At 24.9% G+C, this 47,563-nt stretch carries 35 protein-coding genes, 3 tRNA genes and 2 pseudogenes (1 of these 40 running past the window's edge); 13 read left to right on the forward strand and 27 right to left on the reverse strand.

The features are described from left to right. Positions 1-482, forward strand: the 3' portion of a protein-coding gene (locus CRU91_RS06460; RefSeq protein ID WP_113894406.1) for an ankyrin repeat domain-containing protein. The gene continues 10 nt to the left of window position 1, outside the view; only the last 482 of its 492 coding nucleotides appear in the window; the start codon falls outside the window, past its left edge; its stop codon occupies positions 480-482. A 20-nt stretch (positions 483-502) separates the two neighbouring features. Here CRU91_RS06460 and CRU91_RS06465 read toward each other — a convergent pair whose 3' ends face one another. From CRU91_RS06465 to CRU91_RS06480, 4 genes are all read right to left on the reverse strand, one after another. After that, a complete protein-coding gene (locus CRU91_RS06465) occupies positions 503-868 on the reverse strand; it encodes a YgiW/YdeI family stress tolerance OB fold protein (protein ID WP_113894407.1) in 366 nt (121 codons plus the stop codon). Positions 869-933: 65 nt separating this feature from the next. Continuing rightward, entirely contained in the window at positions 934-2,268 is a 1,335-nt protein-coding gene (locus CRU91_RS06470; protein ID WP_113894408.1) for an ATP-binding protein, read from the reverse strand. After that, positions 2,265-2,927 carry a response regulator gene (locus CRU91_RS06475; RefSeq protein ID WP_113894409.1) on the reverse strand — a complete coding sequence of 221 codons (663 nt, stop codon included), beginning with the start codon at positions 2,925-2,927 and terminating at the stop codon, positions 2,265-2,267. The genes CRU91_RS06470 and CRU91_RS06475 overlap by 4 nt, the downstream gene beginning before the upstream one ends. A 122-nt stretch (positions 2,928-3,049) precedes the next feature. Then, on the reverse strand, positions 3,050-5,137 hold the full coding sequence (locus tag CRU91_RS06480; protein WP_113894410.1) for a TonB-dependent receptor: 2,088 nt from the start codon (positions 5,135-5,137) through the stop codon (positions 3,050-3,052). Positions 5,138-5,247: 110 nt separating this feature from the next. Here CRU91_RS06480 and CRU91_RS06485 point away from each other — a divergent pair, with 110 nt between their 5' ends. Next, positions 5,248-6,195 carry a helix-turn-helix domain-containing protein gene (locus CRU91_RS06485; RefSeq protein ID WP_113894411.1) on the forward strand — a complete coding sequence of 316 codons (948 nt, stop codon included), beginning with the start codon at positions 5,248-5,250 and terminating at the stop codon, positions 6,193-6,195. Between the two features lie 10 nt (positions 6,196-6,205). Here the strand turns inward: CRU91_RS06485 and ciaB are convergent, their stop codons facing one another. The 4 genes from ciaB to aqpZ all read right to left on the reverse strand — a co-directional run bounded on the left by ciaB (position 6,206) and on the right by aqpZ (position 13,367). Continuing rightward, a complete protein-coding gene (gene ciaB / locus CRU91_RS06490) occupies positions 6,206-8,089 on the reverse strand; it encodes an invasion protein CiaB (RefSeq protein ID WP_113894412.1) in 1,884 nt (627 codons plus the stop codon). A 57-nt stretch (positions 8,090-8,146) separates the two neighbouring features. Then, the gene (locus CRU91_RS06495) at positions 8,147-11,617 is read right to left on the reverse strand and encodes a response regulator (protein ID WP_113894413.1); all 3,471 of its coding nucleotides are present in this window, start codon (positions 11,615-11,617) and stop codon (positions 8,147-8,149) included. Positions 11,618-11,621: 4 nt separating this feature from the next. Further along, positions 11,622-12,533, reverse strand: coding sequence for a GGDEF domain-containing response regulator (locus CRU91_RS06500; protein WP_235826965.1), 912 nt, complete (start codon positions 12,531-12,533; stop codon positions 11,622-11,624). 135 nt (positions 12,534-12,668) lie between these two features. Then, complete coding sequence (aqpZ, locus tag CRU91_RS06505) at positions 12,669-13,367, reverse strand: aquaporin Z (RefSeq protein WP_113894414.1); 699 nt, start codon at positions 13,365-13,367, stop codon at positions 12,669-12,671. Positions 13,368-13,843: 476 nt separating this feature from the next. On the opposite strand from aqpZ, the gene CRU91_RS06510 reads away from it, so the two are divergent. Beyond that, positions 13,844-15,775, forward strand: a complete 1,932-nt coding sequence (locus CRU91_RS06510) for a pentapeptide repeat-containing protein (RefSeq protein WP_113894415.1) — start codon at positions 13,844-13,846, stop codon at positions 15,773-15,775. Positions 15,776-15,894: 119 nt separating this feature from the next. Here CRU91_RS06510 and CRU91_RS06515 read toward each other — a convergent pair whose 3' ends face one another. Next, positions 15,895-16,083, reverse strand: a complete 189-nt coding sequence (locus tag CRU91_RS06515; RefSeq protein WP_113894416.1) for a hypothetical protein — start codon at positions 16,081-16,083, stop codon at positions 15,895-15,897. 168 nt (positions 16,084-16,251) lie between these two features. Here CRU91_RS06515 and CRU91_RS06520 point away from each other — a divergent pair, with 168 nt between their 5' ends. From CRU91_RS06520 to CRU91_RS06545, 6 genes are all read left to right on the forward strand, one after another. Then, on the forward strand, positions 16,252-16,992 hold the full coding sequence (locus CRU91_RS06520; RefSeq protein WP_113894417.1) for a tetratricopeptide repeat protein: 741 nt from the start codon (positions 16,252-16,254) through the stop codon (positions 16,990-16,992). Positions 16,993-17,115: 123 nt separating this feature from the next. After that, positions 17,116-19,026 (forward strand): molecular chaperone HtpG, encoded by a 1,911-nt coding sequence (gene htpG / locus CRU91_RS06525; protein ID WP_113894418.1) that lies wholly within the window; start codon positions 17,116-17,118, stop codon positions 19,024-19,026. Between the two features lie 109 nt (positions 19,027-19,135). After that, the gene (locus CRU91_RS06530; protein WP_113894419.1) at positions 19,136-19,717 is read left to right on the forward strand and encodes a hypothetical protein; all 582 of its coding nucleotides are present in this window, start codon (positions 19,136-19,138) and stop codon (positions 19,715-19,717) included. A gap of 85 nt (positions 19,718-19,802) precedes the next feature. Next, on the forward strand, positions 19,803-20,360 hold the full coding sequence (locus CRU91_RS06535) for a DedA family protein (protein ID WP_113894420.1): 558 nt from the start codon (positions 19,803-19,805) through the stop codon (positions 20,358-20,360). Further along, complete coding sequence (gene dbpA / locus CRU91_RS06540) at positions 20,350-21,714, forward strand: ATP-dependent RNA helicase DbpA (RefSeq protein WP_113894421.1); 1,365 nt, start codon at positions 20,350-20,352, stop codon at positions 21,712-21,714. The genes CRU91_RS06535 and dbpA overlap by 11 nt, the downstream gene beginning before the upstream one ends. Before the next feature lie 50 nt (positions 21,715-21,764). Continuing rightward, positions 21,765-23,891, forward strand: a complete 2,127-nt coding sequence (locus tag CRU91_RS06545) for a diguanylate cyclase domain-containing protein (protein ID WP_113894422.1) — start codon at positions 21,765-21,767, stop codon at positions 23,889-23,891. A 4-nt stretch (positions 23,892-23,895) separates the two neighbouring features. On the opposite strand, the gene CRU91_RS06550 is transcribed toward CRU91_RS06545, so the two are convergent. Then, entirely contained in the window at positions 23,896-24,246 is a 351-nt protein-coding gene (locus tag CRU91_RS06550; RefSeq protein ID WP_113894423.1) for a hypothetical protein, read from the reverse strand. 82 nt (positions 24,247-24,328) lie between these two features. Continuing rightward, the gene (gene pdxH, locus CRU91_RS06555; RefSeq protein ID WP_113894424.1) at positions 24,329-24,967 is read right to left on the reverse strand and encodes a pyridoxamine 5'-phosphate oxidase; all 639 of its coding nucleotides are present in this window, start codon (positions 24,965-24,967) and stop codon (positions 24,329-24,331) included. 96 nt (positions 24,968-25,063) lie between these two features. On the opposite strand from pdxH, the gene CRU91_RS06560 reads away from it, so the two are divergent. Next, the gene (locus CRU91_RS06560) at positions 25,064-26,761 is read left to right on the forward strand and encodes a bifunctional diguanylate cyclase/phosphodiesterase (RefSeq protein ID WP_235826966.1); all 1,698 of its coding nucleotides are present in this window, start codon (positions 25,064-25,066) and stop codon (positions 26,759-26,761) included. A 5-nt stretch (positions 26,762-26,766) separates the two neighbouring features. Here CRU91_RS06560 and CRU91_RS06565 read toward each other — a convergent pair whose 3' ends face one another. From CRU91_RS06565 to CRU91_RS06575, 3 genes are all read right to left on the reverse strand, one after another. Further along, a complete protein-coding gene (locus CRU91_RS06565; RefSeq protein WP_235826967.1) occupies positions 26,767-28,281 on the reverse strand; it encodes an HD domain-containing protein in 1,515 nt (504 codons plus the stop codon). Between the two features lie 179 nt (positions 28,282-28,460). Next, positions 28,461-29,837 carry a PhoH family protein gene (locus CRU91_RS06570; RefSeq protein ID WP_113894427.1) on the reverse strand — a complete coding sequence of 459 codons (1,377 nt, stop codon included), beginning with the start codon at positions 29,835-29,837 and terminating at the stop codon, positions 28,461-28,463. 67 nt (positions 29,838-29,904) lie between these two features. Beyond that, complete coding sequence (locus CRU91_RS06575; protein ID WP_113894428.1) at positions 29,905-30,414, reverse strand: NADPH-dependent FMN reductase; 510 nt, start codon at positions 30,412-30,414, stop codon at positions 29,905-29,907. Positions 30,415-30,530: 116 nt separating this feature from the next. On the opposite strand from CRU91_RS06575, the gene CRU91_RS06580 reads away from it, so the two are divergent. Further along, entirely contained in the window at positions 30,531-32,408 is a 1,878-nt protein-coding gene (locus tag CRU91_RS06580) for a sensor histidine kinase (protein WP_113894429.1), read from the forward strand. Positions 32,409-32,414: 6 nt separating this feature from the next. On the opposite strand, the gene CRU91_RS06585 is transcribed toward CRU91_RS06580, so the two are convergent. From CRU91_RS06585 to CRU91_RS06625, 9 genes are all read right to left on the reverse strand, one after another. Continuing rightward, positions 32,415-32,490, reverse strand: a tRNA-Phe gene (locus CRU91_RS06585). A 15-nt stretch (positions 32,491-32,505) separates the two neighbouring features. Then, positions 32,506-32,590: transfer RNA gene (locus CRU91_RS06590), tRNA-Tyr, on the reverse strand. Positions 32,591-32,615: 25 nt separating this feature from the next. After that, positions 32,616-32,690 (reverse strand) — tRNA-Gln (locus CRU91_RS06595). 73 nt (positions 32,691-32,763) lie between these two features. Further along, positions 32,764-33,510 carry a hypothetical protein gene (locus CRU91_RS06600; protein ID WP_113894430.1) on the reverse strand — a complete coding sequence of 249 codons (747 nt, stop codon included), beginning with the start codon at positions 33,508-33,510 and terminating at the stop codon, positions 32,764-32,766. Positions 33,511-33,519: 9 nt separating this feature from the next. Then, positions 33,520-35,622: a hypothetical protein gene (locus CRU91_RS06605; protein WP_113894431.1), complete on the reverse strand. Its 2,103-nt coding sequence runs from the start codon at positions 35,620-35,622 to the stop codon at positions 33,520-33,522. An 8-nt stretch (positions 35,623-35,630) separates the two neighbouring features. Then, positions 35,631-36,572, reverse strand: coding sequence for a hypothetical protein (locus CRU91_RS06610; RefSeq protein ID WP_113894432.1), 942 nt, complete (start codon positions 36,570-36,572; stop codon positions 35,631-35,633). Further along, positions 36,572-38,083, reverse strand: a complete 1,512-nt coding sequence (locus tag CRU91_RS06615) for a UvrD-helicase domain-containing protein (protein ID WP_113894433.1) — start codon at positions 38,081-38,083, stop codon at positions 36,572-36,574. The genes CRU91_RS06610 and CRU91_RS06615 overlap by 1 nt, the downstream gene beginning before the upstream one ends. 150 nt (positions 38,084-38,233) lie before the next feature. Then, the gene (locus CRU91_RS06620; protein WP_113894434.1) at positions 38,234-38,653 is read right to left on the reverse strand and encodes a GNAT family N-acetyltransferase; all 420 of its coding nucleotides are present in this window, start codon (positions 38,651-38,653) and stop codon (positions 38,234-38,236) included. Further along, positions 38,650-39,822, reverse strand: a complete 1,173-nt coding sequence (locus CRU91_RS06625; protein ID WP_113894435.1) for a MalY/PatB family protein — start codon at positions 39,820-39,822, stop codon at positions 38,650-38,652. Before CRU91_RS06625 ends, CRU91_RS06620 begins: the two co-directional genes overlap by 4 nt. A gap of 112 nt (positions 39,823-39,934) precedes the next feature. Here CRU91_RS06625 and CRU91_RS06630 point away from each other — a divergent pair, with 112 nt between their 5' ends. After that, positions 39,935-41,062, forward strand: a complete 1,128-nt coding sequence (locus CRU91_RS06630) for an iron-containing alcohol dehydrogenase (RefSeq protein ID WP_113894436.1) — start codon at positions 39,935-39,937, stop codon at positions 41,060-41,062. 14 nt (positions 41,063-41,076) lie between these two features. Here the strand turns inward: CRU91_RS06630 and CRU91_RS12540 are convergent. The 4 genes and pseudogenes from CRU91_RS12540 to uvrC form a co-directional block, all read right to left on the reverse strand. After that, a pseudogene (locus CRU91_RS12540) lies at positions 41,077-41,616 on the reverse strand (methyl-accepting chemotaxis protein); the annotation flags it as partial. A gap of 780 nt (positions 41,617-42,396) precedes the next feature. Beyond that, positions 42,397-43,335: pseudogene (locus tag CRU91_RS12545) on the reverse strand (Cache 3/Cache 2 fusion domain-containing protein); the annotation flags it as partial. Positions 43,336-43,444: 109 nt separating this feature from the next. Further along, complete coding sequence (locus CRU91_RS06640; protein WP_113894438.1) at positions 43,445-44,467, reverse strand: alanine racemase; 1,023 nt, start codon at positions 44,465-44,467, stop codon at positions 43,445-43,447. Between the two features lie 3 nt (positions 44,468-44,470). Next, the gene (gene uvrC, locus CRU91_RS06645; protein WP_113894439.1) at positions 44,471-46,312 is read right to left on the reverse strand and encodes an excinuclease ABC subunit UvrC; all 1,842 of its coding nucleotides are present in this window, start codon (positions 46,310-46,312) and stop codon (positions 44,471-44,473) included. A gap of 109 nt (positions 46,313-46,421) precedes the next feature. On the opposite strand from uvrC, the gene CRU91_RS06650 reads away from it, so the two are divergent. Next, positions 46,422-47,563: PDC sensor domain-containing protein (locus CRU91_RS06650; RefSeq protein ID WP_407923141.1), on the forward strand; the 1,142-nt coding region annotated here is incomplete at its 3' end.

Consider the following 47,563-nt stretch of genomic DNA (forward strand, 5'->3'; position numbering starts at 1 on the left):
CACAAGAAGAGCAAAAACGATATGAAGAGTTACAAATTTTGGCACTTGATTTTGCAAGACAAGGTAAAACTCAAGATTTAGAACTTATGTTAGAGTCTGGAATGGCAGTGAATCTAACTGATCATAAAGGAAATACTCTTTTAATGTTAGCTTCTTATAATGGAAACTTTGACACAGTACAAATGCTTTTAGATTTTAAAGCAGACGTAGATAGAAAAAATGATAAAGGACAAACTCCACTTGCTGGTGTTTGTTTCAAAGGGTATTTAGATATTGTAAAATTACTTGTAAATGCTGGAGCAAATATGCATGAAAATAATGGAATGGGTACAACTCCACTGATGTTTGCTAGTATGTTTGGAAATACACAAATTGTAGTGTATTTAAATGAACAAGACAAATCTAAAAGCTTTAAATCATATTTATATTTTGTTTTTGCAAAGTTTATTGGAATATTTAAAAAAAAAGAGTTAAGAAATTAACTCTTTTTAATTTATAAAATTTATTTTTTTACAACACTATCAACATCTATTTCAAGTGAGTTCCAATCTTTATCAACTTCACCATAGATTGTAACACTATCTTTTGGAGATACTTGAACACCTTTCCAATCATCATGGTCTATTTCTATTGTAATATCGCCTGTTTGGTCACGAAATAGATATTTATCTTTTCCTAAATGTTCTACAATATTTCCTTCTAGTACAACAGGCATATCATCTTTAAATGTTTTTGCTTCTTCTACTGTTGTTTTTGAAATACTAGGACCAGTAAATCCACCTTGTTGATTTTGTGTTGTGCTTACAAATTCAGCAAAAACTGTTGTTGAAGCCAACAATAAACTTGATAATATAAAACTTTTTTTCATTTTGTTAATCCTTTTTATTTTAATATTGTAATTAAAACAAATAACTATTAGTAAAATATTAATTTTTACCAAGAAATAATAGATTTAAATCCATTTGGAGATATATTTTCAAATTTTAAGTGTAAGTTATGAATTTTGGCAATTTGTGTAACAATAGAAAATCCAAGACCACTTCCTAGTTGTTTTTCTTGAATATCTCTTACAAATCTTTCTCCAATATTTTTTAAAATTTCTTCTTTTACTCCTTTACCATTATCTGAGATATAGATTTTATTTTTTTGTAGATTTATATCTATTTTTGTACCAATATCATTATACTTTATAGCATTATCGAGTAAATTTATAATAAGTAAAGATAATACAAACGACTCACCTTTTAGATCCTTTATATTTTTTTCATAAGTAAAATTAATCTCTATATTTTTATCTTTTGCTTTATGTTCAAGTTCATTTATACTTGAGTTTATAATCTCAATCCAATTTATATAAGAGATATTTTCTAGCTCTTTTATAGACTCAATTTTTGAAAGTGCTAAAAGTTGCTCAATCATTCTTGTAGCACGATTTACACCAATATCTATATTATTTAGTGATTTTAAAAGTTGTTCTTTATCATCAAAAGATAGTTTTGCAACTTCTGTTTGGATTTTAATAGCACTAAGTGGAGTTTTAAGTTCATGAGATGCATTTGAAGTAAATCGTCTCTCTTTTTCTATCATATTGCTTGTTTTTAAAAATAGTGAATTTAGAGCTTTTACAACTGGTTTTAACTCTTTTGTAGTATTTTCATCTAACAAAGAGCTATCATTTGGATTTCTTAATCTTAAATTTTTTGATATATTGTTTAAAGGTTTTAGCTCTTTTGTTATTAAAAATATGATAAAAATAGCTAAAAAAGGTAGTATAAAAAGCCAAGGATAAATCAAATCTTCAACTATATCGAATATCAAATCATCAACAAACTCTTTTTCTTGGGCAACTACAACTACAAATTTTTTATCACTACTCAACATCCAAATAGTTCTAAATTTTTTATTCTTTTCAATAAATATTCCATCTGAATTATTTAAAACTTCACTATTAAATTTGAAATCTTTACTATCTTCCCCATCTGTATATATCATAGTTCCATTTAATGAAAATATTGAAAAAGTTAAAGCATCATCATCAACAGAGATAAATTTTTCTACATTATCAATATCGTGATTTAAATAGTTTTGAAAAATATCTATGTTTGAGTTTGAAATTTTTTTTGCAAAATGAAAAAGTTCTGTGTTAAAGAATTCAATTAAAGTTTTTTTTGTTTGATAAATTGTTATAGAACTTACAACAAAAGATGTAACTGCAAATAAAAAAAGTAGAATAATGGCAAGTCGTAATCTTAAACTTAAATTCTTCATTTTGGCTCTTCTAGTTTATATCCAGTACCATAAACTGTTTTTATATATTCATTACCAACTTTTTTTCTAATAGAGTGTATAAAAACATCAAGTGTATTAGAGTTTATCTCTTTGTCAAAATCATAAAGCTTTTCAGAAATTATTTCTCTACTTAAAACCACTCCTTTGTTTAGCATAAATAGTTCAAGAATTTTTATCTCTTTTATTGTAAGTTCGACTTCTATATCATCCTTTAACACTTTTTGTTCTGCTATATAAAGTTTTATATCTCCAACTTCTATAAATTGTGAAACTTCTTTATAATTTCTTCTTATCAAAGCACTAACTCTTGCATGTAATTCAGCTAAAGAAAAAGGCTTACACAAATAGTCATCTGCTCCTTTGTTTAGCCCTTCAACTCTTTGATTTATTGCATCTCTTGCTGTTAATATAATCACGGGAGTTTTTATCTTATTCTCTCTCCAAAACTTTAAAATATCAAGCCCATCAATATTTGGAAGAGTTAAATCTAGTATTACAGCATCATAATTTGCCATCATTAAAGCATCTTTTCCATCAAATCCATCTTCAAACCAATCTATGATAAAGCCAAATTTTTTGAAACCAGTAACAATTCCATCACCAATTAAATAATCATCTTCAATAAGTAAAATTTTCATAAGAAATCTTTTTAGTAGTTTTGAAATTTATAGCAAAAAAATATTAGTAAAAGATTAAGAGTTTGTTAAAAATAAAGATTGTTCTAAATTATGGGCTTTAAAATAGCCCATAATTTATATCTTTAGAATGAGTATTTTACTCCAATACCTGTAAATCTTCCTTCACCAAATGTTATTAAATTTCCAGTAGGCATTTGAGTTGATGTTGTTAAATAACTTTCATCAGTTATATTCTTCATATAAGCATAAACATCCAAATCATCAAACATATAACCTATTTTTATATTAGCTGTTGTATATGAATTTTCTTTTAAAGTATTTGCAGCATCAAAATATTTTCTACCTTGATTAAAAATATCAAATCTCCCATAAATGCCATTTTGATTTTGATATGATATTCCTAAATTAAAATTATGAGAAGGAGTATTTTCTATAGTATTATCTTTATTATTTGAGTTAATATATTCATCATATTCCGCTTTAACTAGTCCTAAAGAAGAATCTATTGACCAGTTGTCATTAAATAAATATTTTGTTTCTAATTCTAAACCTTGTGAAGTTGCTTTTCCACCATTTGACGTTGTCATTCTCATCCCATCAAAATTAAAAATATGAATATCATCAATGTCCATATAAAAAATTGAAGCAGATAAATTTAACTTATTATCCAACAAATAACTTTTTAATCCTAACTCATAATTAATAGATTCTTGAGCATCAAATTTATTATTATCTATTGTTCCACTATCTGCATAATAATTAAATCCTCCAGGTAAATAACCTTTTGATATACTTAAAAAAGAAGTTAAATTATCATTTATTTTATAAGATAATGCAAATTTTGGTAAAAAAGTTTTCCATGTATTTTCAGCATCAAGTTCATAAACTGGTGCAACATTTGAGCCTATTGGATTAAAAAAATAGTTTAAGTCTATATCTTTTTTAATTCTTTGATATCTAGCTCCTAAAGTTAAATCAATATCTTCTACAATAGGAATTATCATTTGACCAAAAGCTGCTAATGTTTGACTAGAAGTTTGTGAAACATAATTTGTATAAATATTATCTGTTCCAAAAATATTTCCATATAAATAAGCTGGATATTCAGAACCATATTTTTTATTATTAAACTTGTCTTTTTCATAATATAATCCAGTTAGCCATTTGATATTAGAATTATCTTTATTTTGTAGTCTTAATTCTTGTGTAAAGTTTTTTAGTTGTGTATCTGCAAAAATATTTAGATTATCATTTGCTCCATTATTTGACCAATCAAAATCGTAGTTAAAATTAATGTCTGTTTTTGAATTAGTTGTTGTAGAAGATAAAATATAATTGTCAAAATCATATGTTAAATTTAATGCTTGTGAATTGTTTTTTGTATCATTATAAGAATCTGTTTCAAAATTTGTATTTTTAAAATCTTTTCTTTTATAGTCATTTATGTTAGTTGAAGGGATTATTCCACCTTCAATAAAATATTTTTTATCTTTACTATTAAAAATACTAATTTTTGAAGATAACCTATCAGTTGGTTTATATATAACATTAAAGTTTAATTTATGTATTTTTTCATCATTTGCATCATTGTCCTGTGCCGAGTTATGATTTGTTATCCAACCATCATCTTTTGAAACTAAACCATTTGTATTTATATATAATTTATCTTTTATTATTGGTACATTTACATTAAATTTACCTTCCATATAGTCATTTGAACCATACTCAGTAGAGACAAATCCTTCTAAATTGTCTGATTGTTTAGTTACTATATTTATAACTCCACCAATACTATCTTTTCCATATATAGTTCCTTGTGGTCCTCTTAAAACTTCTATTCTTTCAACGTTTGTTAGTGAAGTATCATAACCAAAACGATTACTATGAGGAATACCATCTATATAAATAACTACAGGATTTGTTGCTGTGAACAATGATGTATTTATACCCCTAAAATTAACTTGTTCATAATATAAATTTGAAGATGATAAATTTGGAATCTCTTTTATTACATCTGAGATTCTTTTTATTCCTTTTAATTCTATTTCTTCTTCGTCAATTACAGTAATACTTTGAGGAACATTTTTTATATTCTCTTCCATTTTATTTGCACTAACTGTAATATCTTCAAGCACTGTTGTTTCATTTGCGAATAGTATTGAGCTTGCAAATATTGAACAAAAAATTACTTTATTTGTTTTATTTTTCATTTCTTTTCCTTTAACAAGTTTTTAATAAGCTTGTATTATAATGATAAGAAATATTGACTTCAAGAAGTAATTTATTATTTTAGAATTACTTTTTATTAATAAGGAATTAAATGTCTTATAATTTTACATTAAATGATATGGAAGCTTATAAATTTTCTTCAAATAAAAATGATATTATAGTTACTTTTCCAAAAGAGATAGGTTTTATATCTACTTTAAAATATAAAATTACAGAGGATATTTTATTATTAAAAACAAAAATTCTAACTAGTGAAAAAATACTGTTACATGCTAATTCAAAAATTAAAGGATTAGTTATAAATATTGTACTTGATGGAGAGAACAATATAATAGATAATAACTTTAAAAGGGAAGAAAATTTTAAAAAAAACAGTTCTTGTATAAAATATATGAATGAGTATGATACAACAACAATTTTAGATAAAAATTCAAATTCTTTGGGAATAATAATAGAAGATAAGTTTTTAGAAAAGAATTTTAATGATATTTTTGATTTAAACTCTTTTGAAAATTTTCCAAGTGTAACTTTAAAAAATCAAATTTCAAAAAATATAAATCTAGCAAAAGAGCTTTTTAATTCTCCTTTTGAAGGTAAGTTACATGATATTTATCTTCAAAGTAAAGTCTTTGAGATAATTTATAATGAATTTAGTGAAATTATGAATCATAAAATTTACAATGATGATAAAAAAGTAAAACTAAATCAAGATGATATTGAAGCTTTGTACAAAGCAAAAGATATTATTTTAACAAGTCAAGAGTTTCCTGATTTAGTAACTTTATCTAAAAAAGTTGCTTTAAATCAGTTTAAACTTAAATATGGATTTAGACAACTTTTTAATACAAGTCCTGGAAATATGATACTTGAGCAAAAAATGATTTATGCAAAACAGTTACTTGAAACAAGCGAATTTTCTATTTCTGAGATTTCAAACTTTGTAGGATACAAATATCAATCTAATTTTACAAATGCTTTTATTAAGTTTTTTGGCGTTTTACCAAAAGATATTATGGTACAAAGAAAGTATTACTATTAAGTAATACTTTTTATTTTATATAGTTTTCTTTTTTATCAACACTATCTAACTCTTGTCCTATTTCTTGATATCTTTTAAAGTAGTATGTTACAAATAAGTTTATGTTTTCATCATTTGGCATAAAGTATTTTTCTTTTTTTGTTGCATAACGATTTAAAAAAGCTGTTGCATCAAGTTTTTCTAAATAGTGTTTTGCTAAAGCTGTATAGTTTTCTATATACCAAGCTTTTAAAGCTTCAAATTTTTTATCATTTATATCAATATTTAATTTTTTCTTTTCATTATCCCAAGATAAAACACCACTTTCAAAAAGCCCACAAAGATGTATCAATCCTTCACAATAATATGGTTGAACTTCATCAACTTCCATCCAACCAACAAGTCCAACACTTCTTTTAACTAAATCAATTAAAACTTGCTCTTTTAGATGTTTTTCATCATTTTCATCATCAAGTAAATATGAGATTAATCCACCTGTTGTTGCTTTGAACTCTTCAATATTTTTGAAGTTTCCAGTTTTATTCATAACACTTTCAGTCTCTTCATCACACCATAAAATATGTCCATATTCATGCCCAATAGTGCTTATATCATAAACTTGATGCCAAGAAGCAGTTTCATTAAATAAAAATGTTCTATCACGAGTAAGTAACTCTTGACCAAAGATTTCACGCGAAAGTTTTAAAAATGGTTTTGCACGGCTACTTTGAAGTATCTCATCACTAAAGGCAAATATTTTTTTACCTTCTTCTAAACTTACCACTTCATCATTTGGTACAACTTGAGCTGAAAAAAGCCCATTTAATTCTGCTCCAAAAAATAGTGCAGGTCGTCCTACATAAAGTTGAACTTTATCTAAAGATGCAAAGCTAAAATCATATATTTTTTTATAGTTTTCGCAAGGAGCAAAACTACTATAAATTTTACTAAATGCTGATTTTATTTTATTTACTCTATGGTCATTTTGAGCAAATTTTGGATTTGTAAGTCTTATATCCCACTCCAAAGCAACGGCTTTTCTAAAGTGGTCTTCGTAGTATTCTAAAGGATGTCCTATTTGAATTGGAGTTTTTATTTTCATCCAAGCTCTATCTACATCTGCCCATTTTGAAACTAATTCATTTGTTCTATCTTCACTAAAAGCTTTAATAAGTGCTTGAATATATAAAACATAATCCCATTTTTGGTTGTATATTTCATCTTCAAGTTCTATTAGTTTATCTGCAAACTCTTCAAGTGCATCAACTACTTCAGTTGTCTCTTTTTTGAAAGCTTTTATATATGCTTGAGATTTATACTTTTCACCATTTTTTACAAGTGCTGAATAACATCTATCAGCAGTTATTCCACCATGTCCTAAATCAAAAAGTTTTTCATCTTCAAGATATTTCATAATATTTGCTTCATCACCATCAAATTTTGCAACTAACTCTTTATTTATACCATTTATGATGTGTGCTGTCCAAGAAGTTTGCCAAGAACTCATCTGAAGTCCAACATTATAAACTCCTATAAAAACTTCTCTATAAAAAGGCGTTAAAAGTGAATTTTGTACGATAAAATCTATAAATTTTGTATGAATATCATGCCAATAATCTTTTACAAAAGAGTATGCTTTTTCTTGTAAGTTTATGATTTCAATTTCTGTTTTATCAAGCTTTTTTAAAACTTGAACTAAACTATCATCTCTTAAGTTTACAAGTCTAGTTACAAGAGCAAATCTTAAATCATCTTTCATTTCAAGATTTAAAGATTTTGCAAAATCATCAATAAGTCCTAGTTTATCAAACTCTTCATTTTCTAAAAATTTTATTAGTTCATTTGTTTTTGTTTTTTGGTCATTTAAAAAATTATATATTTTTTGTAAATCATTTAAAAATTGTTCTTTTATCATAAAATTTAATCCTTATTTTTTCTAAGATTGTATTTTATCAAAATAGAACTTTTACTTTTAATCTAATTTATTTAAAATATTCAAAGCTTCACTATATTCAAAATCATCAATATTCTCTTTTAGCTTTTCTATATCTTCATTATTTAAAATATTTTTTAAATTTGTATATAGAGTATCCAAACTATTTTTACTTATAATACTTCCATCTTGCAAATCTTTTTTAATTGAAGTTAGTAATTCTTTAAATTCTTTTTCATTTAATAGATTTGTATTTTCATCTTTTGACTTATTTACTTTTTCATTTAAGTTTTTAAGATTTATCTTTATTTTTGCTAGTTCTTCTTCTAGTATTTCAATATCTAAAGAAGTTAAGGCACTATTATTTTTATATTTACTATCTATTTTTTGGCAAATTTTAAAAAGTGCAGTTGCTCCTAAATTTCCACTTACTCCTTTTAATCCATGTATCATATTAGGAGCTTTTTTATCATTTTGTTTAATTTTTTCAACAATATCAATAAACTCTTCATTTAATTGTTCTAAAAACTTTATCAATAGCTTATTTATCAACTCTTTGCTACTTAGAGTTTTTTCTAAAAATTCCATATCTAAAGTAATATTTGATGACTCTTTTGTTTTTGTTTGTATAAGAGTTTTTTGTGTAACTTTTTTTGCATGTTTTATAATAGTATTATATAACTCATCACTATTTATAGGCTTTCCTAAATGGTCATTCATACCAACTTCTAGCACTTTTTCTTTATCTTCAATCATCGCAGCAGCTGTTAAGGCAACTATTGGAATCTTTTTATCAAATTTCCTGATTTGTATTGTTGCATCATAGCCACTTAAGATTGGCATTTGTAAATCCATCAAAATTAAATCATATTTTCCTTGATTTTTTTTGTACTCTTCAACTGCTTCTAAACCATTGTTTGCGATGCTTACTTCAATGCCTGCTTTTTGTAAGAACATTGAAGCTACTTCTTGATTTATCTCATTATCTTCAACAAGTAATATTTTTAAACCAAAAAGATTTGGACACTCTTTGCTAACATCAATAGGAGATTTTTTTACTATTCCTTTTTTTGCCATAGCTAAAGCATCAAAAAGTGTTGAGTTTGTAATAGGTTTTGATAAGAAACTATCAATAGAAATATCATCTAAATTAATCTCTTCTTTTGAATATGCTGAAACCATCAAAATAGATGGAATATTTTTTTGAATTATTTTATTTGTATGAAGTTCATATATTTTTTTTATTGCTTCTTTTCCATTAAGTCTTGGCATATTCCAATCCATAAGAATAAAGTCAAAAGGTTCATTTTCTAAATCAGCTTTTTTTACCATCTCGACAGCTTCTATCCCATCTTTGGCTTCAAAAGTAACATAACCAAAATTCTCTAGCATATCTTTTAAAATAATTCGTGAAATCTCTTGATCATCAACTATTAATATTTTAAATTTTTTATCGTTTAATTGATTCTCTTTTTCCCATGTTAAAACTTCAACTTCTAATATAAAACTAAATTCTGCTCCTTCTCCTTTTTTACTTTGAAGTTCTATTTTACTATCCATTGATTCTATGATTCTTTGAGATATTGTAAGCCCCAATCCTGTACCACCATATTTTCTTGTAATTGAATTATCAGCTTGTTCAAAAGGTTTGAATAGATTATAAATCTCTTCGTTGTTCATTCCTACGCCAGTATCTTTTACACTAAATTTTAGTTTAGCACGAGTATTTGACATTTTTTCAATAAGTTCTATTTTTAAAGTAATATTTCCATTTTTTGTAAATTTTAAAGCATTACTTAAGAAGTTTGTTAAAACTTGAATTATTCTTAGTTTATCTCCTAAAATAACTTTTGGAGTACCTGTTTTATTGAAAAAATAGAGTTCTAAATTCTTATGTGTAGAATTTTGTGCAAAAATAATTTTTAATTGAGATAATATATTGTCTAAAGAAAAAGCTTGAATTTGTAAATCAAAATTTCCAGTTTCGATTTTTGAAAAATCTAAAATATCACTAATAATTCCTAAAAGCATTTTTGAAGATGTATTTATTTTTGAGATTAGATCATACTGCTTTTCATCTAGTTGAGTATCTAACATCAACTCACTCAAGCCTATTACTGCATTCATAGGAGTTCTCATCTCATGGCTCATATTTGCCAAAAATTGATTTTTTGATTCATTTGCTTTTAATAAAGCCTTTTCATTTTCAAGTTCTTGAGTAATATCTTCAAAAGTAGATACAAACTCATTTTCATTGAAAACCTTATCTTCTACTAAATTTACAAATACTTTAAAAATATAATATTTATCCTCTTTTTTTATTTTTGCTAGATGAGTTTTATTTGGATTATTTAAAATATATTCAACCCAAGTAATCTCTCCCATTTTTTCTTGTAAAAACCCAGATTCATCTACAAAGTGATCACAAATACATTTGTACTGTTTTTTAAATTCATTTATAGATTTAAATTTAAAGAAATTTAAAAAAGTATTATTTACTTGAATTAACTCTTTTCCATTATTTGTTACTATTACCATACTATTTGAAGAGTTTAGTATCTTTTCTGCTCTATTTTTTTGTATAGAAATTTGTTTGTAAAAAGTATTAAATACATAAAGAATCAACAAAAATATACATAGGATTGTAATCAAAGATATTAAAAACAGTTTTTTTAGAGTATTTTCAAAATCTGTATAATATGATGTTAAATCATGTAAAAATATAAAACTTCCTAAAAATTCATTATTAAAAGAGTTTATATTAAAAAATTGTAAAGTTAAATGTTTTTTATCATATACAATATCTTTAGTTGTTTTTTCATTTTTAAAATCCTTTATATATTCTAAAAAATTAAAATCAATCAATGATGAAGAAGTTATGATTTGATTTATTTGATCTGCATAAAAAACACCTTGAATATTATTGAAAAAAGTTATTGTATCTAGTATTTTTCTTAAAGAAATCCCTATCTCAAAAGCACCTATAAAATCGCTATTTTCATCAAATAAAGGAACTATAACTCTGTATGACAAGCCTGTTGTTCCCATTTCAAAACCACTTAGAGTTGTTTTTTTAGTAAATACTTCTTTTATCATATATCTTTTTTCTAAGATATTATCTCCTGATAAATCTAATTTATGTAAACGAAGTAAATTTGTACCATCTTTAAAAAAAAAGTTCATTTGTCTGATATAAGGGTCTTTTGTCAAAAGGATATTGTATTTATCAATAGTTAGTTTTTCTAATTTATCTTTATTTTGTTCTTTTACTGCTGTTATAACTTTTTTGTCTTCTAATATTTTGTTACTAAGTTCATAAGAGTAATCTTTTAAATGTTTTTCTATATTTTTATAAAAAGAGTTATTTATTTTTTTTATTTGTTCTTTTTTTTCGCTATTTAATTTTTGTTTTTGAAAATCATAAAATATATAAAATAAAGCACTAAATGAACAAATGAATAAAGATATTATAAGAAATAAAAATTTGTATTTGAAATATTTTTCATTCAAAATACTAAACCTCCGTTATTAAGAAATTGTTTCTACCACTATTTTTTACTTTATATAGAGCTTCATCAGCTTTTACTAAAAGTTCGAGTCGCATAATATCAAAATTTGAAGAATAATAAGAAATTCCAATACTAACTGTTATAAATTTTTCTACTTTTGAAAAATTATGAGTGATTTTTAAATCTCTTACTGCTTGTAAAAGGTTGTTTGCAACTGTTTTTAAACCTTCTTTATTTATATCTTTTAAAACTATTATAAACTCTTCTCCTCCATAACGTGCTACTAAATCAGAAGGTCTTTTTATAGTGGATTGTAAAGCAAATGCTACTTTTTTTAAAGCTTCATCACCTTTGCCATGTCCATAGTTGTCATTGTATAATTTAAAAAAATCTATATCTATCATCAAAACGGCTAAAGTAGATTTTTCTCTTTTTGTTTCAAGAAAAATTTTTTCAAAAGCTTCATCAAAAAATCTTCTATTTCGTATATTTGTCAAACCATCATACATTGATAATTGTTCTAGCAAATCAGTTTTTAGTTTAAGATTGATATGATTTTTTAACCTTAGTTTTACAATAGCTTTATTGAAAGGTTTTGTAATATAATCAATAGCTCCAAGGTTCAAGGCAAATTCTTCATCTTCTTCACTATTTTTTGCTGTAACAAATACAATAGGAAGATTTTTTGTTTTACTGTTATTTTTTAGTTTTTTACAAACTTCATATCCATTTATATCTGGCATTTCAATATCTAAAAGAACCAAATCTATTTTATTTGGAGCATCTAATATTTCTAGTGCTTTTGTGCCACCTTTAGCAATTTTTATTTCGTATTCATCTTGTAATAAATCAGATAGTAATAGTAAGTTTGTTGTCATATCATCGACAATAAGTATTGTAGGCTTTTTATAATCCAAATAGTTTCCTTGCAAAATAAGTTAATATCTTATCTTATCTTATCTTGCAATTAAAATACCGTTTTGAATATAATTTATAAATTAATTATTATTTTTTTAATGCAATAGTTCAACCCCAAAGTAGGGATTGAATTTTTAGTTTTCTTTTGTTTCAAAAAATTTATATACAATTCCAGCAATAATTGCACCAACTATTGGAGCAAGCCAAAATAACCACAATTGATCAATAGCCCAAGAACCTTGGAATATTGCAACAGCAGTACTTCTAGCAGGATTTACTGAAGTGTTTGAAACAGGAATTGTGATTAAGTGGATTAAAGTTAAAGCAAGACCAATAGCAATAGGAGCAAATCCAGATGGAGCTCTTTTATTTGTTGAACCTAAGATAATCATTAAAAACATAAAAGTCATAACTACTTCAGCTATTAAAACAGAAACTAAACTAAATCCATTTGGTGAGTGTTCTGCATATCCATTTGAAGCGAAACCAGCAGTTACATCAAAACCAGCTTTTCCACTAGCAATTAGATATAAAATAAATGCTCCAGCAATACCACCTAAAACTTGTGAAATAATATATGGAATAAGCTCTTTTGAACTAAATCTTCCACCCATAAAAAGCCCAACAGAAACTGCTGGATTTAAGTGACAACCAGAAATATGTCCTATTGCATAAGCCATAGTTAAAACTGTAAGACCAAATGCAAGTGAAACTCCTACAAATCCAATACCAAGTTCTGGATAACCTGCTGCTAATACAGCACTTCCACAACCACCAAGCACGAGCCAAAATGTACCTATAAATTCTGCTAATAGTTTTTTTGATAAACTCATAATATATAAACTCCTAAAATAATTTTTTAAATTATACAATAAAAAACTAAATTAATTATTATATTGGATAAAGAGATGAAATTATATCTGTTAGTGATATTTCAAGAAGTTTTTCAACTATTTTAAATGGTATTGATAATAAATCAAAAGAAAAATTTGCAATATCAAAAAACAATAAACAATAAACTTAAAGCTGTAATACTTAATATTGAAGAGCAAGAAAGACTAAAAAGTGCTTATGATACGTTACAACAACAAGAAATCTAAAATTTGCTAAATAGTATAAGAAAAGAGGGAAAAGAAGTTTCTCCTTCAAAAATTATCTATTATAGATTATGAGATACATTGAAGCAATTGTCGAAGATATTTTTTTAGAGATGATATTTATAAATAAATTAAAATGAAATAATTTTATTTAGGTTGAAAATCTGATTTTATTTTGATAAAATAATTTTACTTTCTAAAAAGGTTTTTCATTGGGAAATATAAAGTATAGATGTAGTGTATGTGATAAAGTATTTAATAATAAAGAATTTAAATTAACAAATGATGCTGAAAAATGTATTTTACATTGTGAAAAAGATGATTGGTATGATATTAAGCATAATTCAAAAAATTGGATAAAGTCAGAAAATAAGATAAGATATTTTTGGAAAAGAATTCGAGATTTAATTACTCAAGTATCTCATAAAAAAAATAATATGCTTGATTTTAACAATGTAATATTTCCTCAATTTGAAGATATATATTATTTAGATAATAAAACAGAAACTTCCAATTATGAGTTAGGAAATAAAGAGTTTAATTTTGTCAAATATGAACTTGAAGGATTAGCGAGTTATGGAAAACAACCTGAGTTTATAGTTGAGGTTAATATTAATTTTACAAATTCGGTTTTTTTAGATGATGTAAATTTTAATCATTATAAATTTAAAAACTTTATTTGTTTTAATAAAGTTAAGTTCCAGGGAAAGTGTAGTTTTATAAATACAGAATTCAATGAAGTTTCATTTGATAATGTTAACTTTTTTAAAGAGGTTATTTTTGAAAACTCTATATTAAATTTTATAAACTATGATGATGAAAAAGATTTTGAAAATACAATATTTCATGAAGATGTTAAATTTTGCACTTCAAAATTCAGTACAGTTGGAAGTAAGAAAGAATACGATATAAAATTTATGGGTACACAGTTTAAAAAAATAAGTATTTCGAGTTGTGACTTTGAAAAAGGAATATGTTTCTTAAGAGATACTAAAGCAGATATTGTATCCATAAATAGTGCTACAATAGATTTTCTTTATATAGAAAGTGATGTACCTAACATATATATATCTAATAATAAAAAAGAAATAAATAAACTAATAATAAAACATAATACTTTAAAATCATTGACAATACATAATACAATCATAAAAGAAGACTTTTTATTAAATAAAGAACAATATAAAAAGAGAGATACTTTTGAATTAGATTTATTAAATTTAAAAGAATCTACATTTAATGGTAAAGTAAAAATACAATTTTATGATATTCAAAATGCTAGTTTTTATAATACAAGATTTCAAGATTTAGCAGATTTTTACCAAACAACATTTCATAAAGTAGATTTTGAACGTACAGATTTTTTGAGTATTTCAGTATTTAGTGAAACTCATTTTAAGTGTGATGTAGCTTTTGAGTATGTAAAGTTTTGGGGTAAAGCAATATTTAGAGATACGATTATAGAGGGTAGTTTAAATCTTAGAGATAGTATTTTCAATGATGAAGCTAATTTTTTAAATATTACAAAAGTAAAAGTTGATAAAGATAAAGAACCTAAAGATATTAATGTTGTAAACAGAGAGACAGCTCGTGTCATAAAAAATTTTTATGATAATGCAAATAATATTATTGAATCAAATAGGTTTTATAAATTGGAAATGGAAAAAAGAGAAGAAGAATTAAAAAAAGATATTAAATCAAATTTTTGGGAATGGTTGGTATTTAAATTTCATGAAATATCATCATATCATTCACAAAATTGGTTATTGGCATTATTTTGGATAATTAATTTTACATTTTTTTATTCTCATTTAAAGACTTTTGGAGGACAACCTTCTGATGAATACTACACAATACCGTTAATACTTAGTTTCAACATTTTAATTTTTAGTTTTTGTGAAATATATTTATATAAAAAAATATCTTTTATATCAATATTATTAACTATGATGTTTTCTTTTGGAGTCTATAGTATTTCTACTAGAGATTTTAATTTATACTGCTTTAGTAATAATTTAAACCCCTTTTCTATAATGACAGGAAAAGATGAATTAAATTTTTCTAGTTTAATCTATAAAGTAACTATAGCCTACCTTATTTATCAATTTATTATTTCTTTAAGACAAAATACAAGGAGGAAATGAATATTTATTATATAAATATTCAATGGTGATAAAATTAAATGCAAAGAAGTAAAAAAATTTTCATCAGAATGAAAGGAGTATAATATACTCATATAAACTAGATATTTATTTTTTATATTTTATTTTTTAGTTTCAAACTCTTTTTTTAGTTCCTTTAACTCTTCCAAACTTTTTTCAGATTTTTCAATAATCTCTTCTACCATAAGCCCAAGCATAATAGTTTTATAAAGATTTGGTTTTTTCTTTTTCCAGTTATATAAAGTTGTTCTATCTATATCTAAATATCCTGCAATATCCCTTTGAGTCATAAATCACCTACTTTTTGGCTTTAGATTACAAATAGCTTCTTTATAAAACAACAGTTGATATATTCAACATAATATAGTTATTAAGTTGTTAATTTAAACATTGAATTTGTATAATGTTGAATTATTAAACATAAACTACATAATATGTAGAATTAAAAAGGAAAAACCATGTTAAAAAAATCGCTTATTTTGATGATATTTATATCATTAAATCTATTTGCTTGGGATAGTGCAACTTATTATTTTGATGAAGGTGCAAGAGATTATAAAAATGCAAACTATACTCAAGCCATAAAAAACTATGAAAAGTCAGCAAAACTTGGCAATAAAAAAGCTATGTATAACTTAGGACTTATTTATTCTGGTGGAATTGGTGCAGATAAAGATGATAAAAAGGCTTTTTATTGGTATGAACAAGCATCAAATAAAGGCGATTTGAATGCTATTTATAATCTTGCAGTTATGTATGATGATGGTTTAGGAGTAGAAAGGAACAGTAAAAAAGCAGTTGAACTGTATCTAAAATCAGCAAATTTAGGAAATCCAAATGCTATGTATAACTTAGCAAATAAATATTATATTGGAATTGATGTAGAAAAAAATATAAATGAAGCTATAAAATGGTATGAAAAATCAGCCTCTTTAGGTATTCACGAAGCTATGCACAATTTGGGGATGATTTATATAAGTGATGAAAAAAAAGATTATAAAAAAGCTATCGAGTATTTTGAAAAAGCTTCATCTTTGGGTGATTATAAATCTATGAATGCACTTGGAATTATGTATTATAACGGTGAAGGTGTGCAAAAAGATATGAAAAAAGCAAAAGAATATATAGAAAAATCAAAGGATAGTGGAAGCCCTGAAGCTTCAAAATATTATGAAAAATATGAACTGTGGAAGTATTGATTTTGTGATTAATTAGCACTCTATCTATAAAAGTGCTAAATATTTTTAAAACTTTAGCCAAGTTTAATAAAGTTATCACTAAAATTCCTTTTTAAAATTCAAATTTTATAGGAGAAATATAATATGGCAAAACATCAATTTCAAACAGAAGTAGGGCAACTACTACATTTAATGACACACTCTTTATACTCAAATAAAGAGATTTTTGTAAGAGAACTTGTATCAAACGCAAGTGATGCAATAGATAAATTAAACTATTTAAGACTAACAGATGAAAAATTAAAAGATAGCTTTGCTTCTTGGAAAGGTGAGATAAATATATCTTTTGATGAGAAAGATAAATCACTTACTATTATTGATAATGGTATTGGTATGAACGAAGAGGATATGATAAACTCTATTGGTACTATTGCAAAATCTGGAACAAAATCTTTTGTAGAAGCACTAACAGGTGATGCGAAAAAAGATTCAAATCTAATTGGACAATTTGGAGTAGGGTTTTATTCAGTATTTATGGTTGCAGATAAAGTAGATGTTATTTCTAAAAAAGCAGGGGAAGAAGTAGCTTACAAATGGAGTTCAGATGGCTCTGGAGAGTTTGATTTAGCTCCTTGCACAAAAGAGAGTGCTGGAACAGTAATCTATATAAAACTAAAAGATGAAGAAGCAGGAGAGTTTGCAAGTAAATATAGAATAAAAAATATCGTAGGAAAATATTCAAATCATATTGCTTATCCAATTTTCTTAAACTATGATGAAGAAGTAAGTGAAACTTTAAGCGAAGAAGATGAAAAAGCTGGAAAAACTCCAGAGAAAAAAACTGAAAGAAAACACGAACAAATAAATGAAGCAACAGCACTTTGGACTCAGCCAAAAGCAAAATTAAAAGATGAAGATTATAACAACTTTTATAAATCAATTTCTCAAGATAGTAGCGATCCAATGCTTACAATTCACACAAAAACAGAAGGGGTAAATGAGTACATAACACTATTTTATATCCCACAAATTGCACCTATGGATATGTATAGAGCAGATTATCAAAGTGGAATTAAACTATATGTAAAAAGAGTATTTATTACTGATGACGATAAAGAGTTATTACCTACATATTTAAGATTTGTAAGAGGTATCATTGATAGTGAAGATTTACCTTTAAATGTAAGTAGAGAGATTTTACAAGAGAATAGAATTTTAGCAAATATCAAACAAAGTAGTGTTAAAAAGATTTTATCTGAAATCAAAAAACTTTCAAAAGATGAAGAGAAATACTCTAAATTTATAGAGCAATATAATCGTGCTTTAAAAGAGGGAGTTTATCAAGACTACACAAATAAAGAGGCTATTCTAGAGCTTTTAAGATATAAATCAACAAAAACAGAAGATAAAAAATTAACTTCACTTGAAGATTATAAAAATAGAGCAAATTCTGAACAAAAAGCTATTTATTACATTGTTGGAGAAAATGAAAAAGTTTTAAGAAATTCTCCACTACTTGAAAGCTACAATAAAAATGATATTGAAGTTTTAATACTTGATGATAAAGAGATAGATGAGATTATAACTCCTGCAATTGGGGCATTTAAAGAGTGGGAATTTAAAGATATCACAACTTGTGAAGCTCCAAAAGTTGAAATAAATGAAGAAGAGAAAAAAGAAGTCGAAGAGAAGTTTAAAGATATCGTTTCAAAAATAAAAGAGAAACTAAATGATGATGTAAAAGATGTAAAAATCACAAATAGATTGTCTGAATCTGCTTCTTGTATTACAAAAGATAGTCAAGATGCTCAAATGGCTGCGATGGCACATATGTTTAGATCAATGGGACAAGAAGTTCCAGAAATCAAACCAATATTAGAGATAAATCCAAATCATGAAATAGTGAAAAAACTAAAAGATACAAAAGATGAGGGCTTAATTGAAGATATATCTTGGATTTTACTAGATTTAGCAAAAATTAGTGAAGGTTTTGAGATAAGTGATAGAGTTGCATTTGCAAAAAGACTTACAAAAATAACTGCTAAAGCACTATAAGTTTAAAACAGATTTAACTGCTAATTTTTTATAAATTAGCAGTTTTATTAACTACTTGCGAAAAGAGGGTTTTTTAGATAGAGTTATATAAAAATTTGGGGAGATTTTTATGTTTGAAGCTTTATTTAAATTTTTAAAATATATTTTTAAAACCGTTACCAAACTTTCAATCCCATATTTTAGTCTTGAAGAAAATGATTTAAAATTCAAAATCTCAACTGATAATTTTTATAATTTTACACTATACAATATAGAAATTAAAACTAGACACGATTCATATGTCTATGAAGCATATACCTTAAAAGCAAATGATATTTTTTTGGAGTATATCCATACTTACAATGATGCTGTTTGGAATGTTCAAGCTTTTTCTTGTTTTTTAGATTTATTAAAAGATAATTTAAAAATAAATAGTTTTGAAAATTTGGAGAAAAAAGTACATACTCACTATGAGTTTAATATTTATAGAGTAAACAAAAGTTACAATTTACATATTATATATATTTATGAAATGTATAAAGAGATTTTTATAGTTGATACAAAAGGTGATTTATATGAAAATCTTTTAAGAAATTTTGAGAAATCTTATAATTATGAATTTCCTAAAAATGAAAATATAATATTGGATATAAATATAAGTTTAGCAAAAAACAATGCGATAAATAATTATTTTAGATTAGCTTCAAACTAGCAATATAAAACTACTTTATGCACAAATAAATATAGATTTAGATAAAATGTTTACTTTTATGTAAAGAATAATTTTAGGAAATTTAATGGAACAGTTTATTCAAGATTGGGGTTATATAGCTCTGTTTTTGTACTCTTTTGGTGGTGGATTTTTGGCTCTTGCTATTGCTGGAGCATTTTCTTATGCTGGAGATTTGAACATATATATTTGCGTTGCAGTAGCAGGAGTTTCAAATTTTATTGGTAGCCAGTTTTTATTTTATATGGGAAAATATAATAAAGCTTATGTAGAAGATATGATGAAAAACCATACTAAAAAAATAGCATTGGTTAAAGTATTACTAAAAAAATATGGAATTTTTATAGTATTTATTCAAAAATATATTTATGGAGTTAAAACTTTAATACCACTTGTTATGGGAGTTTCAGAGTATAATCCTTATAAATTTATGATTTTAAATATAATGGCTTCTATTCTTTGGGCTTGTGTTATTGGATATATTAGTTTTGTTGCTGGTGAGTTTTTGATGAGTTTAGCAGATAAATTCCAATATATGGGTTTAATCATCGTTTTTGTGATTATATTTTTCCTTATTTCAAACTTTAATAAAAAACGAAAAAAGGCAAAAAATAGTGAAGTTTAAAGAACTAAAATTAAAAAAAGAGTTTATAGAAAATCTTAATTCTTTAGGATATGAAAACTTAACACCTATCCAGGAACTTAGTTTAGAAAAGAGTTTATCTGGAAGTGATATCATAGCACAAGCCAAAACTGGTTCTGGAAAAACAGTTGCATTTTGTATTCCTATGGTTGAAAAATTAGAAGTTAAAAGATTTACTATACAATCACTTATTTTAGCTCCTACAAGAGAATTATCAAATCAAATAGCAAATGAACTTAGAAAATTATTTAGACATATTCATAATGTAAAGGTTTTGACTTTGTGTGGAGGAGTTCCATTTAAACCTCAAGTTGCTTCACTTCAACACAATGCTCATATTATTGTAGGTACAACAGGAAGAGTTTTAAAACATATAAAAGAGAAAAATCTAAATTTAGAAAATATAAACTATTTTGTTTTAGATGAAGCTGATAAGATGTTAGATATGGGATTTTATGATGATATAGAACAAATAGTAGAAGTATTACCACAAAATAGGCAAACTTTACTTTTTAGTGCAACTTATGAGAGAAATATTGAAAATCTGGCTTCAAAAATTATGAAAAACCATACTTTTGTAAAAATAGAAAATGAAAAAAAAGAGTTTATAAAACAGACTTTTTACAATATTGAAAATAGAGATAAAATTGAATATATCTCAAAAATAATCTCTACAAATAATGCAAGTTCAACAATAATCTTTTGTAATATGCGACAAACTTGCGAAACTTTAGCTGATGATTTGTATGATTTAGGGTTTGATGTTTTAACTTTACATTCTGACTTAGATCAAAAACAAAGAGATGAAACTATTGTATTATTTTCAAATAAATCTTATCCTATTTTAATAGCAAGTGATGTTGCAGCAAGAGGTTTGGATATAGATGATATAGATTTAGTTATAAATTATGATTTAGCTTTAAATGAAAAAATACATACTCATAGGATTGGTAGAACTGCAAGAGCTGGAAAAGGTGGATGTGCAGTAACTTTTTACACAAAAAATGAAGATGACAAACTTGATATTTTTAAAAGTACATTTAGTGATATAAATTTTGAAGATGTACAGAATATACAAGATAATAAAGATTTTAAAATAGATAGTGATTTTAGAACAATATATATAAATAGTGGAAAAAAACATAAATTAAGAAAAGCTGATATTTTAGGAAGCTTAACTGCTGGAATAGGGCTTAATAAAGATGATATAGGTAAAATTGATGTTTTAGATTTTTGTTCGTATGTGGCAATAAAAAAAGAAAAGGTTAAATTTACCTTAAATGAGTTGCAAAAAACTAAAATAAAAGGTAAAATTCATAATATTTTTGAAAAATAATTATAAGATTATGATATTATACATATATTTTAAACAAAGGGGAATTTGCATTGTTTAAAAATAAACTCTTTACAAAAATCGTTTTGATTTTTACGATACCAATTTTAGGGATCTTATTCTTTAGTTCTACAATGGTTTATGAAAAAATTAAACTTACTCAAGAATTTGAAAATAATAGTTTTAGATTTGATTATTTAAAAAGTGCTGAAAGATTGATGATATCTTTGGAAAAAGAAAAAATATTATCACTAAATTACTTAAACTCAAAAGACTTGTATAAAAATTTAAAAGAACAACAAGATATAACAAAAGAGTATTTTGATAAATTAAAAATTACCTTAAATAATTTTCCGTGGAAACTTGAATGGAAAGAACATATTGAAGATTTAGATAATAACTTCATTAAATTAGAAGAATTAAGAGATAGAATAGTTAATTTAGTTGTATCAAGCGAAGATATAACAAATAAATTTAATTTAGTAAATAAAAGAATCATAAAAACTTTGGTTCTTCTAAGGTTTAAGGATTCTACAAACTCTTATTCACAAAATATTTTAAGATTAGATGATTATTTTAACTCAAATGCAAATAATATAGAAAAATTATCATCTTTGGCGGAACTTACTGTTATATCTATTCAAAAAGAGTTGTCTCATCATGAACAAAATATAAATCTTGAAAAAAATATTAGTTATATATTCTTATTTTTTTGTTTTTTTACACTAATTCCATTATTTTTCATATTGAGAAATATTATTTTTAATGAACAAGATTCAGCTTTAAAAATTGAAAAACATAAAAATATATATGAATTATTAAATCAAGCAAATAAATTTTTAACAAAGACATTTAAAAAAGATGAATTATATATAGAAATTTGTGAACTTTTAAAAGACAATAAAGATTTGACATTTTGCTTTATATATGATTGTGTAAATAAACAAGTTATTGCACAAGATGGAGAATTAAAAGAGATAATCATAAAGAATAAAGATTCTTCATCAGAAAATCTTATTTCTAAAACTATAAAACGAGAACAAAATATAGTTATAAATAATTTTAAAGATGAGAATGTATCTATATGTTATGATAAAGCAAAAGAGTTTAATATCAATTCAATGGCTACTTTTCCTATTAAAAAATTCAATGAAGTTGTAGGAGTATTATTACTTTATTCTAAAGAAGTTAATTTCTTTGATCAAGAAGCAGAGATACTGTTTGATAAATTGGTTTTTGGTATTGCAAATTGTTTAGAAAAAATTGATTATGAAGATATAAGATTACAACAAGAAAATGAGCTAAAACTATCATCTTTTGCATTTGATTCTTTTGCTCCAATGATTATTACAGATAATAAAAATACAATAGTAAAAGTAAATAAGGCATTTTGTCAAATTATGGGTTATTCAAAAGAGGAACTTTTAGGGCAAAATCCAAGAATGTTTAAAACAGCGCACCAAGATAGAAAATTTATTGAAAGTTTGTGGGATGATCTAAAAATAAATGGTAGTTGGAGTGGAGATGTTTATAACAAAAAAGCAAATGGGGATATTATTGCTTTAAGAAGTATAATAACAGTTATAAAAAATGAAGAGGAGAAAATTACGAATTATCTTGGTCAATATATGGATATTAGTGAGCAAAAAGATAAAGAGAAAATTTTAGAATATCAAGCAACTCACGATAATCTTACAGGATTACCAAATAGGCTTCTTTTATTGGATAGAATAGAACATGCTATTACAAAAACTGTAAGACATAAAATTTTTGGTGGATTAATATTTATTGATTTGGATAATTTCAAAGCTGTAAATGATACTTTGGGGCATGATATGGGAGATGTGCTTCTTATAACGGTTGCAAAGAAGATAAAAGAGTGTTTAAGAGATGAAGATACAGTTTCAAGAATAGGAGGAGATGAGTTTATAGTTTTATTGGATAACATAGGAAATAATAGCGATGATGCTAGAAGAAATATAAGTTATTTAGCTGAAAAAATAAAAAATACATTAAATAATATAACACACATAAATGGACATAAAAATATATCAACTCCTAGCATTGGTGTGACATTATTTAGTGATTCTAGCGTTAGTGTTCAAGATATTATAAAACAAGCTGATACTGCTATGTATAGTGCTAAAAAACAAGGTAAAAATGCAATAGAGTTTTTTTAAAACTTTATTGCACTTCTTCATCCCATAAAATAGATACTCCATAATCTTTGTCTAGCATAGCATATTTAAAATATTCACCTTTTATTTTTTTACTATAAAGTCTAATTGCTACTTTTCCATTATCTAGTAAGCTTTTCATCTCATATTTTGAGAATCCTTTTTTATTCCACTTTAAAAAAACATTTGAATATACTCTAAAGTTGCAAGTAGAATCATTTGTATATACAAATTGAAAGCTATCATCATGTTCTTTTTTTGAGTTTTCACAAGTGTATAAAACAACTTTTTGATTTTGTGCAATTGTATTTATGGCTATAACATCTCCATCACAATTTGGACATTTCCCTAAAATCATTCTAATCCTTTTTATATTTTAAGGATTTTACTAAATTTTTTTAAAAGTAGCAAAAAATATTACAAAGTGTAATATTTTATAGCTATGGAGCTAATCTTGAAATTTTCCAGCTATTATTTTCTTGAAGTTCATATAAAAATCTATCATGAAGCCTATCTTCTCCACCTTGCCAAAACTCTATTTTTAGAGGTTTTATAATATATCCTCCCCAAAAAGATGGAAATGGTACCTCTTTATTTAAGAATTTTCTTTTTATTTCATCAAATTTTTGTTCTAATAGTGCTCTTGAACTTATAACTTGGCTTTGCGTTGATACCCAAGCTCCCAGTTGGCTACCTTTAGGACGAGATAAAAAATATTTTAAAGACTCAGTTTTTGAAATCTTTTCTATTGAACCTTCAATTTTTACTTGTCTTTCTAATTGCAACCAAGTAAAAAGAGCAGCTGCTTTAGGATTTTCTTCTATTTGTTTAGCTTTTTTACTTTCATAATTTGTGAAAAAAACAAATCCTTTTTCATCAAAAACTTTTAGTAAAACTGTTCTTATACTTGGCATCATATCATTTCCAACTGTTGCAAGAGAAAAAGCATTTGGTTCCAAAAGTTTTTCTTCTATTGCATCATTAAACCAAATTTCAAATTGTTTAAGAGCATTTTGATGTAAATCTTTTATATCTATATTTTTTGTTGTGTATTTTGCTCTAAAAGTAGATAAATCCAAAAATGTCCTTTAAAATTTATTATTTTTTTTAAAATTATAGTATAATAGTTCTTCAATTTTATAAATAACTATAATTATAAAGCTTTAGGAAAAAATTTGTTTACTATCTTAGAATATTTATTATTTTTATTGTTACTTATAGTGACTATTTTATTGATAGCTAAAATAAGAAATATTAAAAAATTACAAAAAAAATTAAAAGAACTTAGTGTAAGAGCGAATATTTTAAGACAGTACAATAAAGCTACAAAAACATCAAATATCATTTCAAATGCTGATTTAAAAGGTAATATTACTTATGTAAATAATAAGTTTTGTGAAGTTTCTCAATATTCAAGAAGAGAGATATTAGGAAGACCACACAATATTTTAAGAGCTGAAGAAGATGATGAAGTATTTAAAGATTTATGGAAAACTATTAAAAGTGGTAATGTTTGGAGAGGAAATCTAAAAAATAGAAAGAAAGATGGAACTTTTTATCATATAAATACGATTATCTCACCAATTTATGATGAAAATGGTCAAATTTTTGAGTATGTAGCAATACGACATGAAATAACAGATTTAGTAGAAAAAACGGCAGAATTAAATAAGATTTTAAGAGAAGATTATCTTACAAAAATAGGAAGTAGATATAAACTTATAGAAGATATCGCAAAAAAAGATAATCCAGTAATTGCTTTGATTGATATAAATAATTTTAGTGAAATAAATGATTTTTTTGGTTATAAAATAGGTGATAATATATTAAGACTTATTGCTAAAACAATTGAAGATCTATTTATAAATAAAAAAAATTATGAAGTTTATAGATTGACAGCTGATATTTTTGCAATTTTATCAGTTAATGTTGATCAAAATGAATTTATAAAAGAAGTAAGCAAAGCAACAAAAAAGCTAACAGAAAAACCTTTTAGTGCAAGAGGAAGAGAGATATATTTGCAACTAAATCAGAGCTTTTCATTTGAGTCAAAAGATACACTTTTAGAAACAGCAAATGTTATAAGAAAATATTCAAAAAGAAATAAAAATAATATAATATACAATAAAGATTTTGATATAGAAAAAGATTATGAAAAAAATATATTCTGGACTCAAAAAATTAAAAAAGCTCTTGAAAAAGATGGAGTTTTCCCATATTTCCAAGCAATTTATAATATTCAAACGCAGAGAATAGAAAAATATGAAGCTTTGATGAGATTAAATGATGGTGGAAAAGTTGTACCACCTTTTTTCTTTTTAGATATTTCTAAAAAATCTGGGCAATATTTACAACTTACAAAACAGATGGTTAAGAAAACTTTTGAATATTTTAAAAATAATGAGTATGAATTTTCTATAAATCTTACTTTTCAAGATATATCAAATGAGATTATTTCTTCATATATTCTAAATACGATTAAGGTTTATGGTTTTGGTTCAAGAGTCGTAATTGAAATTGTTGAGAGTGAAGAGATAAAAAATTTCTCAATAGTAAATAATTTTATTGAAGAGATTAGAAGTCTTGGCTGTAAAATTGCGATAGATGATTTTGGAAGTGGATATTCTAATTTTGAGTATTTAATAAAATTAAATGCTGATTATATAAAAATAGATGGTTCTTTGATTAAGGATATTTTAGTAAATAACGGTAATGAAAATATCGTTAAAATGATTATAAAATTTGCCAAGGATCAAGGAATTAAGACTATTGCTGAATTTGTATCAAGTAAAGAGATATTTGATAAAGTTAAAGAGTTGGGTGTTGATTATGTACAAGGCTATTACATAAAAGAGCCAGAAGCAAGCATCTAACAATATTATTCATTTAAAACTTTTTCTTCAAATATTTTAAATAATATAGTTTTTAAATCAATTTTTAATTCATCTGATAAAATGATATTATTTGAATATATGTAAAATGGAACTGTATTTCTCATAGAGTATTTTAATCTTTTTCTTAAAGTTGAAACTTCATCAATATCTATAAGTTCATCACCATCATACAAATAGAAATCTTTTTCAATACCAAGATTAAAAGAGACTATTTGATAAGCAAAAAACAAATTTTCTTTTTCATGTTTTTTGATAATATTATCTAATTCATTTTGAAGTTTATTTAATCTATTTTTAGTTATATATCCGAAACTTTCTCTAAATTTATATCTCTCTACCGTTGAAAAATCCAAAACTTTATAAAACTCATTTAAATTTTTCCAAGGACTTTTAAATCTTTTTTTACCAAATAAAACTTCTTCAAAACAAAACAGATATTTTTTATCTTCTTGGCTTAAATAATCTTTATTTTTTATATCAAAATATTTATTTTTAAATAAAGATATTAACCAATTTTCATCCAACATAGATATTGTATCGAGTTCTTTTTGTTTATTTGTGTTTTCAAAATTCCAAAGCATAGATATTGAATTTGACAACTTATCATCTTCATATTTATCTTCAAAATATTTTGAAGATAAATATTGAACTACATTTTCAAGCAAAGAGTCCGTTTTTGCAATACCATGATTAAAAATCACTTTTTTATAAAGATTAAATCGCATTTCAAGCATATGTTCAATATCTATTAAACTCATATCAAAAAAACTTAAATGAAATTTGTTATTTTGTTCTACTAAAACAGCTTGTTTTGTAATTCTTAAATGATCATTTGGTCCAGTTATATAACCACTTGCCAACATATCACGATTTATATAATCCAGTCTATCAGCATCCACTGTACTATCTATAAATTTATGCAAGATGCCAAAATCAAAGTTTTCTTCATTTTTTTCTTCTAATATTTTTAAAGCCAATGTTTTTATGAGCTTTAGATATTCTCTATCTTGAGTTTTAAATATTAATTCATTTAATTCATAATCAAATAGAAGTTTCAAAAACTTCTCACCTATTGCTTCGTGTAAAACATCCTTACAGTTTTTTGTTATTTTTTCATAATTATCTTTGAATATTAACTCTTTTTTTAAAAGTATTTCTTTATTTTCTTCTTTTGCTTTTATTTTTTCATAAATTTTTTTTAAAGCATACTCAACTTGATGTGAAAAAGGTAAATGCCCAACATCATGAAGTAGTGCAACTATTCTTATAGTTTGCAATAAAATTGTATAAGTTGTTCTTTGAAAATTTGATTTTGTAGGAATTGTAAATTGATATAAAGCTTTATTGTCAAAGTATTCCAATTTTTCTATATTGATTTGTATTTTTTCATCTTTTATAATTTTTTGAATAGCTTTTTTTGATATAGCTAGAAAATTATTTTTTGTTTTTTTATCTGCATTTAATAAGGCATTTTTAAACATAAATGAGCTTAAATGCATAGTTCCTAAACTATGTATAAATCTTTTTGTTGTAATTGATGGATATGAAAAATATGCTAAAGCATTTTGCGTTATGAATTGAAGTCTATTTACAATCTTTGTTTGAAGTAATTTATCTTCAAGTTTTGTATATTCAATATGATTGTAAATAGTGTCATTTATTAATCTATTTTGTATTTTTAATCCTTTCTTTTTTCAAAAATTCTTTCAGTAAACTGTGCAAACTTACCTCTTACTGCTTTATCTAGTTCTATTGCAAACATTTTTATTTCAGTATGTGCATAAGAAGTTTGTTTTAAAAGCGTTGTTAGACCATTATTATATTTGTTTAGATATAAATTATCTATTTGTCTATTTGAACCAATAACTATTGCCATACAACTTTCATCAAGTCTTGATAAAATTAGTTGAGTTGTTTTTTCACTACTATTTTGCCACTCATCCATAATAACAATAGCACCACTTAAAGTTCTTCCTCGTGCTTCTCCTGGCCAAAGAGTTTCTATAATATATTTTGATTTTAGTTCATCAATTTTTGAATTAATTGATTCTTGGTTTTCTCTATTTTCACTTTTTTTTAGATGTTTTTTAGCAATAAATTCTAAAGTATCATATAATGCCATATTATAAATTCTAAATTTCTCTTCATTCCCTGATAAGAATCCAACTTCGGCACCTTTATCAAGAGATTCTATAGAGTTTCTTACATAAACTATTTTGTCATATAAACCCAAATCAATTAATCTCATAGAGCAAACAATAGACATTAAAGTTTTTCCACTTCCAGCCTTTGCATCAATTACAAGTAAATCATACATATTTGATAAAATAGCTTTTGAAAATAGTTTTTGTTTAATATTTACTGGTTTTATAGTTAATGCTTTAAAATCACTATCTTTTAAAATATCAACTTTTTGATTTGTAATTATTGCATATTCACTATTTCCATCACTACTTTCAAATGAATATGAAAAATTTTCTATTTGGTACTCTTCATCAATTAAAAGAATATTTTTATTATCTAAACTATTAAATAGTGATGAATCTAACTCTATATTTTTTAAGAAATTAAAATTTGGAACAGTTGATTTGTCATCATGTAAAGTTTCAGTTTTAATACCTTTAAATAGTGCAAAAGTTCTAGCATATACATCTAAAGATAAAAAGATAGTTTGGTATCCTTTAAAATACTCTTGTGATATAGTTGCAACTTCAATAATTCTTTTATCATTTGATTCTGAAATATGAAATTGCTCTATTTGTGTATCATAACTATCTTTTGCAATGATATTCAAATTTAATTCATCATTAAAAAGTTTTACGACTTTAAAACCAACTTTATAATCAACTTCTTTTATTTTCATATTTGCTAATAATCTTGCAAACTCTCTTGAATAGTATCCTAATTCATTATCTAGCTTCTTTTTATCTTCTAATTCAAGAAGGACTGTTTCAGGAATAACAATATGATTGGATTTATTGTCAGATATTTTATAGAGGTTTTGAAGGTTTTGTAAAATGATATTTGTATCTAAAACATATACTTTTTCTTTCATAAATGAATTCTAGCATAATTTGATAACAATTCAATTACAATATTTATGAGCTTAAGAGATGATTCTCTTAAGCATTTGAAAGTTTTACTAAGTTCTCTAAGATAGATTTTGCTGAGTCCTCATTAAGACCTTTTTCATAGTTTGTTAATATTTCTCTAGCTAATATATTTGCTCCTAAGTGTTGAAACATAATTCTCATAGCTTGAAGTCCTTTTTGACCACCTCCACCACTGTGAGTTGCAAGAGCTAAAACTTTATCATTGAAAGCATCACGCCAATTTTTTGTTGCTCTTGAAGTCCAAGCCATAGCATTATTTAAAACTGGTGGCATAACTCCATTGTACTCTGGAGCAATTATAATAAATGCTTTTAAATCCATTATCTTTGTAGCTAAATCTAAAACAGATTCAGGTATTCCATTTGTTTCTTCTTCAACTGTACTATAAAGTGGTAAGTTATAAGTTACTAAATTTATTATTTCTGTTTCATAATGTAACTTTGTTGCAATATCTTGTATTTGAACTGCCAACTTTTGGTTATTATTTGAACTAGCTACTATTATTCCTATTTTTGACATTGTTATCCTTAATTAGTATTATAAACGGCGATTATAACAAAATATTACTTGTAAAATTATAGATTATATTTAAAAAAAAATTGATATAATCTTATCTTAAATTTTAAGGTGAAAATATGGATAACTCTGGAGAACATAGGTTATTACGGTTAATTAAATTTGCTCCAACATTTTTAGTTTTATTTATCTCTTTTATTATAGTGATATTTATATACTTCGATAGTAAAAAAACTTATGAAGAGGAAAAGAAGGCTATTGAAACCAAATTCCTTAGTGATAGTAAAGATAACATTCAAGCAGAAGTTATTAGAGTTTATACTTATATTAGATATCTACAAGCAAATACAGAAGAATATTTAAAAAAATCAATAAAAGATAGAGTTTATGAAGCTCATGAAATAGCAACAAATATTTATGAAACATATAAATATACAAAGAGTAAAGATGAGATTTTTGAGTTAATCAAAGTTGCTCTTGATAAAGTTAGATTTAATGATGGAAGAGGATATTTTTATATAGATGATGAATTTGGAAATAAACGTTTATTACCTATAGATAAAGAAAATGAAGATAAAAACTATTTTGAACACCTAGATGAAAAAGGTTATTCTTTTGTAAAAACTATGGTTGAAACAATAAAAAATAAAACTGAAAGATATGATGAATATTATTGGCAAAATCCAAATACAAAAAAAGCAGCTAAAAAAATTGCATTTTATAAATATCTGGAACCGTTTAATGTAGTAATAGGTACCGGTGAATATATAGAGGATTTTGAAAAAGTTGTTCAGCAACAGGCATTAGAATATATAAGTATGATTAGGTTTAAAGATAATGGATATTTATTTGTAATGGAAAATAATGGGAAGTTATTATCGCATATTAATAAAGATTTGATAGGTAAACACTATGAAGAAAATGTAATTTTAAAAGATGAAAATAATAATACAATAGATATTGTAGAGTTTGCAAAGAATAATGAAGGTTTTTATTCTTATTTACAAAAAAATGAAGATAATATAACTAGAAAAAAAATTAGTTATATAAAAAGTGTATATAATTGGAATTGGACTATTGGGGCTGGGTTTTATGAAGATGAAATAATAAATAGCATAGAAAAATTACAAGAGAAAAATGATGAGAAATACAGCTCTTATATAAAAAATATAACTTTAATATTTGCTATTTTAATTTTTGGTTTATTATTAATATCTAAATATATTTCAAAATATCTTGAAAAAATATTAAAAGATTATAAAAAAGAACTTGAACAAAATCAATCGATGTTATACCAAAAAACTAAGATGGAAAGTATGGGTGAAATGATAGGAAATATTACTCATCAATGGCGACAACCTTTATCCATCATAACAACTTCTGCAAGTGCTATGAAGATACAAAAAGAGATGAATATTTTAAATGATGAAATATTTTTAGAATATATTGCAAAAATTAACTCTTCGGCAAATCACCTATCACAAACAATCGATGATTTTAAAGATTTTTTTAAACCAAATAGAGAAAAAAGCAAGTTTTTTATACAAGATAGCTTTAATAAAGCTCTTAATTTGATATCATCACAATTTAATAAACAAAATATAAATATTATTCAAGATATAGATGATATAAATATCTTCTCTTATGAAAATCAACTTATTCAAGTCTTTATAAATATATTAAATAACTCAAGAGATGAACTTATTAAAAAAGATTATGATAGATATATATTTATAGATGTAAAAAAAATCAATCAAGATATCGTAATATCTATAAAAGATAATGCTGGTGGTATATCAACTGAGTCTATAAATAGGATTTTTGAAGCATATTTTAGTACAAAATCAAAAAGTGATGGTACAGGAATAGGTTTGTATATGACAAAAGATATTATTGAAAAGCAATTAAATGGTAGTATTAAAGCTGAAAATATAAGTTTTAAATATGAAAACAAAAATTTTACTGGAGCTGACTTTATCATAACTTTAAAAGCATAAGTAAGATGGTGGTTCGAGACAGAATCGAACTGTCGACACAAGGATTTTCAATCCTTTGCTCTACCGACTGAGCTATCGAACCACGCAAAATTAAAAGTGGTGGTGAGAGAAGGATTTGAACCTTCGAAGCCGTAGGCGGCGGATTTACAGTCCGCAGGATTTGACCACTCTCCAACCTCACCATAAAAAATAAAAAACCCAAAAAATTGGATGGGGTAGAAGGATTCGAACCTTCGAGTGACGGTACCAAAAACCGTTGCCTTACCGCTTGGCGATACCCCAATAATTTAAATGGACGGAATTATATACTTTATAAAATTAAAATTAGCTAAAAATAAATGGCTTTTTATGAAAATTATTCATAAAAAGCTGGAACAGGTGGAAACTCATCAAAAGATTTTTTAATAGCAAAAGAAATAGAGTTTTTACTTTTTATATTTTGCATAGGATTTGAAAATTGTAAGTATTTTACACTTTCATCTATTGTTTTCTCTTTTTTATATACAAAGGCTACTTTTTTACCTAATTTTAGGCTATTTTCATAAATTGTTTTTGCATATTCTACTATATTAGGAAACTCTTTTACATTTAATTTATCTCCCCAACAAAAATATACAAATTTTCCTAAAGGGATAAAATTTTGTGCATCAAGATACATAATATCTCTATCAAACTCTGTATTTTGTGATGAGTTGTATTTTTCTAAATCTTCATTAAATTTTGATAATAAATTTGAAGCATCAATATGAGCTTCTATTAGGTTAAATAGGTTTTTTATTTCTACTATTTTACCTTTACAATGCTCATTCATAGCTTGTTTAAAAACTGTGATATAGTTTTCACATTTTAGTTCTATGAATTTATCAAAATCTTCAAAATTTTGTTTTAACAATTCTTTGTTTGAATCAAATCCAATAGGAGTAACAACAGGATTGTATATAAAAACTGTTCCTATGATATTTTTCTTTCTATCTTTTGTTGTTTTTATCATATCTTTTAACTCTTTAGAAGATATTTCTTGACCTTCTTCATTAAAATACATATAACTTTGAGTTAAAAACACCTCTTCATATTTAGTTTGAATCTCTCCAAAATATTGCATACTTCTCCTTTATTTTTTTGAATTTATATAAATTTTAAAATCACCACAAGATTTTAAAATCTCTTTATAATAGTTTGTGTCTGAAAAATCATTTTTTAAGATATCAAAATATTTTGCTCCATTTTTTTGTAAAAATGTTTCATATATTGTTCCGTAATTATATTTTGATTCATTGTAATATTTCCATCTATCTTTATCCTGAGTTAAATCAGCAAGTGCAAGATATACCTTTGAAATCATATAAGTTATTTTTGCTTGAAACTCTTTGTCTTTTGAATTTTCTAGTGCAATGTTATAGTGATTTATTGCTAAATTTAATTTCTCTTCTTGCATTTTAGGAGTATGAATATCATAAGTACTTCTATAAAGTGTTGTAATTCTATCTGAATTTCCAAAATAACTTAGGTTATACAAAGCATTTGCATATAAAAAGTTATCCATAACACTATTTGGATTTTTTTCTAACTCTTTTTTAATAACAATGATTTTTTCCAAAAACTCTTTTATACTTAATTGCTGTGTTTTACCACTTCTATTATTTCCACGAATAAGACCATTAAAAGGGTTAAATTCTATTTTTGTATCTAAAATAGATAGATTTGTATCTACAGCTTCTTGAAATAAAAGATTATTTATAAGTAAATAAACCTTTGTAGTATCAAAAGAAGAACTACCATTTTTTATCTGTTCTTTAAATCTATTTTGAAGAAATTGTTTTAATTTTGAAGTTTGTGGTTTTTCTAAAAACTCTTCATAAGTTCTAAATGTTTTTAAATCTATTTCATAAAGAGTCGAATAAAGTGCATTTCTTACTAAAAATTCATCAAAATCTAAACCTTGCTTTTTGTATAGATTTTGTAAGTTTTCTAAAGTATATTCGTATATTGAGTTTGAAGAGTGATTTTCATATATTAGTAAATCTATTTTTGAAATTATTTCATTTTCTATTTTTTCATCAATTTTTGTTAAAGAGTTAAGATATAGAATATAAGAAGCGGTTTTAATTTCGTGTGAATTTGGATAAGTTTTTGTTAGTCTATTCATAACTTCTTGTGCTTTAGAAAAATCTTTAACATAAATATTAAAATAAACCAAACTCAAATCAACTAAATATTTGTCATCTTTTTGTAAATTTTGTAAAAACTCAATATATTTTTTATAAAAACTATTTTCAACATCTTTTTGTTGTTCATCTTGGAAATATTCATATTCAATGTTATTAAAATAAGTTTGTGATTTTAAAAGTTCTCTAAACAATAAAAAATCAAGCCACTTTGAGTTTTTATCAATTTTCTGAATATTTTGCATCTCTTCAATAATGTTACTTGAATTATCCAAAGCTCTAAGTGCATACATTTTAGTTTTTTCATCACTATTTTTTGCTAAATTTAAAAGTTCATCAAACTCTTCTTGAGTTTTTATATGGAAAAAATTGTATAAAGATAAATGTTTATTTATAGATCCATCAAAAAGTTTTGAGAACTCATAAACTCCTTGTACTTTCTTACCACTTTTTACTAAAGCACCAGAATAAATTCCTTGTACCCAATCTTTCACAATAGAATTTTTTGTTTCATCTAAAAGGTATTTATATTTTTCATATATTTTTAAAGGTTCTTGATTGTTAAAATGAGCTAGTCTAAATCCTAAATAAAAATATCTAAGTTTTAAATAATTAGATTCTACTTTTTCTATATGACTTAAAGCAATTTTAGTTAAATCTCCACAGTTTTCTGGTCTAGGATTATAATAGTTAGAAATTGCACATTTTTCTTGAAGTTCTACAAATCTTATATATTCTAAAAACTCTTTATCTCTTAAATTATTTAAATTTTGTCTTTTATATAAGAATTTCTCAATATCTTCAAAAGAATATCTATTGTTTAACTCTTTTTCTAACTCTTCTATATTTGTTTTTTTATTTTCTATTTCATATTTATATATTACTTCATTATAAATTCCAGGACTATTTAAATCTTCTGATATTTGTAAAAAAATATTATCTCTTTTTTCTAAAAACAGGTGTTGTACACTTGAAGGGTCCCAATAATCAGCACAAGAAAATAGTGATATTTTCAGAAAAAGTATTGAAAAAAGAAATCTTTTGATCATTTAAATCCTTATTGAATATTGAGTAATTTTTTGAGATTATATCTTTTTTTATATTTATATGTATAAAAAATTATCTCATCAAATCTATTTTTTGATAGATTTAAAAAATCATTTAATGCAATTTTCAAATCATCTTCATTTACACTTTCAAATCTTAAAATATCATCTTTATAAATATATTTTCCTTTGAAATAATGACTATTTAATACTTTATATCTATTTTCATCTATTTTCTCAAAGTTAATACTAAAATCTTCTTGATCAACTGCTTCAAATAAATTTATAGCTTTTTTATCTCTAAATTGCACAGCTTGAGAGTAAAGTGGAAGAGCAATTTTTAATTTAAGTGGATAAATATCAAAATTGTAGTGATATTTTTTTGCTATGTCATTATCTAAAACATAGTTTTTTGTTTCAAAATCACCCAAATCAGACATATTATAGTACATCAAAACCCCATAATCAACGGGAGGAACTCCAGTTTTTGAAAAATACTTGATTTGATGAAGTCTTATTGTTGCACTTATCGTTTTATTTAAATTACTTTTTAAATCTTCTAAGAATAAAAAGAAATTACTTCTTGAACTATCACTCCAATCACAATCAATTTGTATCTCATCAAAACTAAAATCAAAAGTTTTTAGAATTTCTAAAATATCTTTGCTTAAATCTTTGTAATCAACTTTTTGCAAAGTTTTATTTGTGATAAATATTACTGGTATAAACTCTTTTGGTGGATTTTCTATAAAATTTGTTTTTACAATCTCTAGTTTTGTTGAGTATTTTATATCTAAAATTTTTATATACATTTTTTCATGTTCTATTTTTTCTTTATAACTATTTTCCCAAGAGTAAAAACTCATAGTTTTATTTGTATTTTCTTTTGATTTTTCAAAAAAAATAAAAAAAGCTATAAAAAAAACAAAGCTTACTAAAATATATTTTTTCATCAGTTCTCACTTTCACTGTAATTGTAATTTATGTTTAAATCAGCCAATTCTATGGCATTTTTTACTCTTGTTGCTGCAACATAATAGATATTTAACTCTTCATTTATTCTTTGGAAACTTAAAGGATTTTTTTTGTTTAGAATATCTTTTTTTGTTATAAAATCATCTACCATCAAAACTTGTTCGTACTCCAAACCTTTTGCTTTATGTGTTGTTGTAAATATAATATCAGCTTCTTCTTTATTGGTAACTAACAATGCTTTTATCTTTTTATTTATTTCAAAAATATTATCTCCATAAGTATTTATAAACTTGATAATATTTAGATAATCTTGATTTTTTGTATCTTTGGCAAAACTCTCAAGTTCATTGATTGTTTCAAAATCTTTTATCTCATCTATTGTGATTTTATCGTTTTTTCTTTGTTTTAAATAAAAAATAGAATAAACAGTTTGATTCATAAAAGAGTATGAGTTATAACCACCCTCAAAATATATCTTTTTTTTACTATGAATATGTTTTACAAGTTCTTGAATAAGTCCAAAAGTTGTTCTTGCTATTACACAAAAAGGTTTGGAAATATCTATAAACTCTTTGCCTATTTTTGTTGAACTATCTAATCCATTTAGATTCAATTTTTTTGTTTCATTTATGGAATAAAGATGATTTAATAGATTTTGTAAAGCTTTTGCATAAGAGTTTGAGAATCTAAAACTTTTTGTTAGATAAAAACTTGGTAAATCTATTTTATTTAAAGCATTCGTTGCATATCTAAAGCTATAAATTTGTTGAAAACTATCTCCTACATAAACTCTTCTACAATTTTGGTTTTCAACTATTGCTATCATAACATCGCTTATGTCTTGTGCTTCATCGATTAATATCAAATCATAAGGCAAATTTGTAGATGCTTTTTTGTTTAAATAAAACATTTTTAAATAAAAGTCGTGAATTGCGTCAATTTGTCTATTTTTCATAGCACTCAAAACTATTTTTATATGGTTTAATATTTTTTTTTCATTTTTATTTAATATTTCTAAGATTTTTGCACTTAAATCAGATTGTTTTTTATAGTTTTCCAAAAGTTTTATATCTATTTGAATAAGTGCACAATTACAATAAAAATTTACTAAATCTTTTAATAAACTTAAATATTCCATAGATGGATAGTAGCTTTTTTGATTTGTTTCTAATTCATATTTTATAACTAGTTTTTCTAAAATATAAGTTTTTAAATCACTTGTTAAATTGTAGTTGTACGCACCTATTTTATTGTAGGCTAATGAATGAATAGTGCTAACACTCAAATTTGGAAGTTGAAAATCTTTTAGTTTATCTTGAAGTGAAACTTGCAAAGATTTATTGTATGCAAGATATAAAATTTTTAAATTTGGATTTTTTTTTGCATAAAGAAGTAGGGTTGTGGTTTTCCCACTTCCCGCAACAGCATTTATCTTAAAAGATAGTTCTTTACTATTTATGATTAATTCTTGTTCTTTTGTTAAATTCATATTTTATGCAAAAATTCTTATATCTTTTAATATTTTATTTAAATTTTTAAATATCATAAATTGGACCTTTTAAATATCATAAAGATATCTATTATACTATATTATTCTTTATGCAAAATAGAGATATATAATATAAATATTTAATAATAACTATTTCCACAACATATAAAATTGTTCTTCTTTTGTATTTTCATCAATACTTATAGAATCTATTATAAAACTTTCTTTTTGATAGAATTTTATTGCAGACATATTTTTTGTATAAACATTTATAGATAATTCTTTTTTAAGTTCTTTTATATGGTTCAGTAATTTTCTACCAATTCCTTTGGATTGAAAAGAAGAAGATACAAAAATGCCAGCAATATAATTTTCAATAGTACCTACAAAACCAACTATTTTATTATTTTTTTCATAAACATATATATCAGCTTGTGGTAGAACTTTTTTAACATTATCATATTGGCTTTTCCAATAATTTATTGGTATAAAATTATGAGTTTGTATATTTACCTCAAGCCAAATTTTCATAATTTGTTCAATATCATTCTTATTTGATTTTCTTATCATATATTATCTTTTATCGAATTTACAGTAATTTTTAATTTACTTAAAGCTTCTTTTAAAACTTCAAGAGGACAAGCTATATTTACTCTTATAAAATTATCTCCATTTTCCCCAAAAGTAGCACCAGAAATAACTCTTACTTTACCTATATCTTCAAGTTTTTTTGTAAATTCCACAGATTTAATATTTAATTTACTTATATCAATCCACAAAAGGTATGTAGCTTGGGCTTCTACAACTTTTAAATCTGGAATATTTTTTTCAATAAACTCAAGCAAAAAATCCTTATTTTTTTCAAGATATATTAAAAGTTCATCTAGCCAATCTTCACAAAATTCATAAGCACTTAAAGTTGATTCAATCCCAAATATATTTAGGCTTGAAATCTCATTTTTATTTAAAGTTTTACTTAATTTTACTCTTAAATCTTTGTTCTCTACAATAATATTTGAAGCTTTAAGTCCCGCAAGATTAAAAGTTTTTGTGGCACTTGTACAAGTAATAGAAGTTTTTAAAAACTCTTCACAAATAGAAGCATAAGGAGTGAATTTATAATCTTTAAATACTAAATCTCTATGAATTTCATCACTTATTACCAAAACATTGTGTTTTACACAAAGTTCACCCATCTTTTGTAACTCTTCTTTTGTCCAAACTCTACTTGCTGGATTGTGTGGGTTGCACAAAATAAAAAGTTTTACCTTTTCATCTTTGACTTTGTTTTCAAAATCTTCAAAATCTATTTTATAAGAGTTGTTTTCATAGATTAAATTATTTGTTACAACTTCACAATCATTATTTTTTATAGAGATATTAAAGTAGTGATAAACAGGAGATTGGATTAAAACTTTGTCTCCTTTCTCGCAAAAAGTTTGAATGATAGAACTCAAACTTGGTATTACTCCAGTTGTTGGTAAAATATACTCTTTTTTTATATCAAAATTGTATCTTTTTTTCCACCAATTTATTTCAGCTTTGTAGTAATCATCTGGAATCATTGTATATCCAAAAATTCCGTGATTTGCTTTTTTTATGATATTTTCAATGATTTTAGGAGCAACTTCAAAATCCATATCTGCAACCCACATAGGTATAACGCCATCTTTTGTAGTATCCCATTTATAACAGTTTGTATTTTTTCTTTCACATATTTTATCAAAATTGTATTTCATAATATTTTCCTTTTTATAAAGTTTTTATTATACAAAATTATATTTTATATAAGCTTCTTTGAATTTGCTATATAAAGAATAAAGTAGATAAAATTTTAAAAAAGGAGTAAAGATGGAAAGTTTCAGTTTTTATAATCCAACAAAAATAGAGTTTGGGAAAAATAAAGAGAAAAATATTGGAAAATATATAGGTCAAAATGGAATAAAAAAAGTTTTATTGGTTTATGGAAGCCAAAGAATAAAAGAAGATGGACTTTTTGATAGTGTAACACATAGTTTAAAAGAGAACAATATTGAGTTTGTAGAGTTTGGTGGAGTTATCAGTAATCCTATTTTATCAACAGTACATAATGCCATAAAAGTTGCAAAAGAACAAAATGTTCAAGGGATTTTAAGTATTGGAGGAGGTTCTGTATTGGATAGCTCAAAAGCAATAGCTGTTGGAACTTTATATGATGGTGATGTTTGGGACTTTTTTGGAAGAAAAAAAGATATAGAAAAAGCCTTGCCAATTTTTGATATTATAACTCTTGCTGCAACTGGAAGTGAGATGAATGGTTATGCCGTTATTACAAATGAAAAAAATAAGAGAAAAGATTCTATTTGGTCACCATGTATTTATCCAAAAGTTTCTGTTATAAATCCTGAACTTCAAAAAAGTGTTTCAAAAGATTATTTAGTTTATTCAGCAACAGATATCATAGCTCACTGTATAGAAGGTTATTTTACAGCAAAAAAACATCCAACATATATGAGTAGAGTTGTAGAATCTATCATAAAAACAGTTATTGAAACAACAGAGATTTTAATAAAAAATCCAGATGATTATGAAGCAAGAGGAGATTTCGCTTGGGCTGCTACAAATGCCTTAAATGGTACAACTACAGTAGGAATTTCTAATTATTCTTTTCCAAATCACTTGATAGAACACTCACTTTCTGCACTTTATAATGTCCCACATGGAGCAGGTCTTAGTGTTGTGATACCTGCTTGGGCAAAGTGGTATTATAAAGAAAATGAAGCTCAATTTACTAGATTTGCAAAAGAAGTTTTTGGAAAAAATAGTGCAATAGAAGGAATAGAAGCTTTAGAAAATTGGTTTAATAAAATAGGAACTCCTACAAGATTAAATCAGTTTAATTTAGATAAGAAAAATATTTCTGAAATTATTGAAAATCTATCTTTTCAAGAAGAGATTTCAAAAGATGATTTAGAAAAAATCTTAAATTTTGCTATTTAAAATTAGGGGAAACCCTAATTTTTATCTTTACCAATAAACTCTTTTTCATCTGTATTATTTACTACCATTTTAGCTATATCATCAGTAGATATGGCAACATCATGTGTTTGAGAAGCAACTATTGCATTTTGTTGAGTTTGAGTATCTAGTTGATTTACTGCATTATTTATTTGTTCAATACCAAGAAGTTGCTCTCTTGAAGAGTTTTCAATATCGTATATTAATTTAGTAGAATTTGAGATATTTGTATTTAATTTTTTATATCCTTCAATCATATTAGAAGCTATATCTTTTCCTTGATTAGCTTTTGAAGTTGCATTTTCAACAATATCTTTTATCTCACGAGCAGCTTGAGCACTTCTATTTGCAAGATTTCTTACTTCCCCAGCAACTACTGCAAATCCTTTTCCTGCTTCACCTGCTGTTGCTGCTTCTACTGCTGCATTTAAAGATAAGATATTTGTTTGGAATGCTATATTATCTATTACAGCAATAGCTTCATTTATTAAATTTACTTGATTATTTATATCTTCCATGGCATTCATTGTTTGGTTTGCTAGATTCTCACCTTGATTTGCTGAAGTAGATAATTCTTTCGATAATTGAGTCATTTTTTGAACATTTTGAGTGTTATTTCTAATATTTGATGTAATTTGTTCTAAAGATGCCGCTGTTTGTTCTAAAGATGCTGCTGCTTCATTTGAACTAATATTTAATTTATTAACATTTGAAAGAAGTATATTCGAACTCTTACCAAGTTGTAATCCCATAGATTTATTTTCAACTAACATTTCAGTTATAGAATCTCCCAAAGTATTTACACCATTTGAAAGTTTTAACAAATGTTCCTTTAAATTTTTTGTTGATATTTTATTTAAGTAGTTGTAATGAGCATATTCTTCTAAAATATGTAAAACATTGTCTATATTTGTTTCAAGATTATTTGCCATATTATTAAGTACATTTTTTAGTTGCATTAAAGCTGGATTTGAAACTTCTATATTTAATCTTTGGCATAAATCACCTTGCTCAAATTCTCCTAAAACAGCTATTGTTTCATCTATTAATTTTCTATCTTCATCTATACTTTTTTCTATTTTTTCAATATTCTCATTTACCTGTTTTGCTATAACTCCAAATTCATCTTCTGAGTCAATGGCTATTTTTTCAACATGAGCTATTTCTCTATTTAGGTATTGAAAGAAAGATACTAATCCATCTTTTATTTTTTTGAGTGATCTTAAAGATATACTCATAGTTATAAATATTGACAATGATATTATAATAACTGTTATAACTGATAAAGCTATAATTAAGAACATAATATTATTTGCATCTTCAAAAATTTCATCAGAATTAACACCACCTATTAAAAGCCAATTCCACTCCTCAAAATTTTCAAATACTACAAATTTTTCATGATTTTCCCAAATATATGTCAGGGTTCCATTTTTATTTTTTAATATCTCTTTTACTATAAAAATTCCATTTTTATCTTTTAGTTCTAAACCATTTTTGTTTTTCAATGTTGGATGAGCTATGAAATTACCATAATCTTTATCTTGTTCATTTGAGTTTATAATATAGTAATAACCAGTTTTTCCTATTTTTTTATCACTTATCGTTTGGTTTAACTCTTTTAAATTGTTTTCTATGTCAAACCCAATAAATGCTATTGCAATAATTTCACCATCTTGCTTTATTGGAATATATTTTGTCATATAACTTTTTCCAAACAAAACAGCTTTTCCCAAATATGTTTCACCTTGTAGTACTTTTGTATATCCAGGGTGATTTACATCTAATTTTGTACCAATAGCTCTATTTCCATCTTCCTTCTTTAAACTTGTTGAAATTCTGATGAAGTCATCATCTTTTCTTACAAAAATAGTAGCTACTGAGCCTTTTGTCATTTGTGTGAATTTATCAACAATATCAAAATTAAGATTTAGAGTTTTACCATCTATTGATAAAATAGGTGTTTGTAAATCTCCAATTTTAATATTTTGAGTTTTATCTATTTTTATATCTGATAGCATATCTATAAATATGTCACCGATTGTATCTGCACCAGATTTAGCTACTTTGTTAAAAGTATTGATATTTTCAACTAATAAATTAATTTCTTTGTGTACTGTATCTTCATTGTTTTTTTTCATTATTTCAAATGTGTTATTTACTACTAAAAAGGTTAATATACTCATCGAAATAAGAATAGATATAATTGATACAGAGATTACTTTTGCAATAACTGATTTTTTTATAAAATCCATTTATAATCCTTATTATTATGTATGGTTAAATCTTTTTTACCATAATTATAATAAAACTTTATTTAAAGTAGAAATTTGATAGTAATAATATGCTTTAATAGAAAAGAGATTAGATTATCTCTTTTTCTATATTTGGATTGAGAGTTGTTGTTATTTCATAAGTGATTGTGTCGTGTACTTTTGCTAATTTTCTTACATCATCAAAAATACAAACTTCTTCATCATCTGTATCTAAAGATAGGTTATCCATAGAAACTCTTCCTAAAACTTTATATCCTTTTGGTGTTGTATAAAGTTTTCTTTCATTTAGTCTTAAAAATCCATCTCCATAACCAACGTCATAAGTTGAAACTCTCATATCTTCACGTGCAGTAAAAGTTCCTGCATAACCTATACTTTGTCCTTTTTTTAAAATTCTAGTTGATAGTTTACTTGCCCAAAGTGACATCACTGGTTTTAATTTTGGAAATTCAAAAACTCCAGCATTATCTAAATATCCATATATTGCTGTACCAACTCTTGTAAAGTCTTCATCAAAATTTTCAGTTCTAAATAAAGCTGCTGAATTACAAGAATGAAAGGCTGGAATTGGTAATAAAAGTTTTTCACATATATTTTTTACACTATTTTTCACAAGAGAAAAATTTTCTTTTTGCCAGAAAAAATCTGCTGTTAATTCATCAGCTGCTTTATGGTGTGTAAATACTCCAGTAATATTTATATTTTTTTTAGAAAGCCCTAAAAAAGCCTTTTCTAATTCATCAATTGATATTCCATTTCTATGCATTCCTGTGTCTACTTTGATATGAATATTACTATTTTGTGGAAGTTTATCAATATCTTCAAGAGAGTTTAAAGCTATGTGAAAATTATGTGAATAAGTGTGAAAAGATTTTTCTGCCAATATTAAAATATAATCAAATAATTTTTCAATTTTTATAGCATCATCTATTGTTCTAACTACTGCTTTTTTTATTCCAAACTCTTTTGCTAAAGTTCCAATTTCTACTAATCCATGCCCATAAGCATTATCTTTTAATACAACCGCAACTTTTTGCTTTGAAGCAGCTTTTTTTGAAATAACATCTAAGTTATAAAATAGATTGTTTTTATTTAATAATATTTTTGCCAAAATTTATTCCTTAAAATCTTTAAAATATTCAATTATTGTTTGTGCATCTTTTTCATTTAACACATTTTTTAACTCTTCATATGAAGCATTTCTTATTTTTTCAAATTCACCAAAAAATAAAAGAAGCTTTTTGATTTTCGCTTCACCAATACCTTTTATTTGAAGTAATGATATTTGTTTATCTTGAGTTCTTTTTTGTTTTTTATGAAAATTTATTACAAATCTATGAGCTTCATCCCTTTGTCGTTGGACGAATTGTAGTCTTTTATCACTGGGAAGTAAATTAAAACTTTTAAATTCTCCATTTGAATTTTTATAGTGAATTATATCTTTTGCTCCACCTTTTGCTCTATGTGCTTTTGCATCTATTTTTTCTTTTGCAATAGCTATAATATCGAGATTTACTCCAACACTTTGAACTATATCATAAGCCAATTTTAGTAGAGTTTCTCCACCATCAATTATCCATAAATCAGGGGCTGGATTTTTCTCAAAACTTTCAACCCTTCTTATTAGCATTTCTCTCATTTGTGAATATTCATCTTTTGATTCAAGATTGTAGTGCCTAAAAGCTTTTTTATCAAAATTGTTTAATTCTTCATTCCAAACAATCATAGCTCCAACTGTTGCTTGTCCCATAAGATGAGAGTTATCAAAACTTTCAATGAGATATGGTAAAGTTTTAAGATTGAATAACTCTTTTAACTCTTCATAAATTGTTGTTTGATTTTTAGAATTTTCTATTCTTAATAGTTCATCACAATTATTTAGTGCAATGTTTATGATTTCTCTTTTCTTATCTTTTTTTGGATTTATAATTTTGATTTTTTTATTAAATCTTTTAAATAAAAACTCTTCAATATCTTCAATATCTTGAAGTTCGGAAGCTACTAAAATCTCTTTTGGTAAAAGTGGTATTTCATTGTCATAATAGTTTACAATAGCTCTTTTATATGCTTCATCAAAATCAAATTCTAAATCGTCATTTACTTTTATAAAATCATAATTTGAGGAAGCTAGTTTTCCATCTCTTAAAAACATTCTTACAATAACTGCTTTTTTGTTATTTGAGTTTATTGCAAAAATATCAATATCTTCATTTGTAGCTAAATCAATACCAGTTTTTATTTGTGATTTCTCAATAGTTTTTATTCTATCTCTTAAATTCATTGCATCTTCAAAACGAAAATCATCTGAATAAATTTTCATTTTTTCTTTTAGTTTAGAGATGAGTTTTGTTTTATTGTATATATACTCTAAAGCATTTTCAACTATTTTTTCATACTCATTTTTTGAGATTTTATCTTCACAAGGAGCAAGGCATTTGGCTATTTGGTGAAATAAACAGGCTTTTTTACCTTTGATACAGGCTTTTTTTTGAACTAATGGAACTATTTCATAGATACTATCTAACATATCTCTAGCACCACTTGAGTAAGGACCAAAATATTTTATATTTTTCCCTTTTTGTATTTTTCTTGTTATTTCAAGTCTTGGAAAATCATCATTGTCATCTATAAAAATATATGGATAAGTTTTATCATCACGAAGTAAGATATTATATTTTGGTTTTAATTGTTTTATTAGAGAATTTTCAAGAATTAAAGCATCATGTTCATTTGGTACAACTATCCACTCTAAATTTTCAACTTCACTAATCATTTTATATATTCTGGGACTTAATTTATCTGCGGGTAATAGTTTTGGAGTAAATTTGAAGTAAGATTTAACTCTATTTTTTAAAACTTTTGCTTTTCCAATGTATAGTAGATGTCCTTCTTTATCAAAATATTGATAAACTCCAGCATCATTTGGTAATTCTTTTAATTTTTCTTCTAAAATCATTTTGGAATTGTAGCAAAAAAACTCTTGTTAAATAGTTTATATATGCTACTTATTTGCTAGTAATAGATAATATAATCTCCACCTTAATTAAACAAGGGAGCAAAAAAAGATGAAGAGTCTAAATTTTGGTACAAAATTACTGATAATTTTGTTGGGGACTGTTATTTTGACGTTAGGGCTAATGATCTCAATTACAAGTAATGTAACTTATAACGCTATTGAAGAACAAGCAAAAGCTTATGTAAAAAAAGATGTTGAACGATGGGGTGAAGATATCAAAAGCAAGTTAAATTTATCTATTGCATCTGTTGATGCTTTAGAATCAAAAGTTCGTGTTGCTATTGAAAATGATGAACTTATCACGAAAAGTGGAATGGTAGAGTTTCAAAAAGATATTTTAAAAGCGAATGACTTATTATTTGCTTCTTGGATAAGTTTTGAAGATGATTCATATAATTTATTTAGTGCAAAAAGTGCAGATAGTACACAAAATTATTACACTCCAAATGGTCTTTTTGCACCTTTTGTGTATAGAGGTAAAAATAATCTTGATGTTGCACATCTACCTAATTTTGATAAAAATGCACCATATATAAAATCAGCTTATGAAAATAAAATAGTTTCGGTTTCAATGCCATACAATGATAGCACTACAAATTTACTAATGGTAACTGTTTCAAAACCTATTATTATAAATAATAAAGTTATTGGAATTGCTGGAGTTGATATTATTACTGATGACATAGATAAAGAGATCTCTAAATTAAAAATTCTTGATGCTGGATATTTTAATTTGATTGAGAATCACGATATTATAGTTGCACATAATGATAAAGCTAGAATAGGAAAGTCTTTTTCTACTTTAGCAAATGGAGATAAGGATAGACTTCAAGCTATTGCAAATCAAAAAGAGGGTAAACCTTATGAATTTTATTCTATTGCTAGAGCAACAGGTATGAATTCTTATTTTGTTACATATCCATTTGAATTTGGTAATACAGGAGTTTATTGGCTTATGATGGGGTCTGTACCAGAAAATATATATTTAAAATCTGCTTACGAAAATAGGAATTTTAGTATTGTTTTTGCAGCAGCTATTATAGTAATTATTGGATTAATCATAATATTTAATATGCGAACGTTGAGTAAGAACTTAACAATAATATCAAATGGATTGTTGGGATTTTTTGCATTTTTAAATAAAGAATCAAAAAGTACAACAGAGATAAAAATAGATAGCGAAGATGAATT

Origin of the sequence: Aliarcobacter vitoriensis, assembly GCF_003316695.1 — a bacterium.
GTDB lineage: Bacteria > Campylobacterota > Campylobacteria > Campylobacterales > Arcobacteraceae > Aliarcobacter > Aliarcobacter vitoriensis.

Coding starts and splice junctions, on each gene's coding strand:
- CRU91_RS06610 (WP_113894432.1), bottom strand. CDS start 36,572: ATGAAAAAATATATTTTAGTAAGCTTTGTTTTTTTTATAGCTTTTTTT.
- CRU91_RS06570 (WP_113894427.1), bottom strand. CDS start 29,837: ATGAAAGAAAAAGTATATGTTTTAGATACAAATATCATTTTACAAAAC.
- CRU91_RS06620 (WP_113894434.1), bottom strand. CDS start 38,653: ATGATAAGAAAATCAAATAAGAATGATATTGAACAAATTATGAAAATT.
- aqpZ (WP_113894414.1), bottom strand. CDS start 13,367: ATGAGTTTATCAAAAAAACTATTAGCAGAATTTATAGGTACATTTTGG.
- CRU91_RS06530 (WP_113894419.1), top strand. CDS start 19,136: ATGTTTGAAGCTTTATTTAAATTTTTAAAATATATTTTTAAAACCGTT.
- uvrC (WP_113894439.1), bottom strand. CDS start 46,312: ATGATTTTAGAAGAAAAATTAAAAGAATTACCAAATGATGCTGGAGTT.
- CRU91_RS06630 (WP_113894436.1), top strand. CDS start 39,935: ATGGAAAGTTTCAGTTTTTATAATCCAACAAAAATAGAGTTTGGGAAA.
- CRU91_RS06535 (WP_113894420.1), top strand. CDS start 19,803: ATGGAACAGTTTATTCAAGATTGGGGTTATATAGCTCTGTTTTTGTAC.
- CRU91_RS06470 (WP_113894408.1), bottom strand. CDS start 2,268: ATGAAGAATTTAAGTTTAAGATTACGACTTGCCATTATTCTACTTTTT.
- CRU91_RS06565 (WP_235826967.1), bottom strand. CDS start 28,281: ATGCATTTAAGCTCATTTATGTTTAAAAATGCCTTATTAAATGCAGAT.
- CRU91_RS06550 (WP_113894423.1), bottom strand. CDS start 24,246: ATGATTTTAGGGAAATGTCCAAATTGTGATGGAGATGTTATAGCCATA.
- CRU91_RS06465 (WP_113894407.1), bottom strand. CDS start 868: ATGAAAAAAAGTTTTATATTATCAAGTTTATTGTTGGCTTCAACAACA.
- CRU91_RS06515 (WP_113894416.1), bottom strand. CDS start 16,083: ATGACTCAAAGGGATATTGCAGGATATTTAGATATAGATAGAACAACT.
- CRU91_RS06520 (WP_113894417.1), top strand. CDS start 16,252: ATGTTAAAAAAATCGCTTATTTTGATGATATTTATATCATTAAATCTA.
- CRU91_RS06485 (WP_113894411.1), top strand. CDS start 5,248: ATGTCTTATAATTTTACATTAAATGATATGGAAGCTTATAAATTTTCT.
- CRU91_RS06480 (WP_113894410.1), bottom strand. CDS start 5,137: ATGAAAAATAAAACAAATAAAGTAATTTTTTGTTCAATATTTGCAAGC.
- CRU91_RS06580 (WP_113894429.1), top strand. CDS start 30,531: ATGGATAACTCTGGAGAACATAGGTTATTACGGTTAATTAAATTTGCT.
- CRU91_RS06605 (WP_113894431.1), bottom strand. CDS start 35,622: ATGATCAAAAGATTTCTTTTTTCAATACTTTTTCTGAAAATATCACTA.
- CRU91_RS06615 (WP_113894433.1), bottom strand. CDS start 38,083: ATGAATTTAACAAAAGAACAAGAATTAATCATAAATAGTAAAGAACTA.
- CRU91_RS06475 (WP_113894409.1), bottom strand. CDS start 2,927: ATGAAAATTTTACTTATTGAAGATGATTATTTAATTGGTGATGGAATT.
- ciaB (WP_113894412.1), bottom strand. CDS start 8,089: ATGATAAAAGAACAATTTTTAAATGATTTACAAAAAATATATAATTTT.
- htpG (WP_113894418.1), top strand. CDS start 17,116: ATGGCAAAACATCAATTTCAAACAGAAGTAGGGCAACTACTACATTTA.
- CRU91_RS06575 (WP_113894428.1), bottom strand. CDS start 30,414: ATGTCAAAAATAGGAATAATAGTAGCTAGTTCAAATAATAACCAAAAG.
- CRU91_RS06625 (WP_113894435.1), bottom strand. CDS start 39,822: ATGAAATACAATTTTGATAAAATATGTGAAAGAAAAAATACAAACTGT.
- CRU91_RS06600 (WP_113894430.1), bottom strand. CDS start 33,510: ATGCAATATTTTGGAGAGATTCAAACTAAATATGAAGAGGTGTTTTTA.